The 49488-nt window shown below is 52.5% G+C and carries 48 protein-coding genes and 3 tRNA genes (1 of these 51 cut by a window edge); 49 read left to right on the plus strand and 2 right to left on the minus strand.

The window, feature by feature from the left end:
- Window positions 1–1245: the 5' portion of a S41 family peptidase gene (locus tag AB1483_06615; GenBank protein MEW6412133.1), read on the minus strand. 567 nt of this gene lie to the left of the window's left edge; 1245 of the gene's 1812 nt are visible here — the first part of the coding sequence; it begins with the start codon at window positions 1243–1245; its stop codon lies beyond the left edge, outside the window.
- 350 nt (window positions 1246–1595) lie between these two features.
- On the opposite strand from AB1483_06615, the gene AB1483_06620 reads away from it, so the two are divergent.
- The 21 genes from AB1483_06620 to frr all read left to right on the plus strand — a co-directional run bounded on the left by AB1483_06620 (window position 1596) and on the right by frr (window position 21283).
- Window positions 1596–2372 carry a hypothetical protein gene (locus AB1483_06620; GenBank protein ID MEW6412134.1) on the plus strand — a complete coding sequence of 259 codons (777 nt, stop codon included), beginning with the start codon at window positions 1596–1598 and terminating at the stop codon, window positions 2370–2372.
- Complete coding sequence (locus AB1483_06625) at window positions 2372–3028, plus strand: HAD family hydrolase (GenBank protein ID MEW6412135.1); 657 nt, start codon at window positions 2372–2374, stop codon at window positions 3026–3028. The genes AB1483_06620 and AB1483_06625 overlap by 1 nt, the downstream gene beginning before the upstream one ends.
- Window positions 3025–3525, plus strand: coding sequence for a methylated-DNA--[protein]-cysteine S-methyltransferase (locus AB1483_06630; GenBank protein ID MEW6412136.1), 501 nt, complete (start codon window positions 3025–3027; stop codon window positions 3523–3525). Before AB1483_06625 ends, AB1483_06630 begins: the two co-directional genes overlap by 4 nt.
- Window positions 3526–3581: 56 nt before the next feature.
- Entirely contained in the window at window positions 3582–4682 is a 1101-nt protein-coding gene (locus AB1483_06635; protein MEW6412137.1) for an aminopeptidase, read from the plus strand.
- Between the two features lie 412 nt (window positions 4683–5094).
- The gene (locus AB1483_06640) at window positions 5095–5604 is read left to right on the plus strand and encodes a GspH/FimT family pseudopilin (GenBank protein ID MEW6412138.1); all 510 of its coding nucleotides are present in this window, start codon (window positions 5095–5097) and stop codon (window positions 5602–5604) included.
- 270 nt (window positions 5605–5874) lie between these two features.
- Entirely contained in the window at window positions 5875–6927 is a 1053-nt protein-coding gene (gene pilM, locus AB1483_06645) for a type IV pilus assembly protein PilM (GenBank protein ID MEW6412139.1), read from the plus strand.
- A gap of 7 nt (window positions 6928–6934) precedes the next feature.
- Window positions 6935–7663, plus strand: coding sequence for a PilN domain-containing protein (locus tag AB1483_06650; GenBank protein MEW6412140.1), 729 nt, complete (start codon window positions 6935–6937; stop codon window positions 7661–7663).
- Window positions 7664–7673: 10 nt separating this feature from the next.
- Window positions 7674–8294: a type 4a pilus biogenesis protein PilO gene (gene pilO / locus AB1483_06655; protein ID MEW6412141.1), complete on the plus strand. Its 621-nt coding sequence runs from the start codon at window positions 7674–7676 to the stop codon at window positions 8292–8294.
- Between the two features lie 14 nt (window positions 8295–8308).
- A complete protein-coding gene (locus AB1483_06660) occupies window positions 8309–9766 on the plus strand; it encodes a hypothetical protein (protein ID MEW6412142.1) in 1458 nt (485 codons plus the stop codon).
- 31 nt (window positions 9767–9797) lie between these two features.
- Window positions 9798–11072: a secretin N-terminal domain-containing protein gene (locus AB1483_06665; GenBank protein ID MEW6412143.1), complete on the plus strand. Its 1275-nt coding sequence runs from the start codon at window positions 9798–9800 to the stop codon at window positions 11070–11072.
- Between the two features lie 155 nt (window positions 11073–11227).
- On the plus strand, window positions 11228–13336 hold the full coding sequence (locus AB1483_06670; GenBank protein ID MEW6412144.1) for a hypothetical protein: 2109 nt from the start codon (window positions 11228–11230) through the stop codon (window positions 13334–13336).
- A 118-nt stretch (window positions 13337–13454) separates the two neighbouring features.
- Window positions 13455–15143, plus strand: coding sequence for an AMP-binding protein (locus tag AB1483_06675; GenBank protein MEW6412145.1), 1689 nt, complete (start codon window positions 13455–13457; stop codon window positions 15141–15143).
- Complete coding sequence (locus tag AB1483_06680) at window positions 15143–15562, plus strand: secondary thiamine-phosphate synthase enzyme YjbQ (protein MEW6412146.1); 420 nt, start codon at window positions 15143–15145, stop codon at window positions 15560–15562. The genes AB1483_06675 and AB1483_06680 overlap by 1 nt, the downstream gene beginning before the upstream one ends.
- A gap of 4 nt (window positions 15563–15566) precedes the next feature.
- Entirely contained in the window at window positions 15567–16571 is a 1005-nt protein-coding gene (gene mtnA, locus AB1483_06685) for an S-methyl-5-thioribose-1-phosphate isomerase (GenBank protein MEW6412147.1), read from the plus strand.
- A gap of 69 nt (window positions 16572–16640) precedes the next feature.
- The gene (locus tag AB1483_06690; GenBank protein MEW6412148.1) at window positions 16641–17291 is read left to right on the plus strand and encodes a SprT-like domain-containing protein; all 651 of its coding nucleotides are present in this window, start codon (window positions 16641–16643) and stop codon (window positions 17289–17291) included.
- Between the two features lie 299 nt (window positions 17292–17590).
- Window positions 17591–18028: a 50S ribosomal protein L13 gene (gene rplM / locus AB1483_06695; protein ID MEW6412149.1), complete on the plus strand. Its 438-nt coding sequence runs from the start codon at window positions 17591–17593 to the stop codon at window positions 18026–18028.
- A gap of 10 nt (window positions 18029–18038) precedes the next feature.
- Window positions 18039–18431 (plus strand): 30S ribosomal protein S9, encoded by a 393-nt coding sequence (rpsI, locus tag AB1483_06700; GenBank protein MEW6412150.1) that lies wholly within the window; start codon window positions 18039–18041, stop codon window positions 18429–18431.
- A gap of 130 nt (window positions 18432–18561) precedes the next feature.
- Window positions 18562–19356 (plus strand): 30S ribosomal protein S2, encoded by a 795-nt coding sequence (gene rpsB, locus AB1483_06705; protein MEW6412151.1) that lies wholly within the window; start codon window positions 18562–18564, stop codon window positions 19354–19356.
- A 5-nt stretch (window positions 19357–19361) separates the two neighbouring features.
- On the plus strand, window positions 19362–19955 hold the full coding sequence (tsf, locus tag AB1483_06710) for a translation elongation factor Ts (GenBank protein ID MEW6412152.1): 594 nt from the start codon (window positions 19362–19364) through the stop codon (window positions 19953–19955).
- Between the two features lie 2 nt (window positions 19956–19957).
- Window positions 19958–20683: a UMP kinase gene (gene pyrH / locus AB1483_06715; GenBank protein ID MEW6412153.1), complete on the plus strand. Its 726-nt coding sequence runs from the start codon at window positions 19958–19960 to the stop codon at window positions 20681–20683.
- Between the two features lie 42 nt (window positions 20684–20725).
- Complete coding sequence (frr, locus tag AB1483_06720) at window positions 20726–21283, plus strand: ribosome recycling factor (GenBank protein ID MEW6412154.1); 558 nt, start codon at window positions 20726–20728, stop codon at window positions 21281–21283.
- Between the two features lie 91 nt (window positions 21284–21374).
- Here frr and AB1483_06725 read toward each other — a convergent pair whose 3' ends face one another.
- Window positions 21375–21797, minus strand: a complete 423-nt coding sequence (locus AB1483_06725; protein ID MEW6412155.1) for a CBS domain-containing protein — start codon at window positions 21795–21797, stop codon at window positions 21375–21377.
- Window positions 21798–21970: 173 nt separating this feature from the next.
- Here AB1483_06725 and AB1483_06730 point away from each other — a divergent pair, with 173 nt between their 5' ends.
- The 28 genes from AB1483_06730 to AB1483_06865 all read left to right on the plus strand — a co-directional run.
- The gene (locus AB1483_06730) at window positions 21971–22639 is read left to right on the plus strand and encodes a hypothetical protein (GenBank protein ID MEW6412156.1); all 669 of its coding nucleotides are present in this window, start codon (window positions 21971–21973) and stop codon (window positions 22637–22639) included.
- 77 nt (window positions 22640–22716) lie between these two features.
- On the plus strand, window positions 22717–23478 hold the full coding sequence (locus AB1483_06735; protein MEW6412157.1) for an isoprenyl transferase: 762 nt from the start codon (window positions 22717–22719) through the stop codon (window positions 23476–23478).
- Window positions 23478–24335 (plus strand): phosphatidate cytidylyltransferase, encoded by an 858-nt coding sequence (locus AB1483_06740; protein MEW6412158.1) that lies wholly within the window; start codon window positions 23478–23480, stop codon window positions 24333–24335. The genes AB1483_06735 and AB1483_06740 overlap by 1 nt, the downstream gene beginning before the upstream one ends.
- A complete protein-coding gene (locus tag AB1483_06745; protein MEW6412159.1) occupies window positions 24332–25243 on the plus strand; it encodes a UbiA family prenyltransferase in 912 nt (303 codons plus the stop codon). The genes AB1483_06740 and AB1483_06745 overlap by 4 nt, the downstream gene beginning before the upstream one ends.
- The gene (locus tag AB1483_06750; GenBank protein ID MEW6412160.1) at window positions 25243–25743 is read left to right on the plus strand and encodes a C40 family peptidase; all 501 of its coding nucleotides are present in this window, start codon (window positions 25243–25245) and stop codon (window positions 25741–25743) included. The genes AB1483_06745 and AB1483_06750 overlap by 1 nt, the downstream gene beginning before the upstream one ends.
- A 45-nt stretch (window positions 25744–25788) precedes the next feature.
- Window positions 25789–27615: an excinuclease ABC subunit UvrC gene (gene uvrC, locus AB1483_06755; GenBank protein ID MEW6412161.1), complete on the plus strand. Its 1827-nt coding sequence runs from the start codon at window positions 25789–25791 to the stop codon at window positions 27613–27615.
- A 78-nt stretch (window positions 27616–27693) separates the two neighbouring features.
- The gene (xseA, locus tag AB1483_06760; protein MEW6412162.1) at window positions 27694–28911 is read left to right on the plus strand and encodes an exodeoxyribonuclease VII large subunit; all 1218 of its coding nucleotides are present in this window, start codon (window positions 27694–27696) and stop codon (window positions 28909–28911) included.
- Entirely contained in the window at window positions 28908–29162 is a 255-nt protein-coding gene (locus AB1483_06765) for an exodeoxyribonuclease VII small subunit (protein MEW6412163.1), read from the plus strand. The genes xseA and AB1483_06765 overlap by 4 nt, the downstream gene beginning before the upstream one ends.
- On the plus strand, window positions 29152–30036 hold the full coding sequence (locus tag AB1483_06770; protein ID MEW6412164.1) for a polyprenyl synthetase family protein: 885 nt from the start codon (window positions 29152–29154) through the stop codon (window positions 30034–30036). The genes AB1483_06765 and AB1483_06770 overlap by 11 nt, the downstream gene beginning before the upstream one ends.
- A gap of 21 nt (window positions 30037–30057) precedes the next feature.
- Window positions 30058–32040, plus strand: a complete 1983-nt coding sequence (gene dxs / locus AB1483_06775) for a 1-deoxy-D-xylulose-5-phosphate synthase (protein ID MEW6412165.1) — start codon at window positions 30058–30060, stop codon at window positions 32038–32040.
- Window positions 32041–32045: 5 nt separating this feature from the next.
- Window positions 32046–32909 (plus strand): NAD(+)/NADH kinase, encoded by an 864-nt coding sequence (locus AB1483_06780; GenBank protein MEW6412166.1) that lies wholly within the window; start codon window positions 32046–32048, stop codon window positions 32907–32909.
- 83 nt (window positions 32910–32992) lie between these two features.
- Window positions 32993–33065, plus strand: a tRNA-Gly gene (locus AB1483_06785).
- Between the two features lie 328 nt (window positions 33066–33393).
- Window positions 33394–33466, plus strand: a tRNA-Thr gene (locus tag AB1483_06790).
- A 36-nt stretch (window positions 33467–33502) separates the two neighbouring features.
- The gene (gene tuf, locus AB1483_06795) at window positions 33503–34711 is read left to right on the plus strand and encodes an elongation factor Tu (GenBank protein MEW6412167.1); all 1209 of its coding nucleotides are present in this window, start codon (window positions 33503–33505) and stop codon (window positions 34709–34711) included.
- Between the two features lie 40 nt (window positions 34712–34751).
- Window positions 34752–34904, plus strand: a complete 153-nt coding sequence (gene rpmG / locus AB1483_06800) for a 50S ribosomal protein L33 (protein MEW6412168.1) — start codon at window positions 34752–34754, stop codon at window positions 34902–34904.
- A 20-nt stretch (window positions 34905–34924) separates the two neighbouring features.
- Window positions 34925–35001 (plus strand) — tRNA-Trp (locus tag AB1483_06805).
- A 20-nt stretch (window positions 35002–35021) separates the two neighbouring features.
- On the plus strand, window positions 35022–35219 hold the full coding sequence (gene secE, locus AB1483_06810; protein MEW6412169.1) for a preprotein translocase subunit SecE: 198 nt from the start codon (window positions 35022–35024) through the stop codon (window positions 35217–35219).
- Window positions 35220–35226: 7 nt separating this feature from the next.
- Window positions 35227–35763 carry a transcription termination/antitermination protein NusG gene (gene nusG / locus AB1483_06815; protein MEW6412170.1) on the plus strand — a complete coding sequence of 179 codons (537 nt, stop codon included), beginning with the start codon at window positions 35227–35229 and terminating at the stop codon, window positions 35761–35763.
- A gap of 34 nt (window positions 35764–35797) precedes the next feature.
- Entirely contained in the window at window positions 35798–36223 is a 426-nt protein-coding gene (gene rplK / locus AB1483_06820; GenBank protein ID MEW6412171.1) for a 50S ribosomal protein L11, read from the plus strand.
- Window positions 36224–36279: 56 nt separating this feature from the next.
- Entirely contained in the window at window positions 36280–36984 is a 705-nt protein-coding gene (gene rplA, locus AB1483_06825; GenBank protein MEW6412172.1) for a 50S ribosomal protein L1, read from the plus strand.
- Between the two features lie 21 nt (window positions 36985–37005).
- Complete coding sequence (gene rplJ / locus AB1483_06830; protein ID MEW6412173.1) at window positions 37006–37530, plus strand: 50S ribosomal protein L10; 525 nt, start codon at window positions 37006–37008, stop codon at window positions 37528–37530.
- Window positions 37531–37651: 121 nt separating this feature from the next.
- Complete coding sequence (gene rplL, locus AB1483_06835) at window positions 37652–38035, plus strand: 50S ribosomal protein L7/L12 (GenBank protein MEW6412174.1); 384 nt, start codon at window positions 37652–37654, stop codon at window positions 38033–38035.
- Between the two features lie 255 nt (window positions 38036–38290).
- On the plus strand, window positions 38291–42061 hold the full coding sequence (gene rpoB, locus AB1483_06840) for a DNA-directed RNA polymerase subunit beta (protein ID MEW6412175.1): 3771 nt from the start codon (window positions 38291–38293) through the stop codon (window positions 42059–42061).
- Between the two features lie 68 nt (window positions 42062–42129).
- Window positions 42130–46242, plus strand: a complete 4113-nt coding sequence (rpoC, locus tag AB1483_06845; GenBank protein MEW6412176.1) for a DNA-directed RNA polymerase subunit beta' — start codon at window positions 42130–42132, stop codon at window positions 46240–46242.
- 80 nt (window positions 46243–46322) lie between these two features.
- On the plus strand, window positions 46323–46697 hold the full coding sequence (gene rpsL, locus AB1483_06850) for a 30S ribosomal protein S12 (protein ID MEW6412177.1): 375 nt from the start codon (window positions 46323–46325) through the stop codon (window positions 46695–46697).
- Between the two features lie 11 nt (window positions 46698–46708).
- Entirely contained in the window at window positions 46709–47179 is a 471-nt protein-coding gene (rpsG, locus tag AB1483_06855) for a 30S ribosomal protein S7 (GenBank protein MEW6412178.1), read from the plus strand.
- Window positions 47180–47267: 88 nt separating this feature from the next.
- Window positions 47268–49349 (plus strand): elongation factor G, encoded by a 2082-nt coding sequence (gene fusA / locus AB1483_06860; protein MEW6412179.1) that lies wholly within the window; start codon window positions 47268–47270, stop codon window positions 49347–49349.
- 13 nt (window positions 49350–49362) lie between these two features.
- The coding region (locus AB1483_06865; GenBank protein ID MEW6412180.1) for a GTP-binding protein at window positions 49363–49488 on the plus strand (126 nt) is incomplete at its 3' end.

Genomic DNA, 49488 nt, shown 5'->3' on the forward strand with positions numbered 1-49488 from the left:
CGAGACAGTCATGGTGTCCGAGGTTTCGGCTGAGTCGTCTTCGAGCATATCGGGATGATCATCGAAATTTTTGCCCTGCTTGTCGGCTTTCTGGATGCATCGTCCGGACGGTACGTAATATTTCGCGGTTGTCAGCTTGAGGGCCATGGAACCGTCGTTGGAAATGTTGAAAATCTGCTGGACGAGTCCCTTGCCGTAGGTATTGGCTCCCACGATCAGCCCGCGGTCCCAGTCCTGGATGGCGCCGGCAACGATTTCAGAAGCCGAGGCGGTGCCTTCGTCAGCGAGAATGACCAGCGGTTTGTCGGGGGTGAATATAGGGGCGCGATCGGAGTAATAGTGACGCTCGCTGCTTTCGAAGCGTCCTTTGGTATAGACAATCTCGCGTCCGCGCTCAAGAAAGAGCTCGGCGGTTTCTTTGGCCTGGTCGAGAAGGCCGCCGCCGTTGCCCCGAAGGTCGAAAATCAGAGATCCGACATTTTGTTCGTTAAGGGCGGTGACAGCCTCGCGCAGCTCGTGGCTGGTCTCCTCGGCAAACCGCGACAGACGAACATACCCGATGTTGGTGCCGGGGATGACGCCATAGTAGTTCACGGATTTCAGTTCGATGATGGCGCGTTCGATTTCGAATTCCATGAGGTCTTTTATTCCGGCTCTCTGGATCATGAGAACGACACTGGTTCCCGCTTTGCCGCGCATCATGGCGGAAGCATCGGACGAACTCATACCTTCGGTGGAGACACCATCGATCTCATATATAACGTCGCCGGCGCGCAGTCCACGGCGGTATGCGGGCGTGCCTTCGATAGGGGTAATGATGACGATTCGGTCGCCGCGACCATCGATCTGCATTCCGAGACCTTCGTACTTGCCGTGGGTTGATTCCATGAGTGCGTCATAGGAGGATTTTTCCATCAGAACCGAAAAGCGATCGAGGTCCTCGAGCATGCCGACAATACCGGCTTTGATGATTTCCTTGGTGTCGACCTCTTCCATGTACTGGTTGCGAATATTGAAAGCAGTCTGAGTCAGCTTTTTAACATCGCTGAGAAATGTGTCGCGATCGGACTGATCTGTTTGCTCAGGCTGAACAGGTTCTTCGGTATTAATGTGGACAGTGTCAGCCCAGAGGACCGGCTCTGCATTGACTTTGGAGGTTTGTACTGCTTCACCCGAACCGACCACCCATATGAGTGCCAGAGCAAATACCGTTATGCCGAATAACTGCAGCGAATAGCGAACCATAAATCCTCCGTTTATATTAAAATTCCGTTTTGCAAGGTACGAACATAATCTTTGTTGTCAAGTTTGACTACATCCTGTGTTTATATCGTATCTGTTTGTTAATTATACGCTTACCAAACCCTTCTGTTGCAAATATGTTGCCCGTCGATTGAATATATATTAACCCGATGAATCCTTTCGGCTTAAGCGGCCACAGCTCACTTCGGGCAGGGCATGGTTGCAGGATTTTGGCCGGCAAATTGTGAATCTCATTTCAACTTGATTTACCGTGTTCATATCACCATACTATAAAACATTGGCGCCGGGTAAATGTTCAAAATGTGCGCACAATCCGCGTCATGGTGCTTATCATGTTTAGACGTTCGAAGTTATTTGCGATCATTTTGAATCTTTTGTTGCCCGGGCTGGGGCATATTTACTGGCGCGAGTATTTGTTCGGGATATTCGTCTTTCTGATAATGCTCATCGCTTCTCTTTTGTTTTTCGTTTCCTTTTTTCTCTCTGTGTCGCTGTGGGTTTGGCTGTTGATGATGGCGCTCCCAATACTCTTTTATCTATTTACGTTTATCGATCTGGTGCGGGCGGTGGGGGTAAAACGCGACAAGCTTAAACCGGGGAAGAAATCGGCAGTCATATTTCTGGCGGTGGGGATTGCCTATCAGTTGTTGTCGCCGAGCGCGCCTGTCAATTTCGGTTTGCAGAACTTTCCGGATGTCTTCGTTTTGAAAGACACCAGTCTCAGTCCTATCCATTCGGAAGGGGCGCTTTTGAAGGCGAGCCGTCTGGCGTACTCGGTCGATTTCGTCTTTTTGCGCAAGCCGGTTTTGTACGCGCTTCCCGAGCGCTACGATATAGTCCGGTTCCGTGGGGCCGACGGGGGCAAACTTAACGGGATCGTTCTGGGTCTGCCCACCGAAGAGGTTGAGATGGCTGATGGCGTGCTGGTGGTGAACGGTCTGCCGGATTTCAGGGAGCCGGCTCACGGGATGGTGCTTCAGGGTGATTGCCAATTGACATATGTGTCGAGTTACTCTATTTTGGTCGCGACCTTGAACCTTGGACGGGTAGATACCGTATATATGGTACCTCTTACGGATGTAGTAGGGGAGGTTAGTAAAGTAATCTGATGCGGGTTAAATATATCATTTTCGACCTTGACGGTACCTTGATAGATTCTTCGGATGGGGTGGTGGCGGCGGTCAATTATTCCCTCAGGCAGATGGGTCAGCCGGAACGAACGGCGGATGACATAAAACCGTTCATAGGCTATTCCCTGCGTCTGATGTACCCATCGTTTACGGATGTCCCCTATGAAGAACTTCACCGACACTTTCAGACGAAGGCGGCTGAGACGGTGGTGTCATCGACGGTGGTGCTGCCGGGCGTTGAAGATACGCTTCGCGATCTGGCCGCACGCGGTTACCGTCTGGCCATCGCTTCGACAAAGATCAAACGGCACATTCAGGGCATAATCGATAAATTCAACTGGAAGGACCTGATCAGCGCCTACGCAGGCGGGGATGAGGTCACTCACGTCAAACCGCACCCGGAGATTCTTCTGCTGACCCTAAAACGTCTATCGGCCAATCCGGATGAGACGGTAGTGGTAGGAGACACCATAAACGATATTGAAGCCGCAAGGATGGTGCCGATGACTTCGGTGGCTGTCAACTCACCATACGGCGGTACCGAGAGACTTCTAAAATCCAAGCCGGACTTCTTCGTGGAGTCCATAGCAGACGTTCCGGGGATACTAAACAGACTTCAAAAGGAGGCTATATGAAGCGGATATATGTGCATTCATTCAAGACGGGTCTGGGCACTATTCGGACAGCCGCTACCGACAAGGGCCTGGCTGTCCTATCACTGCCGGGCGAGTCCGAGAGGCTGTTCAGGGCGAGGGTTCGTCGATATTTCAAAGGCTATGAGGTCAATGAAGGGGGCGCGACCAACCGGGAAACTGAGAAACAGGTGAGGCAATACCTTGGCGGGAAGCTGAAGCATTTTACGCTCAAGCTGGATATCCAGGGAACCGAGTTTCAGAAGAAGGCGCTTAAGAAAGTGGCGAGTATTCCGTACGGAAAGACGTCATCGTACGGCGAGATTGCCAGGGCGCTCGGCGCCCCGAAGGCTGCCCGCGCGGTTGGAAGCGCGAATGCCCGTAACAATCTTCCACTCGTCATTCCGTGCCATCGGGTGGTGGCTTCGAGCGGTCTGGGCGGGTACGGCGGCGGTCTGGCGATGAAAACACAATTGCTAAAGATGGAAGGCGCGATATAAGTCGCGGCGAAACAGGTTTAACAAAATCGATTTATGGCAGAAAGGTTAAGGGGCAGATGGATCAACGGATAGACAAGCTGGCGAAAGTACTTTTGCATTACTCGCTGAAGCTGAAAAAGGGGCAATTGGTAAAAATACAGGGAGAGGTAGTAACCCTTCCGCTGCTGAAGGCCATGTTCGCTGAAGCGGTGCGCATTGGCGCACACCCCTTCGTGCGCCTTCTTATACCCGACAATGAAGAGGCGTTCCTGAAGTATGCCGGCGAGGAACAGCTAAGATATCTCTCCCCGATAGTCCGCACCGAGGTTAACAAGATGGATGCCTATATCCATGTCTGGGGGAGCGAGAATACCCGGTATCTCTCGGCGGCTGATTCCAAAAAGCAGGCTCGAGTGGCCAAATACCAGAGACCGCTCAAGGATCGAATAATCAAGAGAATGTCGCAGGGACAGGTTAAATGGGTGGGGACGCAGTTTCCCACGCTGGCCGACGCTCAGGACGCTGAGATGTCGTTGCGCGACTATGAAGAGTTTGTTTACAGGGCCGGTCATCTCGATGCCGCCGACCCGGTCAAACATTGGCAGAAGGTTCACAGGGAACAGGCGAGGCTGATAAAGATTCTCAATCGTGTCGACAGGCTTCACATTGAGGCGCCGGACACCGATCTCAAGTTGCGGGTGAAGGGGCGCAAGTGGGTCAATTGCGCCGGGACCGAGAATTTCCCCGATGGCGAGATATTCACCTCACCCATCGAAGACTCCACCGAGGGTGTTATTCGATTTACCTATCCGGCGGTATACGCGGGACGCGAGGTCGAGGATGTGAGGCTGGAATTCAAGAAGGGCAAAGTGGTCAGGGAGTCGGCGGCGAAGAATCTGCAATTTCTGACCGACATGCTCAATATGGACAAAGGTTCGCGGATTTTGGGCGAGGTTGCGATCGGGACCAATTATGAAATCAAGCGCTTCTCGCGGAACACTCTTTTCGATGAGAAGATTGGCGGGACCTGTCATACGGCCGTAGGACACGGTTTTTCCGAGTCCGGAAGCAAAAACAAGAGCAGTCTTCACTGGGACATGGTCTGCAACCTGAAGAAGAATTCTCAGATCACGGCCGATGGGAAAGTGATTTATAGAAACGGCAAGTTTACCATTTAGGTTTCGCAGTTACTGAGATGACCCATCTCTCTGCCGGGGGATGGGTCTTCTTTTATTGGTGCCGCGGGGATGCCTGGCGGCAATCGGCCCGAATTTTTAGCTTCATTGAAAATCTCCAGACAGTGTGGGGTTGTCCCCATACTTTTCAAAAACCGCCGCCGGTATAGCGGCTGGATCTGACGGCCACGGAGTTCGGGAGGCGCTGGTCAAGTTGTTAGTTTGTAATGGGGTACCTGTTGCGTTCGGGTAAGTTTCGGTATGGCGGCGGATGGGTATGGGATGTGCTTTAGTCTTTGGTGAGTTAAGCTGAACGGTACTTTAATGACTGGGCGATAGATTAAGGGAAAAATCCCGCCGGACTGCGGTTTTTAGGCGGGTAGAGTAAAATCGAAAAGAGTGGATGGTGAACATTATGAGAAAGTCAATTTTATCCAATCGCGGCATAACACTGATGGAGATAATGGTTGGCGTGGTGATAATCGGTATAGTGGCCTCAATGGCCGTGCCGCGATTCGCGACCGCCTATGAGCGGATGGAGTTCAATTCCCGTAACCGGGATATTGTCTCGGCCTTGAGGATGGCCCGTTCGAGGGCGATTACGGAGAAGGAGTTGTACGGGGTTTATTTTGATCCGTATGATATCAGGGTAGTCCAGTTTCGCAAACACGATGGTTCAGGGGCGCTCAATGACCGCTACGAGGACGGGCTCGATTCGGTTCTGAAGGTTGATACGCTTACGCCGGATATGATATGGCTGAGTTCTTCGCTTCTCAATGATGCAGCGGTTTTTAGCCCGAATGGATCTTCGAGCACCGGCGGGGCAATTTTCCCGCTGGCGGTGACCGAGGATTTTGTGGGGTTAGCGCAGATATCACTTTTGGCCTCGACGGGGCGGGTGAAAACGGAAACCATTATTTTCTAGTGGCTTAGCAAGCTGATAACTTCTTTGTGGCAACCCCTCCTTCGGGAGGGGTTTCTCTTTGCAGGTCAAGAAGTTAGGGAGGCAAAAGTTTTCGATAAAGGCCAGGGGCTAAAGTTCCGATAAGTAACTAAGCGATTGATTGGCTCAACCGGATTGTGACAGCCGCCAATACGTAGCCGGGTTTTTTCCCGGATGGTGTTAACTGGCAGATTAATATGACGATAATAAACGTAAGAACAAAATAACTCATAAATAAAGAGAATGACTCATATGCTGTTATCTCGCGGAAAAAAGAGTACGGTTGGTCTCGATATTGGAGCGAATTCGATAAAGCTGGTCAAGCTCGATCATACGAAGTCGGGTTATGCCGTGTCTGCTATCGGTATTCGCGAATTGCCGCCCGAAGCGATCGTAGCCGATGAAATTCGGGATCGCGAAGCGGTCATATTCAATGTCCAGTCGCTAATCGATCAGACCGACCCCAAGATAAAGGATGTTGTCGTCTCAATCTCCGGTCACAGCGTAATCACGGATCGATTCAACATCGACAAGAAGTCGGGTGCCGAGGCCGAGCAGGCCATCCTTTTCGAAACCGAGCAGCGTGCTCCGTTTGACATTGACGATGTCTCGCTGGATTACCATGTCGTAAAGACCGACGATGAGTCCAACAAGATGGATGTGCTGCTGGTCGCGGCCCGCAAAGAGTACTTAAGAATGTATCTCGAACTGATTGAAGACTGTGGTTTACGTCCGGTGGTGGTCGATGATGACGCTCTGGCGATCTACAACGCCTATGCCGAGAACTACGAGGTCGACCCGACCAGGTTGACGGCGCTGGTCAATATCGGCCATGACGTAACCAATATCACCTATCTTCAGGACGGGTTTTTCCAGGCCACGCGCGACGTGTCGGCCGGCACCCGGGAAATATACAATGCCATCCAGAAGGAATTCCGGTTGAACCCCGAACTGACGGCCAAGGCCATCAAGGGTGACATGAAGGATTCCATCGATGAGGATATGCTCAAGGCGACAATTATATCATCCACCGATGAGTTGATTTCGGGAATCGAGTTGGCTTTTTCGTACTTCAAGTCCCAGGCCAAGGTGGACAACATAGATTGGATCATTCTATCGGGCGGCGGTTCGCTGGTGCCTTATCTTCCGGAGTTTCTCCAGTCCAAGCTGAACATACCTCTGGAAATCGCCAACCCGCTGCGTAACGTGGATTACGATCCGGAATTGTTCCAGTATCTCCAGCCGGAAAAGATAGCGCCGCTTTTGACGGTTTCGGTTGGATTAGCAATGCGGAAGGTGAGGTAAGAGCCTTATGATAGAAATAAATCTACTTCCGAAAGATTACCAGAAGAAGTCGTTTGACTTCTCACTGGGTAAGGCCGGTTTCTACGGTGTCGGCGCCGCCGCCGGTATCATTCTGACGCTGGTCGTGATAACGTTTGTGCAGAAGGCCAAACTGGGCTCGCTATCGGACAAGATCGAAAAGGCCCGTCAGAAAGAGGCGATGCTTCAGAAGGATATCAAGCTGGTTGACGGTCTGAATGATGTCAAGGCCAAGATCACCAATCGTATGAAGGCGGTTGAGCGTCTCGACAGTCATAGATCGTCGTGGGTGAGTATCCTCGAGGATGTTGCCGGCAATGTTCCGGAATTCGTCTGGTTGGCGAGATTCCAAGAGAAGCGCCCTGAGGATGATAAGGACGCCGGCAAGAGTAAAAAGGGCGCGCCAGCGGAGGCCAAGGACGAGAAGGCCGTAACGCCGTCGAATCCCAGCATTCAGAGCGGCGAGGTTGAGGGGTATGCCTTCACGCTGAATGCCCTGGCGTCATTTATGATCAAGATGATGCGGTCGGACTATTTTGATGAGGTCGAACTGGTCACGACCAATGAAGTTAATATAGATGATAATAAGGCCTATAATTTCGTGCTGAGCTTCAATATCCACTATCTCTCGGACGAGCAGCTTCGCGGTCTGATCGCGTCCGAGGGTGATGGAGATGTGGCCGAAGACTCCGAAACCAGCCACAAGAGCTTAAACTAGGAAGAGTGTTATGGATTTAAAAGATTCAAAAACGCAGAAAATAGCGCTGGGAGTCCTGGCTTTCTTTATTGTCGTCTATTTCTGGTATAGCCGGATCTATAAGGATATCGACAGCCAGCTGGAGTTAAAGAGTCAGGAATTCGAGACTATTACGACGAACCTGCGCAATGTCGAGCTCAAGGCCAAGTCTCTCGATGCTCTCAAGATTGAATATGAGCAACTGGTCGAGAGGTATCAGGAGATCGAGCAGTTGCTGCCCGAAGTGAAGCAGATTCCGTCTTTTCTGGTACAACTTCACACGGCATCGTCGATCACCGGAACGCGAATTACACGGGTTCAGCCTCTGCCGATAGCGGGCGAGGAATTTTACAATATAGCCTCATTCGACATCGAGATGACCGGTACGTATCATGATTTCGGTACATTTATAAGCTATGTGGCGAATTTTCCGTTCATAGCCAATATATCCGGGATCAAGATTAACGCGGTTGATATCTCCATATCGAAGGACAAGGCAAAAGACAAGGGTGGATTGAATGAGCTCAAGAAGCGTGAGACAATCACGGCGCAGTTCAAGCTTTCCACCTACTTTGTGAAAGAGGACGAACGGCTCAAGGAGCTGGTCATATAGGAGGTCATGGCAAAATGAAGAGAATACTTACCCTTGTCGTCCTTGTCCCGGCGCTTTTGATGGTCGGGCAGGTGTTTGCCTCTGAAGTGACCGACGTGCAGCTGAGCTATGCTGCGGGCTCCACCGTTGCTACTATTAATGTAGACGGAGCGGTTCGCTTCACGCATCAGACCGAGGAGGCCAAGGACGGAAAACCATTCCGGGTGATAGTGGATGTATTGTCGGCTACTCATAATATGGGTTCCTACAATTTCATGTCACTTCCGGCTTGCCCGGTTTTATCGATTCGGTCGAGTCAGTACGCCGTTCAGCCGGAGGCGATAGTGAGAATCGTCTTTGATATGGAAAGCGAACAGGTGTACCGGGTCGATTCGGACAATAAGAGTATAATGTTGTTCTTTGCCGACAAGAGCCAGCGCTCATTCGCGCCGTGGTCCACGGCAAGCTCCTTGAGAAAGGACAAGGCTCCCGCTACGACTCTTGCATCTGAGGTGCAGGTGGCGGAGGTGGAAGCTGAGCCGGAGCCGGTCAAGAAATCGGTTGAAGAACTGAATAAATCGATCGACAACGATCGTTTGTCCAGCCTGGAGTCGAAACCGAATGGCGCGGTCAAGGTCGAGAAAAACAGTGAGCAACCTGTCGCCAAGCCGGTGGTCGAAACCCAGCAGTTGGCCGGCAAGCCGGAGCCGGAAAAGCCCGCCCCGAAGAAGGTTGTAAAGGATCCTCCCAAGCTTTCGCAGGCGAATTCTCTGTATGGTCCGTTTGCCGATGTTGCTGTCGAAGAGCAGGCCAAACCGGCAGTTGCCGAGAAGAAGGTTGCCGAGAAGCCGGTTGAGAAGCCGCTGGTAGTGGCATCGGTCGAGAAGCAGGAGCCCAAGCCGGCTGCCGAAACGGCTCCGGTGAAGCCCGCCGAAAAGCCGGTGGTCAATCAGGCCGAGAAGGTGGCCGAAAAGCCTTCGACTCCTCAGGCGCCGGTACAGGCACAGCAAAGCAAGCCCGAGAGTGAGTCTGTGGCCGCGAAGCAACCCGAGCAGAACGTGGAGGGCAATCAGGTTGCCGACGATGGCGGCGCCGCCAAGAAATCGACCTCGCGATTCCGCCGTACTGTCGCCGAATCCAAAAAGGTCAAGGGTACGCTGGTGGCGGAGTTCCCTCAGAGGCTGGTTATCAAGTACAAGGGCTCCAATCATCGTGATCCTTTCGCGACGTTGCTCGATGAATCGAAAACTTATGATAACCCGGTTGAGAGACAGGTCCCGAATGTGGAAGGTCTCAAGCTGGTCGGTGTCATTGAAGCCGGCTCCACGGATAACCGGGCGCTATTTGAAGATAAAGACGGCTATGGATATATCCTCAAGACCGGTGATAAGGTTCAGAAGGGATATGTTCTTCGTGTAGAATCCGACCGGGTCTATTTCCAGATATTCGAGTACGGTTGGAGTCGGACGGTAGCCCTCAATCTTGAAAGTTAATGAAAGGCAGGTGCATAAGATGTTCGGGAAAATGATCAAATCATTAGTGTGGGTTCCGTTGCTGCTGCTTATTGCGGTTGCCTTCATGAGCCAGACGGCGGCCCAGGAACAGGCTGATCCGTCGGTGCCAATCAAGAACCTACAGTTTCAGTCGGCCGATATCAAGTCGGTGCTGACTTTCCTTGCCGACTACGGCGGCGTTAACGTGGTTATCGCGCCGGAGGTCGACGGTACTGTCACGATTAAGTTGAAAGACGTTAAATGGCGCAGCGCCATGGACATTATCGGGCGGACCTATGATCTGGCCGTAGTGGACGAGGAAGACGGTTATATCCGGGTGCTTCCGGCGGAACAGTATCGCAAGGAAGTTACCGAGATGGAAAAGCACCGTCGCGAGACGATGGAACTGGCCAAGCTGGAGACCAGGATTGTCAAGATAGCCAACTCTACCTCGGACGATGTCGTTGCGGCGGTGAAGTCGCTGATGACGGAGAGAGGCACGGCTTCGAGCGATCCGCGTTCCAACTCGATAATTCTGCAGGAAGTTCCTTCGAATATCGAGAACGTCATGAACTATATCGCCGAGCTGGATAAACCTGCCAAGCAGATTAAGATTTCCGCCAGGCTTCTGGAGATCTTCACCGAAGATGCCCAGGAGCTGGGCATAGACTGGGGAGCCTCGGGTACTTACACGACCGAGTCGGGTCGTGAATATCCGCAGAGTGTCGACATTAACACCGACCGTACCACCGATAACGCTCTGAAGTACCGGGTGACGGCGCTTCAACACGGCTGGTCGGCCCAGGCTGTTGTTGACGCTATCGTGCAGTCGGATAAGGGCCGGATCATAGCCCATCCGGAGATTACCACGATAGACAACAAGCAAGCCAAGATTCAGATGGGTCAGAAGATCCCGGTGAAGCAGTTTGACGAAGCCGGTAACGTGGTTATTAAGTTTGAAGAGGTCGGTACCATATTGCTGGTGACGCCGCACCTGACCGCTGAGGACCAGATTCTCATGGAGCTGTCTCCCGAGCGTTCGACCTACCAGTTTGACCCGAACGGCGTGATTATCAACACCAGTAACGCCAAGACGAACGTTATCGTTAATAACGGTCAGACGGCTGTTATCGGCGGTTTGACCACGGAAGATGAAGTGGAAACCGAGATTGGCGTGCCGATTTTGAAGGATATTCCGCTCATCGGACGGCTTTTCAAATACACGAACAAGCGTACTGAGAGCAGAGATTTGATCATTTTCGTAACGCCTACCATTGTTGACGAAAACCTCGCAATGGAAGGCTAATTCCGGACAGATTCAGCAGGCAAAAACCCTCTCTTTTTGCAAGGGAGGGTTTTTTGCTTCTAAACGCCGGGGGAGTTTTTCCGATAATCTAAACAAGGGTCTTAATCCGCAAATTATGATAAACAGCTATAATTCAATTATGGGAGCAGTCAGTTATGTTTAAGCAGAAATCATTGTTATGGTACTCTGCTGCAGCGTTGACAATCGCGATCTTTGGTTTGTTTCTGGCAGGGTGTGAATCGTCAGGGAGTTCCAGTGACGATGTTACCGAGGAAACGACGATGTCGATATCGGCCACGCCGGTGTCGATAGCCGTCGGATCCTATACGGTTATTGAAGTTATCGTGGAGACCGGCACGACCGGTGTTGAGGGTCAGGAAGTTACGTTCTCGGTGTCGCCGTCGACCGCGGGAACTCTTTCGGCCACCACCCGGACGACCGCCGCGGACGGTTCTGCCGCGGTCATGTTCACAGGCGCGATCGCAGGTTCGGCGGTGATTACCGTCAGCGCCAGCGGAACGTCTTTGACCGCCAACGTAGGGGTGACAATTACCGAGGAGGGAACCACGGGAAGTGGTACGGTTGATGTGAGTGTGTCGCCTCAGGTGATTATCGCTAACGGAACCGATGAGGCTCACGTGACCGTGGTGGTTCGTGATGCCAACATGAACCCGGCTGCCGATTCGACTCTGGTGAAGCTCTGCGCGGGTGAAAAATTCGACGATATCGACGGCAACGGCTACTGGTCATCTGGAATCGATACGTTGATTTATGATGCCAACGACAACGACACGTGGGACGCCGCGGGGATTATTCCTTCGGTGGCCTATACCGGTGGCGGTATTGGGACCGCTTCGGTAGATTTCACAGCCGGCAATGTAACCGGAACGTATTATATCAAGGCCACGGTTGACGACGGCGGTGTCATCGGCAGTGACGATGCTTCGATTCAGCTCAATCCGAACACCGAGCTGCATTCGATCTTCCTGGCAGCCGAAGTGATTAATCTTCAGGTAAAGGCCTGCGGCGGTATCGAGACAGCCAACCTTTACGCTACCGGTTATGATGTAAACGGAAATTCGGTTCCAGAGGGAATGGCGATTACGTTTATGATTCTTGACGGTCCCGATGGCGGCGAGTTCCTCGGAACTGACCCGACTGCCTCCGAAGCGACCGCGCTAACGAACAGTCAAGGTATAGCCAGTGTCCCGATTCACTCCGGTACAGTTTCCGGTACGATAAGGGTCCGCGCTTTTGCCGATACGATTCTTTCTAACGCTACACAGATCATGGTATCATCCGGTCCGCCCAAGTATATCGATGTTGGTGTGGATACCTTCAACGTGCAGTGGTGGAATACACTGAACGAAAGGATGGGAGTTACGGCGGTCGTGTCCGATACGTTCCTGAATCCTGTGGTCGACTCTACGGTCGTTTACTTCTCGTGCGATGAAGGCACAATGGTTTCCTATGAGGCGAGAACGGTAGACCATGAAGGTGTTACGGGGACAGAGTGGATTTCAGGTACCACTGTACCTACAGCTGACGGAAAAGTGTGGGTATTTGCAGAGACGGCCGGCGGCACAGTCCGTGACTCGGTTATGTTTATTAATTCGAGCCCTATCGTATACTTTTATACATCTACCGCTTCCGTTGATATCAATGCCGACGGAGAGGATTACGAACTTGTCGGTATTTCGGCCGAAGACATCAATTTCAATTATGTTGTGGACATGACCGAAGTCGTGTTTGACTTTGACGAGTCTGCCATTGATGTTGAGGCGGCAGAATTAAGAGACGGCTGGAATGCATCTCTGGATTGGGTGAAAGTGACGTCCGCCGGCGCCCTTAAACAGGATTTCTCGTTAACCGGCGGCAATGACGACGGAATTGTCAAAGCCGTAGGAGTGAAGGCCGAAGACGATTTGGCGTTCGCAACCCTGTTCACCGTCACGCTTCACTCAGGAAACGCATATAGCGCCAACTGCGAGATCTCCGGCGAGGAGACAGCTGCCCAGGGTGCTCAGCTAAGCTTCGATGTGAAGATTGCTGACCGTGCGGGTAATCCGCTCGGAGATCATACACTGGTCCTTACGGCCTCAGCTGGAAGCATCGGCACAGGCACCTGTGAGACTAACGAGTACGGCGAATGCTCAGGCCTGACCTGGACAGCCCCTGGAGCGGCTGGTACAGTTACAATTACAGTTACCGATACCGACCCGCGGGGCGGTATTGTTCTGACGAAGACAGTAACGGTTGAGTAGAAACTCATAGTTATGTAAATAACATGAAGCCGCCGGGTGACCGGCGGCTTTTCTATTGCACTCGAATCAGCCTAATTTTCTCTTTGCTGACGGTTTTGGTACGTTTTACATTGCAGGTATGCTGAATACTGTAAATCAGACAGTCAGAGTGGCCGAGACTCTGTTCGAGGCGTTTGAAAAGACTGCCGCAAGACTTCCCGGTCAGATAGCCTTTAAGGCCGATGGTGGGCGGGGCAGGCAATATACCTATCTTGAATCACACGAAATAATCAAGCAGCTTGCCAATGGTCTTGGTTCTGACGCGCTTGCCGACTGCTCTGAGATTGGTCTGCTGGCGGAAAATCGGCCCGAATGGTGCATGACATACCTGGCCATTACCGCCGCCGGCAAAACAGTAGTGCCGATCGACGCCAACCTGAAGCCATCGGAGATGTCATACGTCATCAGGCATGCCCGTCTGAAAGTGGTGTTTACATCGGGCAGGTTCCACCCGATTCTCTCCAGGGAACATCCCGATACGACCATATATTCCTTCGATGACCCTCACAATGGCTGGCAGAATCTGTTTTCTTCGGAGAATCCCCGTAAAGACCGTCCTGCCAGCGAAGTCGCGGCGCTTATATATACCTCGGGAACAACCGGTGAACCGAAGGCGGTGGAGCTTACTCACCGCAATATGCTTGCGAATTTCGAGGGGATTCGGCCGTGTTTGCCCTTTGGTCAAAATGATACTTTCCTGTCAGTTCTGCCGCTGCACCACACCTTTGAGGCAACCTGCGGATTTCTGACGCCGCTCTTTTCAGGTTCGACCATCGTCTACGCTCGGTCGCTCAAATCAAAGGAGATACTTGAGGATATCGCCGGCAACGGCGTCACGGTTATGTGCGGTGTGCCGCTTTTGTATGAGAAAATGCACCACTCGATTCGTCGCAAGATTCAATCGGCTTCGCTTGTGAGGCGAATTCTCTTTGAGATATTCTTCGCCCTGTCCAGACTGGGATGGATGATGGGGTTTAAGTGGGGGAAGTTTTTGTTTCGGGGCCTGAGAAGGCGCGCCCAGATGACCAGGATGAGGATGTTTGTCTCGGGAGGAGCGGCCCTTCCGCCGAACATCAATCGCTTCTTCAATATGCTCGGCCTCGATTTACAGCAGGGTTATGGTATGACGGAGTGCTCGCCGGTTATTTCGGTCAATAAGCCCGATGATAGCAAGTTCGCGTCGGTAGGCCCGCCGCTTCATAATCTCGAAGTAAAGATCTTCGAGCCCGATGAAAAGGGAATCGGTGAAATCATTGTCAGGGGAGAGAGCGTAACCGCCGGTTATCGGGGTCGTCCGAAGGAGACGGCCGAGTTGATCCGGGGCGGCTGGTTGCATACGGGTGACCTGGGCAGACTGAAAGACGGTCACCTGTGGATTACCGGCCGGAAGAAGAACCTGATTGTATCGGCGGCGGGCAAGAATATCTATCCGGAGCAGATAGAGGAGAAACTGCTTGAATCGGCTTATATACTGGAGACGGTGGTGTTTGGCCGCCGCAAAAAGGATAAACAGGGAGAGGATATCTGCGCGATCATAGTGCCGGATCTGGAGCAATTCAAGGTCGATTTCGGGCTGGATCCCGCCAAGCCCGATATGGGCAAGGTCGAACAAGTTATTAACGAGGAAGTGGAGAAGGTGCATCGTTCCATTGCCGATTACAAGCGTATCACTGACCTGAAGATACAACTGGAGGAACTTGAAAAGACTTCTTCCAAAAAGGTAAAACGGTTTGTATATAAACAGAGCCCGGATAGCCAGGCGCCTTGATGATGGTTAAGACGGAGTATATTGAGTTCAATACGAAGGGACCGGGGGATATTGTCAACATGACGGCCGAGATTCAGTCGGTCGTGGGGAAGTCCGGTATCACGGCGGGTACGGTGACAGTCTTTGCTCCGGGCTCGACAACGGGCATTACGACCATAGAGTACGAACCGGGACTTTTGAGGGACCTGCCACAGTTGATGGAGAAGTTGGTACCGTCGGACCGCAGTTACAGCCATGATGAAACCTGGGGTGACGGCAACGGCTTTTCGCATCTTCGGTCGGCCATGATTGGCTGTGATATGACGGTTCCGTTCGACGGCGGCAAGCTGCTTTTGGGTACCGGGCAGCAGATAGTGTTTTGTGAGTTCGACAATCGCGCCCGCCACAGGCGGGTGATACTGCAAATTATGGGTGAGTAGCATCGTGGTAAAATCGCTTGAGAGAATTGACGGCAGACTTCGGTGGATCGACCAGACGCAGCTACCGATGGTTCTGGATTACAAAGAATCCGATGATTATTTCGAGATAATCAGGGCTATTAAGCGTTTGGAGATTCGCGGCGCTCCGGCGATAGGCATCGCGGCGGCATACGGTATCGCGGTGGCAATCGAGAGGGCGAAGATATACGACCTTGGCTTCGTAAACCGGGTCGGTTTGGAATTCAAAAACGCGAGGCCCACCGCGGTGAATCTTTCCTGGGCGGTTGACAGAGTGCTCAGGAGGGCGGCTGACGATAATATCGGCGAAGCCGGCAGCGCCGCCATGCTCTGGGAAGAAGCCGGGGCGATTCACGCCGAGGATGCGGAGATGTGTAAGCGTATTGGCGAGAATGGCGCGGAGTTCATTTCTGACGGTGACAGTATTCTTACGCACTGCAATGCCGGAGCCTTGGCAACGGGTGGAATCGGCACGGCACTGGGGGTTATTTACACCTGTCGCAATCAGGGCAAGGCAGTGAAGGTATATGCCGATGAAACCCGCCCTCTTCTTCAGGGGGCGCGTCTGACAACCTGGGAGCTCAAGCACGAAAGTATCGATGTAACCTTGATCTGCGATAATACCGCCGGGATGCTCATGCGTCAGGGGAAGGTGAAGCACGTGCTGGTAGGCGCCGATCGGATAGCCGCCAACGGTGACACCGCCAACAAGATCGGAACTTATTCGCTGGCGGTACTGGCGCGGGAGAACCGGGTGCCGTTTTATGTGGCGGCGCCGGCATCGACTTTTGATGATGGCATTGCGACAGGCGATGATATCGTAATTGAGGAGCGTTCGGCATCGGAGGTAGTACACGGATTCGGTCGCAGGACAGCTCCGGAGGGTATTAAGGTGTACTCGCCCGCTTTCGACGTTACTCCGCATGAGCTTATCAGTTACTACATAACGGATTCCGGCAATAAAAAAGGCGGCAGGCACGACGCCGTTTAGGGGTCGGTCGAAGTTTAAGTTGATTTCGGCAAATCCCGATATTCATTAATAGGTCAAATCTGGAGGCCCATGTCGCGTGCTCAAACACAAAAGAATGCCCTGGCGGCACTGAATTACGATCTTTTCGTTCCGGAAGATCTGACGCCGCCATCGCCCGCAACGATTCACGCCAAAATCAGGCAGCATACTACGAAGGCCGTCTCGATTCCCTCTGAGTTGACTGATGCCGGCGACAACGGTCTTCCTTCTGTGGCTGAGTTGTATCGAAGATTCGACATGTTCAACTGGCTGTATTTCGACGGTAAGCTGCCGAGATCGCGGATTGAATATTCCGGACGGATGACCTCAGCCGGCTCGTATTCATCGTCGATGAAACTAATCCGCATGGGCCGGAGGTATCACGAGCTGTTTCCCGAAGAGATTAATGACACGCTGAAGCATGAGATGCTGCACATCAGGCATCACCATCATGACAGTGTTTTCAAAAAGGAGGCGGCGCGGATAGGGGCCTCGGTTCGAGCCCGGACACATCCGCTGCTTCAAAAACCGCCTCGCTATATTTATCTGTGCCCCGGGTGCGGCAAGGAATATCCCCGTCAGCGGCGGCTTCGCATGTCTTCCTGCGGTGATTGTTCGCGAGGGGGGCGTTTTGACTCCCGATTCAAGCTGACCCTGGTGGAGAGCCGGGCTCGCCTGAAGTCTGCTTCATCGGGCAAGTGACCGTCATATCTTACCAGTCAGATAATTCGGACAGGGGTTCGGGACCTCATTTGTTGAGAGAATGTTTTTACGGGGTATTTGGAGAGCCCCGGAAATATTCTGCTTTTGTGGTCGTAAGTTGCTGTGACTAAATAAAATACGCCGCCAGCCGATATGATATTGCAGGATTGGTTTCAGGTGAAAAGCCCTTGAGGTGTCGGATTTTGGTGTTTTTTGGAACGTTTGTGTTGACAAGCGGTGAAAGTTTTATATCTTTCTAAGCTATTTTTGTAAGTGAAAACAGGATAACAGGGTTGGAGATGAAAACATTTGTCCCTAAAATCGATCCGAGCCAGCGTAAGTGGTGGGTGATCGATCTTGATGATGTTGTTCTTGGACGGGCCGCTGTACAGGTTGCCAAAGTACTCAGGGGCAAGAACAAGCCGATTTTTACGCCGCATCTCGATACTGGCGACCATGTCGTGGTTGTCAATGCCAAGCAGGTGCGTTTGTCGGGCAAGAATAAGCCGACTAACCTGAGATATTACCGTTATTCGGGCTACCCGGGCGGTCTCAAAGAGCGGACATTCGATGATTTGATGCAGAGCAAGCCCGAGGAGGCGTTTCGTCTCGCAGTGAGAAGGATGCTTCCGAAGAATCGTCTTGGACGCAAGATGTTCAAGAAGCTGCATGTTTACGCCGGTTCGGAGCATCCGCACCAGGCACAGAAACCGGAAACTTTGAAAGTGAACGGATAAATTGGATAGTATGACAGAACAGAATTTCGCCGCGACCGGTCGCCGTAAAGAGTCTGTTGCACGTGTCGAGCTTAAGCCCGGTAAGGGGAAAGTTACGGTCAATGGCCGTCAAATTGCCACTTACCTGACCCGTGAGACGCTGGTCAATCACGCTCAGCGTCCTCTGGAGATCACCGAGATGATGGGTAAGCTTGATATTCGCTGCACTACTTCGGGCGGCGGTTTGTCCGGTCAGGCGGGCGCGATCAGGCTGGCGATAGCCAGAGCCTTGATGGAGCTCAATCCTGAGTTTCACAGGGTTTTGCGCAAGGGTGGTTTTCTGACTCGGGATCCTCGCGAGGTGGAGAGAAAGAAATACGGCCAGCCCAAAGCTCGCAAGCGCTTCCAGTTCTCGAAGCGTTAGTATTGGCAGCATATCCCCTTTCTGAGGGGAAATAAGCAGTCCCGGCTGACTTTTTCGATGGTCCCGGAATCACGGGTTCGTTAAAGGATGACGCCGGGGTAAAGTGTAACCGTTAATTCTTAAGGTAGAGATGATTTCACCGCAAATCAAAGAACTGCTTGAGGCCGGCGTCCATTTCGGTCATCAGACCCGTCGCTGGAACCCCAAGATGAAGCCGTTTATTTTCGGCGCCCGCAATGGTATTTACATCATTGATCTTCACAAGACGCTGGATGCGCTGGAAAAGGCCAAGATGAAAGTCCGTGAGGTGGTCGGCCGGGGCCGGTCGATTTTGTTCGTCGGCACAAAGAAACAGGCCAAGGAAGTGCTGGAGGAAGAGGCTCGTCGTTGCGGCGGGTATTTTGTGACGGAGAGATGGCTCGGCGGTATGCTGACCAACTTCAACACGATCAAAAATTCGATCAAGAAGCTCAAGGATATCGAGCGTATGCGTGAAGACGGTACGCTGGAGAAGTTCACCAAGAAAGAGCGGGCTCAGATTGAGAATGAAGCCGAGAAGCTGACCAAGGTGCTCGGCGGCATCAAGGAGATGAATTTTCTTCCCGGTCTGGTTATCGTAGTCGACGCCAAGAAAGAGAAGATCGCCGTGGCCGAGGCGGCCAAGCTGAAAATCCCGATTATCGGTATTGTGGACACCAATGCCGATCCGGACCCGATAGACTTTCCGATTGCCGGCAATGATGACGCTATAAAATCGATCCGGGTGCTTATCAAGCATATGGTGGATGCCGCTGTTGAAACCAGGCATTCGGTGTCGACGGCGGAAATCGAAGCCGCGAGCGAGCAGGACCGCGAAGTCCAGCTTAAAACCTACACCAGCTCCACTGAAGAAGAATCCGGTAACGAAGAAGTAGAAGAAAGATAAGGTCGATGGAAATATCAGCTAAGATGGTCAAGGAGCTTCGGGATCAGACCGGAGCCGGGATGATGGACTGCAAGAAGGCTCTCGGCAAGACCGATGGCAATTTTGAGAAAGCGATCGAATATCTGCGCGAGCAGGGTATCGCCAAAGCCTCTTCGAAAGAGGGTCGCAAGACGGCCGAGGGTGTCATCGCCACCTACGTTCACACCGGCGACAAGCTGGCAGTGATGGTTGAGATCAACTGCGAGACCGATTTCGTGGCCCGCACGGACGATTTCAAGGCATTCTGCCGTGATATCGCCATGCACATCGCGGCTTCCAGCCCTCTGTGCGTGAGGCGCGAAGAACTCGATGCGCAGCTTATAGAAAAAGAGCGCGAGATCTATCGTCACCAGGCGCTCAACGAAGGAAAGCCGGAAAAGATAGTCGATAAAATCGTCGACGGGAAAATCGAAAAATATTATGCCGAGGTGGTCCTTCTGGAACAACCGTTCGTCAAGGACAACGACCTGAGCGTTGATGAGTTCGTCAAGAGAATGATCGGTACTCTCGGCGAGAATATCCAGGTTCGTCGGTTTGCCCGTTTCCGTCTTGGTGAATAACTATGGATACCGAAGGTAGTTCACCTGTCTATAAGAGAATCCTTCTGAAGATTTCCGGGGAAGCCCTGATGGGCTCCCGGGATTTCGGTATTGACGCCCCCACCGTTGAATCAATCTGTAAACAAGTCAAAGAAATAAAAGAGCTGGGCCTTGAAATCGGTATCGTGGTCGGCGGCGGCAATATCTTTCGGGGTTTGTCCGCGTCGGGCCGGGGCATGGACAGGGTCACGGCCGACAACATGGGTATGCTGGCCACAGTCATCAATTCGCTGGCTATGATGGATACTCTCGAGCAAATGGGTATTTATACACGTGTTATGTCGGCGGTGAAGATAGAGGCTTTTGCCGAGGTGTATATCCGGCGCCGCGCCGTGCGGCACATGGAGAAGGGCCGGCTGGTGATTTTCGCCGCAGGCACAGGCAATCCGTATTTCTCGACCGATACGGCGGCATCACTTCGAGCCATGGAGGTTGGAGCCGAGGTGCTTATCAAGGCCACGAATGTGGACGGTGTTTACTCGGCCGACCCCAAGAAGCACCCTGATGCCGAGTTCTACCCGACGTTGTCCTATATGGATGTGTTGACCAAAGAGCTCAGGGTTATCGACTCAACGGCCATATCGCTGCTGAAGGACAATCGCATACCGGTGCGGGTTATTGCTTTGAACACCCCGGGTAATCTTCGCCGGGTCGTGTTGGGTGAGCAGGTCGGGACGCTGATATCTTAAATCGGTAAGTAACGTGTGTTCTTAAAATAGGGAGTAAGAGATATGTTAAACGCATTAATCAAAGACACCAAAGACAGAATGCACAAGACTATAGAGGCCGTAAAGAAGGAGCTTGGGACGGTTCGCACCGGCAAGGCGTCGGTACACATTCTCGACTCGGTCAAAGTGGAAGCGTACGGGACGGTAATGCCTTTGAACCAGGTAGCCAGCATGAACGCACCCGAGCCGCGGCTGTTGGTCGTGCAGCCCTTCGACAAGACGGTCATCGGCGATATCGTCAAAGGTATCCAGAAGGCCGATCTTGGTCTGAACCCGGCTGTGGACGGGCAGATGATCCGCATACCCGTACCGCCCCTCAATGAAGAACGCCGCAAGGAACTGGTCAAGCAGTGCAAGAATCTCGCTGAGGACGGCAGGGTGGCGATTCGCAATATTCGCCGCGACGCCAATGAGCATGCCAAAAAAGCTCAGAAGAGCAAGGAGATTTCGGAGGACCAGGAGGCGGATCTTCACGATGAGGTTCAGAAATTGACTGACGAATCAATCAAGGCTATCGATGAACTGCTCAGCAAGAAGGAGAAGGAAGTTCTCGAGGTATAAGTCGGTCGAATCGATTGAAATTTTTCAAAGACCGGGCGTGTGGCCCGGTCTTTTTCGTTTGTGTTTCGTCTTGAGCGGCTCCGGCAGACGGCTAACCCGGATAGGTGCCGTCGATGTACTGTTTGAGATAGCGGTTCTCCACTCTGATATCATCCATCTGGGCCTTGACGACATCTCCGATTGAAACCAATCCGACAAGTTGTTCGCCGTCGACGATGGGGATATGGCGGATCCGATTTTGCGTCATCAGGTGAGCTATGTAGTTCAGGTCATCGTTGTCCACGCCGACGATGACATCGGTGGTTGCCAGATCCGCTATCGTTTTGTTGGCGAATTCGTGGCAGTAATCACGGCAGGCTTTGAAAATGTCCTTGTCGCTGATGATACCCTTCAGCCTGCCCTCACCTTCCGTGATAAGAAGGCAGCTGATACGGTTTTCGATCATAAGTCGCATGGCGTCGGGTATGGTTGTCGACATTTTAGCCGTAACCAGCGACTTCGTCTGCGCTTTCATTAAATCCCTAACCAGCATGGTCATCCTTTCAGATGGCTTGTTATTAGGTGGACTATTTTCTTGCTTTTATATATTATGTAAAAAAACAATTAAGAGTGATGTCAACAATCCGCAGGGGATGGCAGCATCGCCGGTTTGACATCCTCAATTATAATACGGGCACAGGGGAAAATATGTCAAGCAAATTTCGGCTATATGGACTCAGTTTGGCGGTTTTGCTCTGGTCATCGCTCGTTATCGCGACGGACGGCGGCCAGCAGGTGGATCCGATTCTCTCCTACTATTGCGAAAGGGCGGGAGCGGTGTTCGACAGTCGCAATCCGCTCGAGCGGGGAGCCGTTTTCTCGTTTCGCGCGAGAACTTATTATATGAATATCGGCGATGATGGCGAGGTCGTGCGCACGGATTCATCGGTTACAGATTATTTCTACAGCTTCGGGCAACTTGACTCCGCGCATGCGATTGCGGCCGCGAAACGCAGTCATCGGCCGATCCATGTCGATGTTGTGAATGTTTTCACGAAGGACTATCATTTTTATTTTTTCCCCAACGACACCGGGGGGGAAGACATGGCTGTCGGATTTGATTCTTTTTCGGCGGAGGACCCCAGTCCGGTGGGGCTGGCGGTATTCGACCGGGCGGAGTTCTTTCTCAAATGGCTTCATCTTCACTATCCCAACCGGGAGAGGTATAAACGTTATTCGCAGTCATACCGCTTTGTAACACGCGATGAGTATGTTTTCCCTGACTCAATCTGGGAGGTTTCGGCCAGGCGGGGGATATTCTCGACCGAGTTTTTGCGGACGGAGACGGGCATAACGGATATCACCATATACCGCTGAAAGATATTGCGGAGCATTGACGGCGGCGTGTCAATTGGGCTTGATAATGGCAGCAGGAGTGTATAACTTCCAGTGCGATGAAAAGCGATGTTGAGAAGATAAAGGCCGATATAATGGCCAAGCCGGAGCGTATTCCGGCGCATGTGGCCATTATTATGGATGGTAATGGTCGGTGGGCGAGGCTTCGCAACAAGCCGCGCACTTTCGGACACGAAGCGGGGGTCCGGGCGGTCCGGGAGGTGGTGAAGGCTGCCAGCGAGGTCGGGATCAAGTACCTGACGCTGTACACTTTCTCGGTGGAAAACTGGAGTCGCCCGCGCAGCGAGGTTTCGGCGCTGATGTCGCTTCTTACGCGGACCACCCGTAAAGAGCTCAATGACCTGATAAAAAACGATGTTAAGTTGCGCACGATCGGCCGGATAAACGGTTTGCCCGCCACGCGCCAGAAGGTCCTTCAGAACGCGGTTGAGAAGACGCGAAATAACAAAGGGCTGGTGTTGACTCTGGCTCTCAATTACGGCGGGCGGACAGAGATTCTCGATGCCGTGAAGGCCATTTCCAATTCCGTGCGTGCGGGAATACTCGATATCCCCGATATTACCGGGGAGCTGTTCTCTGATTTCCTGTACACGGCCGCCATGCCCGACCCGGATCTTTTGATTAGAACATCGGGGGAAATGCGCATCTCCAATTTCCTGTTGTGGCAGACCAGTTATACCGAGCTTTATATCATAGATACGCTCTGGCCTGATTTCGGCCGCGAGGAGCTTTTCAAAGCGGTGGCCGATTTTCAACGGCGTGAACGGCGATTCGGGAAAATCGATTCCAAAGCGGAGTAATGAGCAAGAACCTTATAACACGAATCATTGTCGCGGCCATCACCATCCCGATAATCCTCTGGATTTGTTACCAAGGGGGAGCATGGTTGTTCGGGATGGTTATGCTTTTCGCGCTTCTGGCCATCTCGGAATTCCTGATAAACGAAGGTCATCGTCCCGGTAGCTTCTATTTCTGGTTCGGACTTTTGGCGGTGGCGTTTTTGGTCCTGAGTCGATACGAAGCAGCCTCGACATGGTTCTGGGTGCAGTTTTTATTCAGCGGGGTGTCGGGCATTCTGGTTGTTTTTCTTATCAGCGGAATGATATTCGCTACGGGGAAAGAGCCGCCGGCGGAGTTGTTCACCCGTCACAGTCGACTCGTGTGGGGTGTCTTTTATATCGGCCTTTTGTATCCATATGTTTATCTGCTAGGCAATCAGTATTCGCAGCTGGCTGATCTTCAGGTGGCGGGGGGAGACTGGCTTTTGTTTTTGTTCGGTGTGCTGTGGGTCGGTGATACGGCCGCCATGGGATTCGGTAAATGGATTGGAAAGCACAAACTGGCGCCGGGGGTGTCTCCGAACAAGACGGTCGAAGGATTTGTCGGTGGGATTGTCGGGGCGCTATTAATCGGTGTCATAATGTATTTCTGGAAATTCAACAGGCTGGAGTGGTACCATGTTTTGGTTCTCGCCGGAGGATGTTCGGTATTCGGGCAAGTCGGTGATCTGGTGGAATCGATGTGGAAGCGGTCGATCGGAATAAAAGACTCATCGCCGCTCATTCCCGGGCATGGTGGTGTGCTTGACCGGTTCGATTCACTTCTGTTTGCCGCTCCCTTTATGTTTTTCTACCGTCTGCTTATAATTGTATCGTGAAACTGGTTGATATTATATGGGCGTCGCGACCGCTATTGCACCTTCCGGTGTGGTCAATCTATCTTGTCGCGCTTAAATATCACAATAATCTCAGCGGTGACAGCTTTGACTGGATCGATCTGGTCATGTTGGCGGGATTGAGCTTCTCGGCGGCGGCCGCATACTATGTGAATCAGATTTATGATTTCGAGACCGACCGGATAAATCGCAAAGTAGGCTTTCTGCAAAGCGGTATCCTCGAGCACATTGACATGATGAAAATGTATATTCTGATGTCAGTTCTCAGCCTGGTCACGGGAGCGTTGGTGTCACCGTTGGCCTTCGCTATTTTCCTGGTGCTGTTCGTTCTGGGGTTTATCTATTCGGTGCCGCCGTTGCGTCTGAAGGACAGGCCGGTTTCGGGGCTTTTGGCCAACGCGATCGGGTTTGGCTTTCTGATCTCAATTGCCGTTATGCCGGGGATGAATTTTCACAACGCGGGACTTCTGGGATGGGACAACCCGTTTTACTTCGCCCTGACCGTTGGCTCGATATATTTGCTTACCACCATTCCCGACAAAAAGGGCGACGCCCTCGCGGGAAAGCGCACGCTTGGTGTGGTTTTGCCGCAGACAGTGGTTTTGCTTATGGCGCTCATACTGGTGCTGGCCTCGGCTTATATCGCTTATTACTCGCGGCATGTGGAGCTGGTCTATCTCTCCATGATTTCCGCGGTGACGATCATCGGGGCTATGATTCTGAGGCGGGACGAGGCAATCTTAATTGCCTCAAAACTCCCGATTCTGCTCTTGACCCTTCTGGCCGGGTACTTTTTCTGGGGATATCTGCTGTTTATAGTTGCTATAATTTTTTCAGCCCGGATATATTACAAAAAGAGATTTGGAATAGTATATCCGAAGCTGGCCTGATGAAACTATTCACATTACTGAGCCTGCTGTTGCTGGTGGGCTGCACTGCCAATCCGCGTTATCGCACGGGGGGTGAGGAACGCCTCCAGCAAATTGAAGAAACCCTGGAGAGCAAGTATACCACCAATGATTATCTTAGATTGGGAATGATTCTTCAGGACTATCTCGGCAAGCCGTACAAGGGGATGTCAAAATACGAGGAGGGGGTGGACTGCTCGCATTTCACTCAGTCGGTGTTCAAGAAGTTCGACAGAACGATTGAGCTTCCGCGCACGGCCGCCGACCAGTTCAAGACGGGGCGCGAGATACCGTACAGTCTTCTTTACTACGGGGATCTCTTGTTCTTTCGTACCGAGGGCCGTAAGATTTCCCATGTAGGTATATTCGTGGGCGATGAGAGTTTCATTCACGCTTCCAGCTCCAATGGTGTCATTATCAGCAGTCTGAACGAAAAGTACTGGGCGGAACGTTTCGCCGGAGCTCGTCGGATTCTCGATTAGATCTCTGCAACTCCAAGCCGGCCAAATCAGTTAAAAGAAGTGAATATGAAACAGGCGGATTTGAATCTAAAACTCAAGAACCTGCCGCTTTTACCGGGTGTTTATTTGTTTAAGGATGCTCGCGGCAAGATCATTTATATCGGGAAGGCCAAGAATCTTCGCAACCGGGTCCGCAGCTACTTTCAGTCGCGAAATCAGCACGATGCCAAGACGGAGCGGATGATATCGCGCGCCAGTGACTTTGAACTGATGGTAACGGCCAGTGAAGTGGAGGCGTTGATACTCGAGGCCAATCTCGTTCGCGAGCACAAGCCTCGCTATAACGTGGCGCTGAAGGACGATAAACACTTCCCGTATATCAAAATAACCAACGAGCCTTTCCCTCGGCTGCTTATCGTGCGCCGGCTGGAGAAAGACGGGGCAACTTATTTCGGTCCGTACACAAGCTCGAAGGGAATGCGCCAGACGGTCACATTTCTTTCGCGGCTGTTTATGATTCGTACGTGTAATCTGATTATTCCCGCTCCGAAAGGAAAGACACACAAAGTATGCCTTGACTATCATATCGACAGATGCGGCGGGCCGTGTGAGGGATTTCAATCCCAACAGGAGTATGCGGAGTTGGTGCAATCGGTAGTAATGGTTCTCTCCGGGAAATCCAAGGCGCTCGTCAAAAAGCTGGAAGAGAGGATGGCCAGAGCGAGCGAAAATATGGAGTACGAAGAGGCTGCGAAAATTCGCGATCAGATAGAGGCAATCAAATCGGTGATGATAAAGCAGCATGTCGATGTCGGAGAACTGGTCGACCGGGACATAGTGTCTATCGCCCGTGAAGACCGCGATGCGGTGGCGGTGGTGATGCAGCTTCGCGAGGGAGTCCTTATCGGCAGGCAGGATTTCCAGTTGACGGGTGAACCGGAGGAGACCGATGAAGCCATTCTGGAGACATTCGTGACGCAGTATTATAACCATCAGCCAAATATGCCTGAAGAAGTCTTTCTGCCTCGCGATTTATCAGAACGGGAATTGCTGGAGAAATGGTTGCGTCATGTTAAGGGTGGGAAAGTCAAGGTCATAACACCGCTGATAGGAGATAAAATGCGGCTGGTGGATCTGGCGGAGCGCAACGCCCGTCTGCTTCTGGATGAAATGCTTATCCAGAAAAAGCGCTTTGCCGATAGAACGAGCAAGATGGTAACCAGTCTCAAGGACGAACTCAGACTGTCGCGCTCGCCCCGCACGATCGTTTGTTTCGATATTTCCAATACGGGGGAAACCGACGCTGTTGGATCGTGCGTTTATTTCGAGAACGGCAAACCCAAAAAAAGCGGGTACCGTCATTTCAAGATTAAAGGTGTGATTGGCCAGGATGATTTCAAGATGATGCGCGAGGTTATCGGCCGGTATTTCTATCGGGTTAAAGAAGAAAGCAGTGCTGCGCCGGATCTTGTCGTTGTTGACGGAGGCAAGGGGCAGTTGTCATCGGCGCTGGCCGAGCTTAAATATCTCGGTTTCGAGCAGCAACCGGTTATCGGCCTGGCTAAGAGACTTGAAGAGGTATTTGTGCCGGGGCACTCCGACTCGATTCTCATAAACAAATCTTCTCCAGCGTTGATACTACTCAAGCAAATTCGTGACGAGGCGCATCGCTTTGCGATAACCTACGGGCGCAAGGTGCGTTCAAAGCGGACCATAAAGTCGCAGCTCGATGATATCGCGGGAGTCGGTCCGGCCAAAAGGCAGGCTCTTCTCGGTAAATTCGGTTCGGTGGCTAAAATCAAACAGGCTTCCATTGAAGAACTGACCGAAGTCAGGGGTATCAATAAGAAACTGGCTGAAAATATTTTGAAGCACCTGGCGGGATCAGGATAACCGGAGCTGTCTCACAAATCATAAGCTTGCGGGGTATTTAGGTTGCGAACACCAAAGAGTGTTGCATATCTTGCGGCCATGGCGGAAAGACCCAAACCATATTCAGTCAGCGCTGTCACGCGCATGATAAAGACGACTCTTGAGGAGTCTTTTTTCAATATCTGGGTCGAAGGTGAGATATCGGGTTATCTTCATCATTCCTCCGGTCACCGTTATCTTAATCTCAAGGATGATAAAGCCGTAATCAGGGTTACTATCTGGCGTTCGGCGGGAGCGACGCTCAAATTCGAACCCGAGGACGGCCAGAAGGTCATGATATATGGTGACATAACTGTTTATGAAAAGGGGGGAAGTTATCAACTCAACTGCCGAAAGATGCTTCCGGTCGGCCTCGGTGAGCTGGAACTGGCATTCAGGCAGCTTCATGAAAAACTATTAGCCGAGGGATTGTTCGACGAGAGCCGCAAGAAAGAGATTCCCCGGTTCGCTCAGAAGATCGGCGTGGTAACATCGCCAACCGGGGCGGCTATTCGCGACATTATTCAGATAACGCGTCGCCGCAACGACAGTATTGAGCTGATTATCTACCCGGCTCAGGTTCAGGGCGATGGCGCCGAGAAAACTATTGCCGCCGGAATTGAATATTTCAACGCTCGCGATGATATTGATTTAATAATAACCGGTCGCGGCGGTGGTTCGCTCGAGGATCTCTGGCCGTTCAACACCGAGGTTACAGTCAGAGCAATTGCCGCATCGCGGATTCCGGTGATCTCGGCTGTCGGCCATGAAATTGACACCACGCTTTCCGATCTGGTCGCGGATCTTCGCGCCCCAACACCGTCGGCCGCCGCAGAACTGGCTGTCTGGTCGAAGCGCGAGTATGGTCAGAAGGTAAACGATATGGTCCGGCAGCAGGCGTCATTGCTCAAGGGGCTTGTCGATAGCGCTCGCGCTAATCTTGCGGCGCTTTTGGGTCGACCGGTTTTTTCAAGGCCGATGGATTTTATTAACCAGCGGCAGCAGTATATCGATGGGTTGATCAGGCTGCTAAACTCGGCGGGAAAAAACAGTTTTGAAAAGCAGAGAAACCGGTTATCTTTAGTCGTTTCGAGGCTGGACAACCTTTCTCCTTTGCGAATTCTCTCTCGCGGGTTCGCTGTCGCAAGAAAACTGCCGGAGCATCAATTGATCAAATCCGTGAGAAATATCGCGAAGGGCGATGCGCTCGAAGCTATTGTCAGCGACGGACGTTTGGTCTGCCAGGTGGAGAAAATAGAGAAAAACGAGGACCAATGACAGCGAAAAAGAAGTACAAGGATTTTGAATCGGCGCTGGCCCGCCTGGAGGAGATTACCGACCTTCTGGAGTCCGGGGACCAGTCTCTCGAAGACTCCATTGATATCTACACCGAAGGACTCGAGATTGCCCGCTTCTGTAACGAGAAACTGTCGGAAGCCGGCCAGAAGATAAAAATGATCACCGAAAAAGACGGGGCGATAGTGGAAGAGGAATTCGACGCCGCAAGTGGAGCGGAAGATGCCGGCTGATACCGCTGATGTGAAAGTCTATATCGAGAAGGTACGTCGGCTGGCGGATAGTCTTCTCGATCGCTATCTTCCCGGCGACGACGCGCCGCCCGAATCGCTTCACCGGGCGATGCGGTACTCCGTTATGGCGGGCGGCAAGCGTCTCAGACCGATACTGGCGTACACGACATATGAGTACTGTAGCGGCGATCTTGACGGCGAGGACCTTGGTATTCATTACGCTATGGCGGCGCTGGAGATGGTTCATACGTATTCGCTTATTCATGACGACTTGCCGTGTATGGACGATGATGATCTGCGGCGGGGTATGCCGACCTGTCACAAGAAATTCGGCGAGGCGACGGCGGTGCTGGCCGGTGACGCGCTGCACGATATCGCTTTTCACCTGATGGCCGCCACCGGCTCAACCCGCGCAGTGATGGAATTGGCGCAGGCAATCGGGACGGCGGGCATGCTGGGCGGTCAGATGGCCGATATCGAGGCGGAGGGTAGAGTGGTTTCGCAGGATGAGATTATCGACATTCACCGCCGCAAAACCGGCGCTCTCATTAGAAGCTCCGTGAGGATTGGGGCTATTCTGGCGAAGGCTGACGAGGAAAAACTCGAAAGGCTGTCGGTCTATGGGGAAAAAATCGGTCTTGCTTTCCAGATTATTGATGATATCCTTGATATTGAGGGTGACCGCGAATTGTTGGGAAAGAATACCGGTTCCGATAGTAAAAAGCAAAAGGCCACGTACCCATCGGCGGTTGGTATCCAGCAGGCTCGCGATGACGCGGCCGCGTTAATTGAGAAGGCGGTCAGCATTTTTGACGAATATGATGACAACATGCTCAGGCACCTGGCGAACTATATAGCTCAACGAAAGAGTTGACCAAGCCCGTATGGCAGTAAAATGAAACGTCTTCTGAACAATCACACTCCCAGCGATACGAAAAAACTAACGGTAGAAGAGCTCGCGGAGCTTGCCGAGGAAGTCCGGCAGGAGATTATTTCCTCCGTTTCAAAGACCGGCGGACACCTGGCATCCAGTCTCGGCGTGGTCGAGCTCACCGTGGCGCTTCACTATGTCTTCAACCTTCCTGCCGATAAAATTATCTGGGACGTTTCCCATCAGACTTATGGCCACAAGATTCTTACGGGCCGGGGAGACCGCATGCATACGATTCGTCAGTACCAGGGACTGGCCGGGTTTTCCAAACCGGACGAGTCGCCATACGACCATTACGGAGCCGGGCATGCTTCCACATCCATATCGGCCGCGCTTGGATTCGCCGCCGCCCGTGACGCCGCCGGTAAAGATTTCAAGGTCATTTCTGTCATAGGCGATGGTTCCCTGACAGGCGGATTGGCTTTTGAGGGGCTCAATAACGCCGGACATTTGAAGAAGGATCTTCTGGTCGTGCTCAATGATAATACCTGGTCAATCTCAAAAAATGTCGGTGCGCTTTCTAAATATCTGACGAGTATCATGGCCGACGAAAAGTTTAACAAGCTTCGCAAAGAGGTCTGGGACCTGACCGGCAGGTTCAAAAGACGCGATAAGATTCGCGAAACGATCGCGAATATAGAGAATTCCATCAAAGGTTTGCTGGTGCCGGGGATGTTGTTTCAGAAATTGGGCTTCAGGTATTTCGGGCCGATCGATGGTCACGATGTGCCTCTACTGGTGAAAACGCTTCAGGATCTCAAGAATCTCTCCGGTCCGCTCATGCTTCATATCGCCACCGTCAAAGGCAAAGGCTATCAGCCGGCCGAGGGCGATGCTCTGGCGTATCACGGAGTGGGAAAATTCGACAAGGTTACGGGTGAATTCGCTCCCAAGAAAGACGGTCGCCCGGCCTATACCTCGGTGTTCGGCGACGTGATGCTGGAACTTGCCGAAAAAGACAAAAAGGTGGTTGCCATAACGGCCGCCATGGCGCCCGGGACGGGGTTGGTGCCTTTCAGTGAAAAATATCCGGACAGGTTTTTCGATGTCGGTATTGCCGAGGGCCATGCGGGCTGTTTTGCCGCCGGTCTCGCTGCCGAAAAGATGAAACCGTATCTGGTTATTTACTCGACTTTCATGCAGCGGGCCTACGATCAGGTTATTCATGATATCGCTCTTCAGAAACTACCGGTGGTGATCTGCATGGATCGCGGAGGGCTGGTCGGAAATGACGGCCCCACCCATCATGGAGCCTTTGATCTGAGTTACCTTCCGGCAGTCCCCAATCTTGTGGTGGCCGCGCCGAAAGACGGCAATGAGTTGCGATCGATGCTTCATTATACGGTGGAACATGATTTGGATGGTCCGGTGGCGATTCGCTACCCCCGCGAGATAGTGCCCACCGACATGACCGAAGAGATTCAGGCTATCGTGTGGGGTAAATGGGAGGCTGAGACCACTGATGCCGATGTGGTGTTGCTGGGCGTGGGGACGATGTACACCACGGCGCTCGAGGTGGCCAAAGTGCTGGAAGAAAAAGGGGTGTCGACGGCTGTTGTCAATGCCCGGTTCGTGAAGCCGCTTGATTATGAAGTGCTTGATGACGCGGCGCGGCAGGCCAGAGGGATATTCACAATTGAAGAGAACCAACTTCGTGGAGGATTCGGGCAGGCGGTGGCCGATTATCTGTTGTCGAATGGGTTTGGCGGTAAATTCAAGGCGCTGGGATTGCCGGATGCCTTTGTCACGCATGGTAATCGGGAACAGTTGTTAGCCGATGTCAGGCTTGATGTCGATGGAATAGTCGAGCAGATTGAGCAGGTCTTAAATCAGGGTGATGAGGGCGGTGGGCTTCTGCAGAAACTTCTTTTCCGCAAGAACGGTCATTCGCGAAAGGGTGCGGAGAAAGTCGCGGGAATCGCCGCAAACCACAAACAGTCGGGTTAAAGAGAATGCGTTTCGGACTTATCGCTAACGTGAAGCGCGCCGGGGCCAGGGAAGCTATCGATGATTTCGTTCTCTGGGCTGAAGATACGGGCAATGCGGTGGTGCTGTCTGATGATCTGAAGGAGTTATCGGGCAACGGCATAGAATTTTGCGACCGAGCCCATATCGCCACTCAGGTTGATATTCTGGTTTCGATGGGGGGGGATGGTACCCTGTTGTCGTCGGCGAGAGCCGTGCGCGACAGCGGGACACCGCTTCTGGGGATAAACCTGGGTTCGCTTGGTTTCTTGACGCAACTGACGCCTCAGCAATTGCGGCCGGCGCTCGATGCTATCTGCAAAGGTGACTATCAGGTGGAGCGTCGTATGGTCCTCCGGGCCGATACTGAGGGAATTGGATCGCTGGAGAGTCCGTTTGCCCTGAACGATGTTGTTGTAAACAATGGACCGGTCACCCGGCTGATTGATATAAACCTCTGCGTGAACGGTGAGAATATCGTTACTTACCGGGCGGATGGGCTGATAATCTCAACTCCGACCGGTTCGACCGGGTACTCGCTGGCCGTGGGCGGCCCGATTATGTACCCGAGGATGGAAGCCATGATTGCCGCGCCGATTTCTTCGTTTGCGTTGACGACGCGGCCGATGATATTGTCTCCCGATGATGTGCTGGAAGTGAAGATTGTGACGCCGGATCATCGCGGTGGGCTGGCTCTGGATGGTCAGGTGATGCTGTCGCTTGAAGGGGATTCCAAGGTCACGATCACGAGGGCGGATTATCATCTGAAGTTTATTGTCTTTCCTGAGAATACGTTCTATAAGGTATTGCGTAACAAGCTGCATTGGGGGCATGGGCCGGTGGGCCGGTAGCTGGTTGGATTAAGCTCAAAAAGGCTGGCGGTTCAAAAATTTCTTGCGGTAGATTCGTTTTTTAGATACTATATGTCGCTTAAGCGGGAGTAACTCAGCTGGTAGAGTCACAGCCTTCCAAGCTGTTGGTCGCGAGTTCGAGCCTCGTCTCCCGCTCTTTTTTTGTCTTTTTTCGGCAAATTTGATGGTGTCGCAATAGCGGCCCTACCCCAGCCCCAAAAATGTTATCTATTTGGAGCACAAAGACCTGTCGCGCCAGCGTGCATCGTTAGGGTGGAGAAGGAAGTTCTGTGTGAAAAATGAACATTTTCGCTAACGGTGGGGTTTTAGAGGGCCGATATATTTGTTGACAAATTATTGTTTTTTAAAAACTCGCTAAAAAATTAGCTTGACTTGTGTTAGGCTATCTTTTTTATTTGGTGTCTTGCTTAAAAAAGCTGGTGTAGCCTGCTTTTTTTTTGGATAAAAAAGAAGTTAAGAAAAGGCCCAGATAGCTCAGTTGGTAGAGCACATCCTTGGTAAGGATGAGGTCACCGGTTCAATCCCGGTTCTGGGCTTGTTAATGAATTTATTTCGGAGGTGTGGCCCCAGTCATGGCTAAGGAGAAATTTGAACGGACGAAGCCGCATGTTAACGTGGGCACGATTGGTCACGTGGATCATGGTAAGACGACGTTGACGGCGGCGATAACGATGTATTTGAGTCGTAAGAACAAGACGACGATACGCAGTTTTGATTCGATTGACAATGCTCCTGAGGAGCGTGAGCGTGGGATTACGATAGCGACGGCGCACGTGGAGTATGAGAGTGATGTACGTCACTATGCTCACGTAGACTGTCCGGGTCACGCTGATTATGTGAAGAACATGATAACGGGAGCGGCTCAGATGGACGGAGCGGTGTTGGTGGTGAGTGCTTCCGATGGACCGATGCCTCAGACTCGCGAGCACATTTTGCTGGCTCGTCAGGTGGGAGTGCCGTACATAGTGGTGTACATGAACAAGGTTGACATGGTTGATGATCCGGAGCTTTTGGATTTGGTGGAGCTAGAGGTTCGGGAGCTTTTGAGCAGTTATCAGTTTCCGGGTGATGACATACCGGTGATACGGGGGAGTGCTTTGCAGGCGATGACGCGTGGCTCGGATGCGTCGGCGAGTTTGGATGATCCGGCTTTCAAGTCGATCGATGAGTTGGTACATGCGTTGGACGAGTACATACCTGAGCCGAAGCGAGAGAAGGACAAGCCGTTTTTGATGCCGGTGGAGGATGTTTTTTCGATTACGGGTCGTGGTACGGTTGGTACGGGTCGTATAGAGCGAGGTCAGGTGAAGCAGGGTGAGGAGGTAGAGATAGTTGGTATACGTGAGACGCGCAAGACGGTGGTAACGGGAGTGGAGATGTTCCGCAAGTTATTGGATTACGGTGAGGCGGGTGACAATGTTGGTTTGTTGCTTCGTGGCGTGAACAAGGAGGATTTGGAGCGGGGGATGGTATTGGCGAAGCCGGGTTCGATCACGCCTCACAGGAAGTTCAAGGCGGAGGTATATGTGTTGACGAAGGAGGAGGGTGGTCGACACACGCCGTTTTTCACGGGATATCGGCCGCAGTTTTATTTTCGTACGACGGATGTGACCGGAATTGCTCATTTGCCGGAGGGTGTGGAGATGGTAATGCCGGGAGACAACATCACGATATCGGTGGAGTTGATCACGCCGATAGCGATGGAGAAGGAGCTTCGTTTTGCCATTCGCGAGGGTGGCCGCACGGTTGGCGCCGGCGTCATTGCCGACATATTGGAATAGCGCGCGAAGAAACCATATTAATTGTATAAGATGAAACAAGATGCCCAGAGATAGAATAATATTGGCGTGTGGTGAATGTAAGCGTAGGAACTACTATACCACAAAAAACAAGCGCCTGCATCCGGAGCGCGTGGAGTATCGTAAGTATTGTCGTTTCTGCGACAAGCATACCGTGCACAAAGAGACACGTTAGCGAACGATCCAGGTTTGAATAGGCCAGTAGCTCCAACTGGTAGAGCGCCGGTCTCCAAAACCGGATGCTGGGGGTTCGAATCCCTCCTGGCCTGCCATAAATTGCGATTGGAATGGAATGGAAAAGATCGTTAGGTTCTTGAAAGAGGTTGTGGCTGAACTCAGGAAAGTCACGTGGCCCAGTAAGGATGAGTTGGTCGGTTCCACTATCGTGACGATAGTGGTGTCACTGATTGTCGCCATTTTTATCGGGATCGTTGATCGTATCCTGACTCTGATCATAACCACCATTTTCGGAAGAGGACTGGGAGGTTAATACGCAGATGGCCTTGCGCTGGTATGCCGTACATACTCTGTCCGGTCACGAACAGAAAGCCAAAAGGTATCTCGAGTCGGCCATCGCCAATGCGGGGATGGAGGGTCTGTTCGGGCTGATTCTCGTGCCGACGGAGGAAGTGACGGAAATGAAACAGGGGAAACGGACGACGTCGACCAAGAAGTTCCTTCCCAGCTATATTCTAGTTGAGATGGATTTGAGCAAGCAGACGCAGGAGCTGGTTGTGTCCACGCCCGGCATTACTAATTTTGTCGGAGCCGGCGGAAGTCCGAAGGCGCTTCGACAGAGCGAGGTCGAGCGGATTATCGGTCAAATCGATCGTAGTCGTACCGAAGAGGTCAGCGACATACCGTTTCAGGCCGGCGACAGTGTTAAGGTCAATGATGGTCCGTTTATGGATTTCTCCGGAACGGTGAGCGAGGTCAATATGGAGCGTCGCAAGGTCAAGGTGATGGTGTCCATTTTCGGTCGTCCGACTCCGGTGGAACTTGATTTTCTTCAGGTTGAGTTGATTAAGAAGTAACAACGTGTAATCGTTTTTAGGGAATAAGTTAAAAGTGGCAAAGAAAGTAGCGGGATTGATAAAGCTTCAGATACCGGCCGGCGGTGCCACCCCGGCGCCACCGGTAGGCCCGGCTCTGGGACAGCGCGGCGTGAACATTATGGAGTTCTGCAAAGCGTTTAACGCGCGTACTCAGGGCGGCAGCGGGATTCTGACCCCCGTGATTATCACGGTTTATACGGATAAGTCTTTCTCTTTTGAGACCAAGACGCCGCCTGCCTCGACGCTTCTGAAGATGGCCGCCAAGCTGGCCAAGGGTTCAGGGGTGCCGAATAAGGACAAGGTTGGCAAGGTCACCATGGACCAGATCCGGGAAATAGCTCAGAACAAGATGAAGGACTTAAACGCGGCCTCAATTGAAACGGCGATGTTGATGATCGCTGGAACGGCCCGGTCGATGGGCATTGAGGTAGAAAAGTAACCATTTGATTCGTTTGTACCTGATGCAGCTGTTGTATTCAGGGAGAAGAGGATTTAATGAAACGTTCCAAACAATTCCAGGAATTCCGCAAGAAGGTTGACCGTCTCAAGAAGTATCCGCTTGACGAGGCCGTGGCGGTTCTCAAGGAGAATCATTACGCCAAGTTTGACGAGTCGATCGAGGTTGCTGTGCGGCTGGGAGTAAACCCGAAGCACGCGGACCAGATGGTTCGCGGCACGGTGGCGCTGCCTAACGGGACCGGTAAGAAGGTTCGGGTGGCGGTGTTCGCCCAGGGTGATAAGGCGACTGAGGCTCAGGAAGCCGGCGCGGATTTTGTGGGCGCCGAGGATCTGGCCGAGAAGATCAAGGGCGGCTGGACCGACTTTGATGTTGCCGTGGCGACTCCCGATATGATGAAGATTCTCGGGCCATTGGGTAAAGTGCTGGGTCCGCGGGGACTTATGCCGAACCCGAAGACCGGGACCGTTACCATGGATGTAGGCCGTGCCGTGAAAGAGTTGCGGGGCGGACGAATCGAGTTTCGCATTGACAAGCAGTCCAATGTGGCTGTGTCGGTGGGCAAGTTGTCATTTGAAGCGAATCAGATTTCGGAAAACGTGATGGCTTTCATTGATGCGATCATGCGTGCCAAGCCGGCTACCGCCAAAGGCGCTTATCTTCTGGGAGTGTCGATATGCTCGACCATGAGCCCGGGGATTAAGCTGGACCATCAACTTTTAACGGCCGCTTTGAAGCAATAGATGAAAGGAGCCTTTTGAGTTATGCCTAAACCGGAAAAAATCGAAGCCGTTGCCGAGATGAAGAAGCTTTTCGAAGCTTCCGGCTCCTTGTTTGTTACTGACTACCAGGGTCTTAACGTGGCTGACATGACGCATTTGCGCAAGAACCTCCGTGACAACAGTATTAAATACCTGATTGGCAAGAACACCCTGATGAAGCTGGCGGCCCGTGAGGCCGGCATCAAGGGGCTCGATGATCATTTTGTCGGTCCGACCGCGGTCGCGTTTACCAGCGCCGACCCGGCCATGGCGGCCAAAATCCTCAATGATTCGTTCAGGGAAAAAGAATTGCCGAGGATGAAGGCTTTCGTGGTTGACAACCAGGTATATGAGGGAACCGAGATCAAGCGTCTGGCTGAACTGCCCCCGAGAGAGATTCTGTTGAGTCAGTTGGTCGCGGCGGTTGAGTCGCCGTTCAGCGCGCTCGTAGGCAGTCTGGATGGATTTTTCCGTGAGCTTATCGGCAGTGTTGATGCGCTCGCGGAAAAGAAAAAGAGTGAAGGTTGATGAGACCGTACGAAGCGAACGGCACCCACGCTTCTAGGCGGCCGGGTCTCACCGCCTGGGTGCAGGGCGTTTCGGAATAAATGGTAAATTAGTTAATCTTAGAATTTATGAGGTAATTGAAGTGGCAAACGCAGTGATTGAAGAAATTGTCAACAAGATCTCTGAGCTGAGTGCGATGGATCTGGCTGATCTTTCGAAAGCGATTCAGGAGAAGTTCGGTGTGACCGCGGCTGCTCCGGTTGCTTATGCTCCTGGCGCTGCCGCAGCTGCAGGTCCGGCTGCTGCCGAGGAGAAGACGGAATTCGATGTGGTTCTGAACTCCGCTGGTGACAAGAAGATTCAGGTCATCAAGGTGGTTCGTGAGTTGACCTCACTGGGCTTAAAGGAAGCCAAGGACCTCGTCGAAGGCGCTCCGTGTAAGGTAAAAGAAGGCTTGGGCAAAGAAGACGCCCAGAAGGCCAAAGCCAAGCTCGAAGAGGCTGGCGCAGTCGTCGAAATAAAGTAGCTGCCAGATTATGGAAAACCGGGAACCTCCGGGTTCCCGGCCGGTTTTACTTACGCATAAGTAAATTCCCTGATTTTGTTTTTTGTTGGCTGATTGACTGCAGAATTTGGCTCCCTGAATAATTTATAGGGAGATAAGTCATAGCGATGACAGGATCGCCAAGACATCTGGAATCGTAAATTAATGTTCTCAATAACCCGAGGCGGGGTTTTGCCGTCTTATGGGTTGTTTTGTCTTTTTTAGGAGGGTGATAACTTGACCCAGTCTAAAATGATTGAACGTATTAACTACGGTGTGGGATCCGATGCAACGGAGATGCCCAACCTTTTGGAAGTTCAGTTGAACTCCTATAACGATTTTCTCCAGCCTCATGTGCCCGCGGGGAAAAGAGAAAAGGCCGGCCTGCACCAAATATTCAGCGAAGTTTTCCCGGTTACCGATGTTCACGAGAACTACTCGTTGGAATATGTCGGCTATCATCTCGGCCCAACCCGGTATAGCATTGACGAGTGCCGCGAGCGCAATATGACTTTTGCCGCTCCGCTCCGGGTTACCATGAGACTTATTTCGCGTCAGGGAGAGGGGGAGCAGAAGGAAGTCAAGGACATCATTGAGCAGGATGTCTATCTTGGCGAGCTTCCGCTGGTCACCGAGTGGGGGACTTTCATCATAAATGGCGCCGAACGCGTTGTGGTCAGTCAGCTTCACCGAAGCCCCGGTGTTTTCTTCGACGAAGAAACCCATCCTAACGGCAAGAGGCTCTTCTCGGCTCGTATTATTCCTTATCGTGGAAGCTGGATGGAGTTCAGCACTGACATCAACGATGTCATGTATCTCTATATCGATTCCAAACGAAAACTCCCCGTCACGATAATGCTTCGAATCCTCGGCCATTCCACCGATGACGATATCGTCAAGTTGTTTTACGACCCCGTAGAGTTCAATCCGGGCCGGAAAAAAGAAGTCAATCTCGATGGGGCCCATCTGGCCGAGACGATTGTTGACAAGGAGACGGGTGAGATCCTGTATTCCGCGGGTGATCCCATTGACGATGCCATGCTTGAAAAAATCAAGGATAACGGCGTCAAGAGTTTCAAAATTGTCCCCGCTAAAGACCGTCGTGAGGTGCCGGTAATCCTAAATACGATCAAAAAGGATACTACCAAGTCGCGCGAAGAAGCGCTGTTCAAGATATATTCTATTCTCCGTCCCGGTGAGCCGCCGTCGCTTGAGATGGCGGAGTCGCTGGTGGATAAATTCTTTTTCGGCAACAAGCGCTATGATCTGGGCGAGGTTGGCCGGTATATGATCAACCAGCGTATGGGGGTGGATGTCCCGCTGGACAGGACGACTTTGGACGGCAAGGATTTTGTGGCCATTATCAGGTATCTGACCGGTTTGTGCAACGATATCGGTTTCACCGATGACATCGATCATCTGGGTAACCGTCGCGCCCGCACTGTCGGCGAACTGCTCGGGAATCTGTTTTCGGTTGGTCTTACGCGCATCGCCCGCACTATTCGTGAGCGTCTGTCTCTGAAGGACCAGGAAAACCTGACGCCGCAACTTCTGGTTAACGCCCGCACCGTTTCGTCGGTGATCGACACGTTCTTTGGTTCATCGCAGCTTTCGCAGTTCATGGACCAGACAAATCCTTTGTCGGAACTCACGCACAAGCGCCGTCTTTCGGCTCTAGGCCCGGGCGGTCTGACCCGCGAAAGAGCCGGGTTCGAGGTGCGTGACGTTCACCACACTCATTATGGACGCATGTGTCCCATCGAGACTCCGGAAGGACCGAATATCGGTCTGATTACCTCGATGGCTACTTACGCCAGAATCAATAAATACGGTTTTTTGGAGACTCCTTATCGCAAGGTCGTCAAGGGGAAGGTGACCGATGAAATCGAGTATCTTTCGGCCGATCAGGAGGACCGTTACCATATAGCTCAGTGTAACGAGCCGCTGGATAACAAGGGCAGGTTCGTGCGGGACCTGATCATGGCCCGCAACCGTTCGGACTATCCGTTCGTGAAGCCTGAAGAGATCCAGTACATGGATGTTTCTCCCCGTCAGATCGTATCCGTGGCGGCATCGCTGATTCCGTTTCTGGAGCATGACGACGCCAACCGCGCTCTCATGGGCTCCAACATGCAGCGCCAGTCAGTGCCGCTTCTGAAAACGGAGGCTCCGCTGATTGGAACCGGCATGGAACGCAAAGTGGCCTCTGATGCCGGGGCGGTAATAAAAACCCGGGAGGCGGGCGAAGTCGTGTATGTTGACGCCGAGAAGGTTGTGATCCGTCCCGATGTCCGTCAGCGTGTCGGCAAACTCGGTTATGTCGAGGACATAGAGTACAAGATGACCAAGTTCCGTCGCTCCAACCAGGATACGTGTATCAGTTATCACCCCACCGTCGCTCTGGGAGCGACTGTTAAGGAAGGTGATGTTATAGCCGACGGACCGGCGGTCGATAAGGGCGAGTTGGCGCTGGGGAACAACGTTCTCGTTGCTTTTATGCCCTGGCGCGGATACAACTTCGAAGACGCCATCATTCTTTCGGAGCGACTGGTTCGTGAAGATATCTTCACTTCGATCCACGTAGAGGAATACGAACTGCAGGTTCGCGATACCAAACGCGGTTCGGAAGAGATCACGCGGGAGATTCCCAATGTCTCTGAAGAAGCGCTACTGAATCTGGACGAGCAGGGGATTATTCGCGTCGGCGCTGAAGTTGAGGCCGGCGACATTATGGTCGGCAAGGTCACGCCCAAAGGTGAGACAGAGCTCTCTCCGGAGGAGCGTCTGCTGAGAGCCATCTTCGGCGAGAAGGCGGGAGATGTCAAGGACGCCAGTCTGAAGGCGCCGCCCGGAATGAAGGGTGTGGTCATCAGGACCCAGGTCTTTACCCGTAAAGAGAGAACCGAAGAGGCCAAGAAGGCGGAGAAAGAGCAGGTTGCGCAGATCAAGAAGATCTTCAATAAGAAGATCAGCGACATCGCCAAGTTGCGCAACCAGAAGATCGGTGAGCTGGCGGACGGCAAATCGTCGCAGACGGTTCGTTCGGTCGTGGATAATTCCGTGGTGGTACGCTCCGGTCACAAGTACAAGGCCGAGTTTTTCGCGGAGTTCGATTTCGACTCGGTCGTTGCCCCGGACGGTTTTACGGATGATGATGGCGCTAACAAGCACATCAACGGTATTATTGCCGAAGCCAGCGAGCTTATCGATGCGAAGAAGCAGGAGATGGAGATCGAGGTGGACAAGGTGGTCCGCGGCGCCGAACTTCCTCCGGGTGTAAAGCAGCTTGTCAAGGTGACGGTTGCTATTCGCCGCAAGATCTCTGTCGGTGATAAGATGGCGGGGCGACACGGCAACAAGGGTGTCGTGTCCAAGGTCGTGCCCGTTGAGGATATGCCTTATATGGAAGACGGTACTCCCGTCGATATCATCCTCAACCCGCTCGGCGTACCATCGCGTATGAACGTTGGTCAGATTCTCGAGACACATTTGGGCTGGGCCGCCAGAAGGCTCAATGAGCATATTGCCACCCCGGTGTTCGAGGGCGCCACTGTTGAACAGATACAGGAGAAATTGCGCAAAGCCGGTCTTCCCGAGAACGGCAAACTTCAGTTGTACGATGGTCTCACCGGCAACGGATTTGACAATCCGGTAACGGTCGGGTACATCTATATGCTGAAGTTGTCGCACCTTGTGGATGATAAGATCCATGCCCGCTCCATTGGCCCTTACTCTCTGGTTACCCAGCAGCCGCTGGGTGGTAAGGCGCAGTTCGGTGGCCAGCGGTTTGGTGAAATGGAAGTGTGGGCGCTTGAGGCCTACGGCGCGGCTTATACTCTCCAGGAGATGCTTACGGTTAAGTCTGATGACGTGACCGGACGCAGCAAGGTCTACGAGGCGATCGTCAAGGGTGAGAACCCGCCGGAACCGGGTTATCCCGAGGCGTTCAATGTGTTGATAAAGGAACTTCAGGCGCTTGGCCTGGATGTCAAACTGGTAGAGAAATAGTCGTTAGCGTTTGGAAAGTAACTCTGCCCGCCCTGGCGGGCGGGCAGAATTGAATAAAGGAGAAATCCATGGCCGATTTGACAGGAAGAAGTCAGGGAGATAGAAAGAAGCCCTCGGACTTTGCGGCAATCCAGATTCAGATTGCTTCACCCGAGATGATCCTGTCCTGGTCCTACGGCGAGGTGACCAAGCCGGAGACCATCAATTATCGTTCGTTCAAGCCGGAACGAGACGGCCTTTTCTGCGAAAGAATTTTTGGCCCCGTTAAAGATTGGGAATGCAACTGCGGCAAATACAAACGAATCCGTTTCCGCGGTATTGTTTGTGACCGCTGCGGTGTTGAGGTTACCCAGTCGAAGGTTCGTCGTGAACGCATGGGACATATTCAACTGGCGGTGCCGGTTTCACACATCTGGTATTTCAAGTCCCTTCCATCGCGCATAGGCAACCTTCTCGATATTTCAATACGGGAACTGGAGAAGATTCTGTATTACGAATCCTATCTCATTATCGACCCGGGCAATACCTCGTATAACGAAGGTGACGTGATATCGGAAGAGGAATTCCTCGATCTCGAAGAGGCGGGGAAGACTTTCGACGCGCGGATGGGCGCTGATGCCGTCCGTGAGATGCTCAGGAAAATCGATATCGATGAACTGGCCGTTACGCTGCGAGCGCAGGCCAAAGTGGAAACATCGGCCCAGCGCAAGAAAGATATTCTCAAACGGCTGCGGATTATCGAATCCTTCCGTCAGTCGAACAATCGTCCCGAGTGGATGATCATGGATGTTATTCCGGTCATTCCGCCGGACCTTCGTCCTCTGGTTCCGCTCGAGGGCGGGCGGTTCGCAACCTCGGATCTTAACGACCTGTATCGTCGCGTTATCAATCGCAACAACCGTCTGAAAAAGCTTATAGATATTCAGGCGCCCGAAGTGATTCTTCGCAACGAAAAGAGGATGCTTCAGGAGGCGGTCGATGCCCTGTTCGATAACGGGCGTCGTACCCATTCCGTTCGCGGTGATTCGAAGCGGCCACTCAAGTCTCTTTCGGATCTGCTCAAGGGCAAGCAGGGACGTTTCCGTCAGAACCTTCTCGGTAAGCGCGTCGATTACTCCGGCCGTTCGGTCATCGTGGTTGGCCCGGAGTTGAAGCTGCACCAGTGCGGTTTGCCCAAGAACATGGCGCTGGAGTTGTTCAAGCCGTTTATTATCATGAAGCTTGAAGAGAAGGGCTATGTGCAGACGGTTAAGTCGGCAAAGAAGCTGGTTGAGAAGGAGCGTCCGGAGGTCTGGGATATTCTCGAGGAGATTATCGAGGATCATCCGGTGTTGCTCAACCGTGCTCCCACGCTGCATCGTCTGGGCATCCAGGCGTTTTATCCGGTGCTGGTGGAGGGTAAAGCCATTCGCCTTCACCCGCTCGTCTGCGCTGCGTTTAACGCCGACTTTGACGGTGACCAGATGGCGGTTCACGTACCTCTTTCTTTCGAGGCGCAGCTCGAGGCGCGGGTACTTATGTTGTCGACCAACAACATTCTGCTGCCATCGTCGGGCCGTCCGATCGCCATTCCCAGCCAGGATATCGTGCTCGGCTGTTACTATCTGACCAAGACGAAGGCCGGCAGTAAAGGTGAAGGAATGAGCTTCAGTTCTATTGCTGAGGCGCTGGCCGCTTATGATCACGGTCATCTGGCGTTGCATGCTCAGATTAGCGTCAGGATCAATCATCAACTGGTCCAGACCACTCCCGGGCGGTTGATTTTTAACGGCATAATCCCCGACGAGGTCCCGTTCTTTAATGATATTGCCAACAGGGGTACGCTGGAAGATATCGTCAAGGATGTTTTCACCCGTTTGGGACAGGAAGCTACCGTTGAGTTTCTTGACCGGTTGAAATATCTCGGCTTTGAATATGCCACGCTTTCGGGTGTCACGGTTTCAATCGATGATCTGGTTGTGCCGCCGCAAAAGGAGAACCTTTTGAAGAACGCTTCCGATGAGGTGGCGAAGATCACCAAGCGCTATGAGCGTGGTGTGATTACTAACGGTGAACGCTATAACCAGGTGATTGATACCTGGACCCGTGTCACCGGTGAGATTGCCAGTGTCATGTTTGAGAATCTGTCGGCTCAGAAGGGCGGTTTCAACCCGGTGTTCATGATGGCTGATTCCGGCGCTCGCGGCTCCAAGGAGCAGATTCGTCAGTTGGCCGGCATGCGTGGTTTGATGGCCAAGCCTCAGAAGAAGATCACTGGCGGTGTCGGCGAAATTATCGAGAACCCGATTACCGCCAACTTCCGTGAAGGTCTCACTGTGCAGGAATACTTTATTTCCACGCACGGTGCCCGTAAAGGGTTGGCCGACACGGCCTTAAAGACAGCCGACGCGGGTTATCTGACTCGCCGTCTGGTCGATGTTGCGCAGGATGTAATCATTCGCGAGCCGGATTGCGGGACGATTCTGGGACTTCATGTCGCTGCGATCAAAGAGGGCGAGGAAGTTATCGAATCGCTGGCTGATCGTATTCTCGGGCGCGTAGCGTTGGAGGATATCTATGATCCAATTAACGATGAATTGATTGTCGCCGCCGGCGAGCAGATCGAAGAGAAGCATGCTGTCATTATCGAAGACAGCGGCATCGACAGGGTAGGTATCCGCTCGGTGCTCACTTGCGAATCGAAGTATGGTGTGTGCGCTAAGTGCTACGGTCGCAACCTGGCCAGTATGAAAATGGTTCAAATCGGCGAAGCGGTGGGCGTGATTGCGGCTCAGTCAATCGGTGAGCCGGGTACACAGCTTACACTGCGTACCTTCCATATCGGCGGTACGGCCGCACGTATTGCCGAGCAGTCGCGAGTCGAGGCTAAATATCCGGGTACGGTCGCTTTCAAAGATATTAAGGCGGTGGACCGTGATGATGATACCGTGATGGTCACCAGCCGTGACGGTGTTGGTGAGGCGCACATCGTTGATGATGACGGTCGTGTGCGTGCCCGGCTTCGGGTTCCTTACGGCGCCCACCTGTTCGTAAAAGAGGGCCAGAAGATAAACAAGGGTGATGTGGTTTATGAATGGGATCCTTACACCGGTACGATTCTCACCGAGAAGACCGGTACGGTGAAATTCAAAGACCTCATTCTTGATGTTTCATATCGTGAGGCGATTGACGACCAGACCGGTATGATTCAGCAGATCATTATGGACACCAAAGACAAGTCGCTTTTCCCGACCGTGATGATAGAGAGCGACAAGGGCAAGACACTGGCGAGCTATAGGGTTCCGACCGAGGCGCAGCTTCAAGTGACTGATGGACAGGCTGTTGTCGCCGGCGACCTGCTTGTAAAGATGCCTCGTTTTATCTCCAAGTCGCGAGATATCACGGGTGGTTTGCCGCGCGTAGCCGAACTGTTTGAGGCTCGTCGTCCCCACGATCCGGCTGTGATCGCCGAAATCGAAGGAGTTGTCGAGTTTGGCAAGACTATCCGCGGTCAGCAGCAGATTTTTGTTAAGGGCGAAGAAGGTGAGGAGAGAGAATACCTCATCCCACACGGCAAGCACCTGATGGTTCACGCCGGTGACCGGGTCATAGCCGGTGATCGTTTATGTGAAGGCCCGAAGGACCCGCACGATATTCTTCGCGTATCCGGCGACCAGGAAGTTCAGGCTTATCTGGTGGACGAGATCCAGGAAGTTTATCGGCTTCAGGGCGTAAAGATAAACGACAAGCATATCGAAGTGATAGTGCGTCAGATGATGCAGAAAGTGTTGATCGAGTATGTCGGTGATACGAATTTCCTCGAGGGCGAGAAGGTCGATAAGATCAAGTTCTATGAGGAAAACGCTCGTGTAATTGCCGAGGGCGGCGAGCCGGCGCGGTTCCAGCCACTTCTTTTGGGTATTACGAGGGCATCACTGACGACGGAGAGCTTCATATCGGCGGCTTCGTTCCAGGAGACGACGAAGGTTCTGACCGAGGCGGCGGTATCCGGTAAGATCGACTATCTGCTTGGCCTGAAAGAGAATGTCATTATCGGACATTTGATTCCGGCCGGGACAGGCATCGAAAAATACCGGGGCTTGAAGGCCGTGATTGAAGATGAGGAAGAGTCCGAAGTCGAGGGTTCAATAGGAGAGTCGAAAGAAATTTCGGCCCTCGATATTTTTAACAAAAACTCTTGACAATTTCGGGCTAAGTGACTAAAATACGCGTCTTTGTAGAAATATTTTTGACCCGGATTTAGAGAAAAACAGGAGACATTTTGCCGACTATTAATCAGTTGATTCGAAAGGGAAGAACACAGCCTACCTACAAGACCAAGGCTCCGGCCATGGGTTCTTGTCCTCAGAAGCGTGGTGTGTGTACCAGGGTGTATACATCGACGCCGAAGAAACCGAACTCGGCTTTGAGAAAGGTGGCTCGTGTCCGTTTGACCAACCAGATTGAGGTCACCGCATATATACCCGGAGAAGGCCACAATCTTCAGGAGCACTCGATCGTGATGATTCGCGGCGGGCGTGTGAAAGATCTGCCCGGTGTTCGTTATCACATTATCAGAGGCACCATGGATACGTCCGGTGTCGCTGAGAGGAAACGTAGTCGCTCGAAATATGGGACCAAGAAACCTAAGGAATAGTTGGTTTAGTTATGTCGAGAAGAACAAGCGCCCAGAAAAGGGAAATAGTCCCTGATTATAAATACCAGGACAGGCTGATCACGCAGTTTGTGTCATGCCTGATGAAGAGTGGTAAGCGTTCAACGGCTGAGGGTCTGTTTTATTCAGCGTTGGACAGCGTTGAAAAGAAAACCGGCCAGGGCGGTCTTGAGATGTTTCACAAGGCCGTGAATAATGTCAAGCCGGTTTTGGAAGTCAGGTCGCGCCGCGTGGGTGGCGCCACCTACCAGGTTCCGGTCGAGGTTCGTCCGAACCGTCGTACCGCTTTGGCGATACGGTGGTTGATTTCGTACGCCTCGGCCAGGAGTGGAAATTCTATGGCTGATAAGTTGGCCGGCGAGTTTATAGCCGCTGCTAACAATGAAGGAGCGTCGATTAAAAAGAAAGAAGACACCCATAAGATGGCCGAGGCCAATAAGGCCTTCGCCCATTTCAGGTGGTAGTCCTTCTTTCGAACCCTGCTGATTTTTTAATCCGTCGCTCCAATTTAATCGAATGTGCTGAAAGGAAAGATCAGACAGGGTTTTTTTTATGTCTGACAAAGAGAGATTACAGAAGATTCGCAACATCGGCATCATGGCCCACATCGACGCCGGCAAGACCACGACCACCGAGCGGATATTGTTTTACACGGGTAAGACGCACCGGATGGGAGAGGTTCACGATGGCGCCGCCACGATGGATTGGATGGAGCAGGAGAAAGAGCGCGGCATAACGATCACGTCGGCCGCGACTACCGCCTTCTGGCGCAACCACACCATCAATATCATCGATACTCCGGGTCATGTCGATTTTACGGTCGAAGTCGAGCGCTCCCTGAGAGTTCTCGACGGCGCGGTGGCTCTTTTCTGCGCTGTTGGCGGTGTCGAGCCGCAGTCCGAAACCGTGTGGCGTCAGGCCGACAAATACGGTGTTCCGCGAATCGCCTATATAAATAAAATGGACCGTACCGGCGCCAGTTTTGAGCATACCCTCAAGATGATGAATGACCGCTTTGCCACCAAATGCGTGGCGGTGGCTATTCCCGCGGGCGAGGGTGAGATGTTCAGTGGCATTATCGACTTGCTGTCGATGAAATTTCGTGTTTTTCATGAAGACTCTCAGGGTACGACCTTTGACGATCTCGAAGTGCCTTCCGACATGCTCTCGACGGCCAACGAGTATCGCGAGAAGTTGCTCGAGGCGGTGGCCGATTATGATGACCACCTTCTCGAGCAGTTTCTCCACGACGAGGAGCTCGACCCCGCCGAGGTTATGGCGGCGGTAAGGAAAGCCACCATTGAGGTATCGATGGTACCGGTTCTCTGCGGTTCGTCGTTCAGAAACAAGGGCATTCAAAAGCTGCTCGATAGCATCGTCGACTTCTTGCCGTCGCCCGTGGATATGCCCCCGGTCAAGGGGCACGATGTCGATCGTCCCGATAAGGTTATCGAGCGTCATCCTGATACCGAGGATCCGGCATCGGCTCTGGCTTTCAAAATCATGACCGACCCGTATGTGGGTAAGCTGACCTATATTAGAGTATACTCCGGCATTGTCAGGGCCGGTTCATATCTGTACAACCCGACCTCGGGTATTAAAGAGCGCATAGCGCGTCTTCTCAGGATGCACTCCAACAAGCGCGAGGATATCAAAGAGGCTCTGGCCGGTGATATCGTGGCCGCCATCGGTCTTCGCAAGACCACCACCGGTGATACCCTGTGTGATCCCAAGCACCCGGTTTTGCTGGAGAGCATGACTTTCCCGGCCCCGGTGGTATCGGTCTCGATTGAGCCGAGAACCAAAGCCGACCAGGAGAAGCTCTCCGACGCTTTGACGAAGTTGTCCGAGGAGGACCCCACCTTTAAGGTGCGTTATGATGAAGAGACGGGCCAGACCGTTATCAGCGGTATGGGCGAGCTGCACTTGGAAATTCTCGTCGACCGGCTCATGCGTGAATTTTCCGTTGGCGCGGCGGTGGGTAAGCCCTCGGTGGCCTACAAGGAGGCTATCACCCAGAGCGTGGAATGTGAAGGCAGATTCGTCCGTCAGACGGGCGGAAAAGGTCAGTTTGGACATGTGATTCTGCGCATAAAGCCGACCGAAGACGGCTCGGAGTTCAAGTTCGAGAACAAGTTGATTGGCGGGACTATTCCCAGGGAGTATGTACCGGCGGTTGAAAAGGGCATCAAGGGCGCTTTGGCCAATGGCATCGTTGCCGGGTATCCGGTGACAGGCGTACATTGTGAACTTCTCGACGGCAGCTATCACGAAGTGGACTCCAACGAGATGGCTTTCCAGATTGCCGGTTCGATGGCCTTCCAGGCAGGCGCCCGCAAGGCCGGCCCGGTTCTGCTCGAGCCTATCATGGATGTTGAAGTGGTGGTGCCCGAGGCCTATATGGGCGCTGTGGTCGGCGATTTAAATTCCCGCCGAGGGAAAATTAAGGGTATGGTGCCGCGAAACGATGTTACCGTCATAGCTGTCAGCGTGCCTCTTTCGGAGATGTTCGGTTACGCCAATACGCTTAGAAATATATCGCAGGGACGGGCGGTATTTACGATGCAGTTCGCTAAATACTCGCAGGTGCCTGCGGAAGTATCCCAGAAAATGTTTGAAGGTGTGAAAATATAGCGGAGGCAGCCCCATGGCTAAGGAGAAATTTGAACGGACGAAGCCGCATGTTAACGTGGGCACGATTGGTCACGTGGATCATGGTAAGACGACGTTGACGGCGGCGATAACGATGTATTTGAGTCGTAAGAACAAGACG

The organism is Candidatus Zixiibacteriota bacterium (assembly GCA_040756055.1).
Lineage (GTDB): Bacteria > Zixibacteria > MSB-5A5 > GN15 > FEB-12.

Coding starts and splice junctions, on each gene's coding strand:
- AB1483_06660 (MEW6412142.1), top strand. CDS start 8,309: ATGAAGAGAATACTTACCCTTGTCGTCCTTGTCCCGGCGCTTTTGATG.
- pyrH (MEW6412153.1), top strand. CDS start 19,958: ATGGATACCGAAGGTAGTTCACCTGTCTATAAGAGAATCCTTCTGAAG.
- AB1483_06630 (MEW6412136.1), top strand. CDS start 3,025: ATGAAGCGGATATATGTGCATTCATTCAAGACGGGTCTGGGCACTATT.
- AB1483_06765 (MEW6412163.1), top strand. CDS start 28,908: ATGACAGCGAAAAAGAAGTACAAGGATTTTGAATCGGCGCTGGCCCGC.
- tuf (MEW6412167.1), top strand. CDS start 33,503: ATGGCTAAGGAGAAATTTGAACGGACGAAGCCGCATGTTAACGTGGGC.
- secE (MEW6412169.1), top strand. CDS start 35,022: ATGGAAAAGATCGTTAGGTTCTTGAAAGAGGTTGTGGCTGAACTCAGG.
- rplM (MEW6412149.1), top strand. CDS start 17,591: ATGAAAACATTTGTCCCTAAAATCGATCCGAGCCAGCGTAAGTGGTGG.
- AB1483_06770 (MEW6412164.1), top strand. CDS start 29,152: ATGCCGGCTGATACCGCTGATGTGAAAGTCTATATCGAGAAGGTACGT.
- AB1483_06725 (MEW6412155.1), bottom strand. CDS start 21,797: ATGAAAGCGCAGACGAAGTCGCTGGTTACGGCTAAAATGTCGACAACC.
- AB1483_06735 (MEW6412157.1), top strand. CDS start 22,717: ATGAAAAGCGATGTTGAGAAGATAAAGGCCGATATAATGGCCAAGCCG.
- AB1483_06780 (MEW6412166.1), top strand. CDS start 32,046: ATGCGTTTCGGACTTATCGCTAACGTGAAGCGCGCCGGGGCCAGGGAA.
- rplJ (MEW6412173.1), top strand. CDS start 37,006: ATGCCTAAACCGGAAAAAATCGAAGCCGTTGCCGAGATGAAGAAGCTT.
- AB1483_06730 (MEW6412156.1), top strand. CDS start 21,971: ATGTCAAGCAAATTTCGGCTATATGGACTCAGTTTGGCGGTTTTGCTC.
- rpoC (MEW6412176.1), top strand. CDS start 42,130: ATGGCCGATTTGACAGGAAGAAGTCAGGGAGATAGAAAGAAGCCCTCG.
- rpsB (MEW6412151.1), top strand. CDS start 18,562: ATGATTTCACCGCAAATCAAAGAACTGCTTGAGGCCGGCGTCCATTTC.
- rpsG (MEW6412178.1), top strand. CDS start 46,709: ATGTCGAGAAGAACAAGCGCCCAGAAAAGGGAAATAGTCCCTGATTAT.
- fusA (MEW6412179.1), top strand. CDS start 47,268: ATGTCTGACAAAGAGAGATTACAGAAGATTCGCAACATCGGCATCATG.
- AB1483_06665 (MEW6412143.1), top strand. CDS start 9,798: ATGATCAAATCATTAGTGTGGGTTCCGTTGCTGCTGCTTATTGCGGTT.
- rplA (MEW6412172.1), top strand. CDS start 36,280: ATGAAACGTTCCAAACAATTCCAGGAATTCCGCAAGAAGGTTGACCGT.
- AB1483_06650 (MEW6412140.1), top strand. CDS start 6,935: ATGATAGAAATAAATCTACTTCCGAAAGATTACCAGAAGAAGTCGTTT.
- AB1483_06640 (MEW6412138.1), top strand. CDS start 5,095: ATGAGAAAGTCAATTTTATCCAATCGCGGCATAACACTGATGGAGATA.
- AB1483_06670 (MEW6412144.1), top strand. CDS start 11,228: ATGTTTAAGCAGAAATCATTGTTATGGTACTCTGCTGCAGCGTTGACA.
- pilO (MEW6412141.1), top strand. CDS start 7,674: ATGGATTTAAAAGATTCAAAAACGCAGAAAATAGCGCTGGGAGTCCTG.
- pilM (MEW6412139.1), top strand. CDS start 5,875: ATGCTGTTATCTCGCGGAAAAAAGAGTACGGTTGGTCTCGATATTGGA.
- tsf (MEW6412152.1), top strand. CDS start 19,362: ATGGAAATATCAGCTAAGATGGTCAAGGAGCTTCGGGATCAGACCGGA.
- frr (MEW6412154.1), top strand. CDS start 20,726: ATGTTAAACGCATTAATCAAAGACACCAAAGACAGAATGCACAAGACT.
- xseA (MEW6412162.1), top strand. CDS start 27,694: ATGGCGGAAAGACCCAAACCATATTCAGTCAGCGCTGTCACGCGCATG.
- AB1483_06675 (MEW6412145.1), top strand. CDS start 13,455: ATGCTGAATACTGTAAATCAGACAGTCAGAGTGGCCGAGACTCTGTTC.
- AB1483_06740 (MEW6412158.1), top strand. CDS start 23,478: ATGAGCAAGAACCTTATAACACGAATCATTGTCGCGGCCATCACCATC.
- nusG (MEW6412170.1), top strand. CDS start 35,227: ATGGCCTTGCGCTGGTATGCCGTACATACTCTGTCCGGTCACGAACAG.
- rpsI (MEW6412150.1), top strand. CDS start 18,039: ATGACAGAACAGAATTTCGCCGCGACCGGTCGCCGTAAAGAGTCTGTT.
- AB1483_06635 (MEW6412137.1), top strand. CDS start 3,582: ATGGATCAACGGATAGACAAGCTGGCGAAAGTACTTTTGCATTACTCG.
- AB1483_06690 (MEW6412148.1), top strand. CDS start 16,641: ATGTCGCGTGCTCAAACACAAAAGAATGCCCTGGCGGCACTGAATTAC.
- AB1483_06620 (MEW6412134.1), top strand. CDS start 1,596: ATGTTTAGACGTTCGAAGTTATTTGCGATCATTTTGAATCTTTTGTTG.
- AB1483_06750 (MEW6412160.1), top strand. CDS start 25,243: ATGAAACTATTCACATTACTGAGCCTGCTGTTGCTGGTGGGCTGCACT.
- uvrC (MEW6412161.1), top strand. CDS start 25,789: ATGAAACAGGCGGATTTGAATCTAAAACTCAAGAACCTGCCGCTTTTA.
- AB1483_06625 (MEW6412135.1), top strand. CDS start 2,372: ATGCGGGTTAAATATATCATTTTCGACCTTGACGGTACCTTGATAGAT.
- rpmG (MEW6412168.1), top strand. CDS start 34,752: ATGCCCAGAGATAGAATAATATTGGCGTGTGGTGAATGTAAGCGTAGG.
- dxs (MEW6412165.1), top strand. CDS start 30,058: ATGAAACGTCTTCTGAACAATCACACTCCCAGCGATACGAAAAAACTA.
- AB1483_06680 (MEW6412146.1), top strand. CDS start 15,143: ATGATGGTTAAGACGGAGTATATTGAGTTCAATACGAAGGGACCGGGG.